47 protein-coding genes and 1 riboswitch (2 of these 48 cut by a window edge) are annotated in these 57,032 nt (G+C 73.7%); of the genes, 7 read left to right on the top strand and 40 right to left on the bottom strand.

What is annotated here, in order from left to right; all coding sequences use genetic code 11:
* The 20 genes from J5X07_RS04830 to J5X07_RS04735 all read right to left on the bottom strand — a co-directional run.
* Positions 1 to 1,190: the 5' portion of an argininosuccinate synthase gene (locus J5X07_RS04830; RefSeq protein WP_124933663.1), read on the bottom strand. The gene continues 82 nt to the left of window position 1, outside the view; only the first 1,190 of its 1,272 coding nucleotides appear in the window; it begins with the start codon at positions 1,188 to 1,190; the stop codon falls past the left edge of the window.
* Between the two features lie 203 nt (positions 1,191 to 1,393).
* Positions 1,394 to 1,969 (bottom strand): arginine repressor, encoded by a 576-nt coding sequence (locus J5X07_RS04825; protein WP_124933662.1) that lies wholly within the window; start codon positions 1,967 to 1,969, stop codon positions 1,394 to 1,396.
* Positions 1,966 to 3,258 carry an acetylornithine transaminase gene (locus tag J5X07_RS04820; protein ID WP_124933661.1) on the bottom strand — a complete coding sequence of 431 codons (1,293 nt, stop codon included), beginning with the start codon at positions 3,256 to 3,258 and terminating at the stop codon, positions 1,966 to 1,968. The genes J5X07_RS04825 and J5X07_RS04820 overlap by 4 nt, the downstream gene beginning before the upstream one ends.
* Positions 3,255 to 4,214 carry an acetylglutamate kinase gene (gene argB / locus J5X07_RS04815; protein WP_243896469.1) on the bottom strand — a complete coding sequence of 320 codons (960 nt, stop codon included), beginning with the start codon at positions 4,212 to 4,214 and terminating at the stop codon, positions 3,255 to 3,257. Before argB ends, J5X07_RS04820 begins: the two co-directional genes overlap by 4 nt.
* Entirely contained in the window at positions 4,211 to 5,470 is a 1,260-nt protein-coding gene (gene argJ / locus J5X07_RS04810) for a bifunctional glutamate N-acetyltransferase/amino-acid acetyltransferase ArgJ (protein WP_208478855.1), read from the bottom strand. The genes argB and argJ overlap by 4 nt, the downstream gene beginning before the upstream one ends.
* Positions 5,467 to 6,594 (bottom strand): N-acetyl-gamma-glutamyl-phosphate reductase, encoded by a 1,128-nt coding sequence (gene argC / locus J5X07_RS04805; RefSeq protein WP_208478854.1) that lies wholly within the window; start codon positions 6,592 to 6,594, stop codon positions 5,467 to 5,469. Before argC ends, argJ begins: the two co-directional genes overlap by 4 nt.
* A 129-nt stretch (positions 6,595 to 6,723) precedes the next feature.
* Positions 6,724 to 7,221, bottom strand: coding sequence for a flavodoxin domain-containing protein (locus J5X07_RS04800; RefSeq protein WP_124933659.1), 498 nt, complete (start codon positions 7,219 to 7,221; stop codon positions 6,724 to 6,726).
* Positions 7,222 to 7,411: 190 nt separating this feature from the next.
* Positions 7,412 to 10,069 (bottom strand): phenylalanine--tRNA ligase subunit beta, encoded by a 2,658-nt coding sequence (pheT, locus tag J5X07_RS04795; RefSeq protein ID WP_208478853.1) that lies wholly within the window; start codon positions 10,067 to 10,069, stop codon positions 7,412 to 7,414.
* A 1-nt stretch (position 10,070) separates the two neighbouring features.
* Positions 10,071 to 11,156: a phenylalanine--tRNA ligase subunit alpha gene (pheS, locus tag J5X07_RS04790; RefSeq protein ID WP_208478852.1), complete on the bottom strand. Its 1,086-nt coding sequence runs from the start codon at positions 11,154 to 11,156 to the stop codon at positions 10,071 to 10,073.
* Positions 11,157 to 12,116: 960 nt separating this feature from the next.
* On the bottom strand, positions 12,117 to 13,001 hold the full coding sequence (locus J5X07_RS04785) for an amino acid ABC transporter permease (protein ID WP_124933656.1): 885 nt from the start codon (positions 12,999 to 13,001) through the stop codon (positions 12,117 to 12,119).
* The gene (locus tag J5X07_RS04780) at positions 12,998 to 13,645 is read right to left on the bottom strand and encodes an amino acid ABC transporter permease (protein ID WP_208478851.1); all 648 of its coding nucleotides are present in this window, start codon (positions 13,643 to 13,645) and stop codon (positions 12,998 to 13,000) included. The genes J5X07_RS04785 and J5X07_RS04780 overlap by 4 nt, the downstream gene beginning before the upstream one ends.
* A 98-nt stretch (positions 13,646 to 13,743) precedes the next feature.
* A complete protein-coding gene (locus tag J5X07_RS04775) occupies positions 13,744 to 14,871 on the bottom strand; it encodes a glutamate ABC transporter substrate-binding protein (protein ID WP_208478850.1) in 1,128 nt (375 codons plus the stop codon).
* Positions 14,872 to 14,943: 72 nt separating this feature from the next.
* Positions 14,944 to 15,672 (bottom strand): amino acid ABC transporter ATP-binding protein, encoded by a 729-nt coding sequence (locus J5X07_RS04770; protein WP_185732020.1) that lies wholly within the window; start codon positions 15,670 to 15,672, stop codon positions 14,944 to 14,946.
* 741 nt (positions 15,673 to 16,413) lie between these two features.
* Positions 16,414 to 17,361 carry a TrmH family RNA methyltransferase gene (locus J5X07_RS04765; protein ID WP_424924084.1) on the bottom strand — a complete coding sequence of 316 codons (948 nt, stop codon included), beginning with the start codon at positions 17,359 to 17,361 and terminating at the stop codon, positions 16,414 to 16,416.
* Between the two features lie 211 nt (positions 17,362 to 17,572).
* Positions 17,573 to 17,953: a 50S ribosomal protein L20 gene (gene rplT, locus J5X07_RS04760; RefSeq protein ID WP_124933653.1), complete on the bottom strand. Its 381-nt coding sequence runs from the start codon at positions 17,951 to 17,953 to the stop codon at positions 17,573 to 17,575.
* Positions 17,954 to 17,980: 27 nt separating this feature from the next.
* Positions 17,981 to 18,175 (bottom strand): 50S ribosomal protein L35, encoded by a 195-nt coding sequence (gene rpmI / locus J5X07_RS04755; protein ID WP_124933652.1) that lies wholly within the window; start codon positions 18,173 to 18,175, stop codon positions 17,981 to 17,983.
* Positions 18,176 to 18,290: 115 nt separating this feature from the next.
* Complete coding sequence (gene infC / locus J5X07_RS04750) at positions 18,291 to 18,926, bottom strand: translation initiation factor IF-3 (protein WP_341769409.1); 636 nt, start codon at positions 18,924 to 18,926, stop codon at positions 18,291 to 18,293.
* A 399-nt stretch (positions 18,927 to 19,325) separates the two neighbouring features.
* Positions 19,326 to 20,933, bottom strand: coding sequence for a DUF6297 family protein (locus tag J5X07_RS04745; protein ID WP_208478849.1), 1,608 nt, complete (start codon positions 20,931 to 20,933; stop codon positions 19,326 to 19,328).
* Between the two features lie 23 nt (positions 20,934 to 20,956).
* Entirely contained in the window at positions 20,957 to 21,604 is a 648-nt protein-coding gene (locus tag J5X07_RS04740; protein WP_244925030.1) for an ABC transporter ATP-binding protein, read from the bottom strand.
* A 270-nt stretch (positions 21,605 to 21,874) separates the two neighbouring features.
* Positions 21,875 to 22,681 carry an SseB family protein gene (locus tag J5X07_RS04735; RefSeq protein WP_424924086.1) on the bottom strand — a complete coding sequence of 269 codons (807 nt, stop codon included), beginning with the start codon at positions 22,679 to 22,681 and terminating at the stop codon, positions 21,875 to 21,877.
* A gap of 366 nt (positions 22,682 to 23,047) precedes the next feature.
* On the opposite strand from J5X07_RS04735, the gene J5X07_RS04730 reads away from it, so the two are divergent.
* The 3 genes from J5X07_RS04730 to J5X07_RS04720 all read left to right on the top strand — a co-directional run bounded on the left by J5X07_RS04730 (position 23,048) and on the right by J5X07_RS04720 (position 26,149).
* A complete protein-coding gene (locus J5X07_RS04730; RefSeq protein WP_208478847.1) occupies positions 23,048 to 23,755 on the top strand; it encodes a CDP-alcohol phosphatidyltransferase family protein in 708 nt (235 codons plus the stop codon).
* Positions 23,756 to 23,808: 53 nt separating this feature from the next.
* Positions 23,809 to 24,705 (top strand): phosphatidate cytidylyltransferase, encoded by an 897-nt coding sequence (locus J5X07_RS04725; RefSeq protein ID WP_243896478.1) that lies wholly within the window; start codon positions 23,809 to 23,811, stop codon positions 24,703 to 24,705.
* A gap of 154 nt (positions 24,706 to 24,859) precedes the next feature.
* Positions 24,860 to 26,149, top strand: coding sequence for a 1-acyl-sn-glycerol-3-phosphate acyltransferase (locus J5X07_RS04720; RefSeq protein WP_208478846.1), 1,290 nt, complete (start codon positions 24,860 to 24,862; stop codon positions 26,147 to 26,149).
* 136 nt (positions 26,150 to 26,285) lie between these two features.
* Here the strand turns inward: J5X07_RS04720 and priA are convergent, their stop codons facing one another.
* Both priA and hisH read right to left on the bottom strand, forming a co-directional pair.
* Positions 26,286 to 27,038 carry a bifunctional 1-(5-phosphoribosyl)-5-((5-phosphoribosylamino)methylideneamino)imidazole-4-carboxamide isomerase/phosphoribosylanthranilate isomerase PriA gene (priA, locus tag J5X07_RS04715; RefSeq protein ID WP_208478845.1) on the bottom strand — a complete coding sequence of 251 codons (753 nt, stop codon included), beginning with the start codon at positions 27,036 to 27,038 and terminating at the stop codon, positions 26,286 to 26,288.
* A 19-nt stretch (positions 27,039 to 27,057) separates the two neighbouring features.
* Positions 27,058 to 27,696 (bottom strand): imidazole glycerol phosphate synthase subunit HisH, encoded by a 639-nt coding sequence (gene hisH, locus J5X07_RS04710; protein ID WP_124933645.1) that lies wholly within the window; start codon positions 27,694 to 27,696, stop codon positions 27,058 to 27,060.
* Between the two features lie 129 nt (positions 27,697 to 27,825).
* Here hisH and J5X07_RS04705 point away from each other — a divergent pair, with 129 nt between their 5' ends.
* Positions 27,826 to 29,499 carry a serine/threonine-protein kinase gene (locus tag J5X07_RS04705; RefSeq protein ID WP_208478868.1) on the top strand — a complete coding sequence of 558 codons (1,674 nt, stop codon included), beginning with the start codon at positions 27,826 to 27,828 and terminating at the stop codon, positions 29,497 to 29,499.
* 87 nt (positions 29,500 to 29,586) lie between these two features.
* Here the strand turns inward: J5X07_RS04705 and J5X07_RS04700 are convergent, their stop codons facing one another.
* From J5X07_RS04700 to J5X07_RS04685, 4 genes are all read right to left on the bottom strand, one after another.
* Complete coding sequence (locus J5X07_RS04700; RefSeq protein WP_124933644.1) at positions 29,587 to 30,459, bottom strand: hypothetical protein; 873 nt, start codon at positions 30,457 to 30,459, stop codon at positions 29,587 to 29,589.
* On the bottom strand, positions 30,459 to 31,058 hold the full coding sequence (gene hisB / locus J5X07_RS04695) for an imidazoleglycerol-phosphate dehydratase HisB (protein ID WP_208478844.1): 600 nt from the start codon (positions 31,056 to 31,058) through the stop codon (positions 30,459 to 30,461). Before hisB ends, J5X07_RS04700 begins: the two co-directional genes overlap by 1 nt.
* Positions 31,059 to 31,172: 114 nt before the next feature.
* On the bottom strand, positions 31,173 to 32,294 hold the full coding sequence (locus tag J5X07_RS04690) for a histidinol-phosphate transaminase (RefSeq protein WP_208478843.1): 1,122 nt from the start codon (positions 32,292 to 32,294) through the stop codon (positions 31,173 to 31,175).
* 40 nt (positions 32,295 to 32,334) lie between these two features.
* Positions 32,335 to 34,227, bottom strand: a complete 1,893-nt coding sequence (locus J5X07_RS04685; RefSeq protein ID WP_208478842.1) for a cation:proton antiporter — start codon at positions 34,225 to 34,227, stop codon at positions 32,335 to 32,337.
* A gap of 77 nt (positions 34,228 to 34,304) precedes the next feature.
* Here J5X07_RS04685 and J5X07_RS04680 point away from each other — a divergent pair, with 77 nt between their 5' ends.
* Positions 34,305 to 36,773 (top strand): DEAD/DEAH box helicase, encoded by a 2,469-nt coding sequence (locus J5X07_RS04680; protein ID WP_208478841.1) that lies wholly within the window; start codon positions 34,305 to 34,307, stop codon positions 36,771 to 36,773.
* Positions 36,774 to 36,998: 225 nt separating this feature from the next.
* The gene (locus tag J5X07_RS04675) at positions 36,999 to 37,424 is read left to right on the top strand and encodes a carboxymuconolactone decarboxylase family protein (protein WP_208478840.1); all 426 of its coding nucleotides are present in this window, start codon (positions 36,999 to 37,001) and stop codon (positions 37,422 to 37,424) included.
* A gap of 83 nt (positions 37,425 to 37,507) precedes the next feature.
* Here J5X07_RS04675 and J5X07_RS04670 read toward each other — a convergent pair whose 3' ends face one another.
* The 13 genes from J5X07_RS04670 to J5X07_RS04610 all read right to left on the bottom strand — a co-directional run bounded on the left by J5X07_RS04670 (position 37,508) and on the right by J5X07_RS04610 (position 54,549).
* Complete coding sequence (locus J5X07_RS04670) at positions 37,508 to 39,031, bottom strand: arabinogalactan endo-1,4-beta-galactosidase (RefSeq protein ID WP_243896466.1); 1,524 nt, start codon at positions 39,029 to 39,031, stop codon at positions 37,508 to 37,510.
* A complete protein-coding gene (locus J5X07_RS04665) occupies positions 39,031 to 41,001 on the bottom strand; it encodes a DUF2334 domain-containing protein (protein WP_208478839.1) in 1,971 nt (656 codons plus the stop codon). Before J5X07_RS04665 ends, J5X07_RS04670 begins: the two co-directional genes overlap by 1 nt.
* Positions 40,998 to 42,209 (bottom strand): non-hydrolyzing UDP-N-acetylglucosamine 2-epimerase, encoded by a 1,212-nt coding sequence (gene wecB, locus J5X07_RS04660; protein ID WP_243896465.1) that lies wholly within the window; start codon positions 42,207 to 42,209, stop codon positions 40,998 to 41,000. Before wecB ends, J5X07_RS04665 begins: the two co-directional genes overlap by 4 nt.
* Before the next feature lie 154 nt (positions 42,210 to 42,363).
* Positions 42,364 to 43,080, bottom strand: a complete 717-nt coding sequence (locus J5X07_RS04655; protein WP_208478838.1) for a hypothetical protein — start codon at positions 43,078 to 43,080, stop codon at positions 42,364 to 42,366.
* Positions 43,077 to 44,579, bottom strand: coding sequence for a glycosyltransferase (locus tag J5X07_RS04650; RefSeq protein WP_243896476.1), 1,503 nt, complete (start codon positions 44,577 to 44,579; stop codon positions 43,077 to 43,079). Before J5X07_RS04650 ends, J5X07_RS04655 begins: the two co-directional genes overlap by 4 nt.
* Positions 44,580 to 44,710: 131 nt before the next feature.
* Entirely contained in the window at positions 44,711 to 44,956 is a 246-nt protein-coding gene (locus tag J5X07_RS04645) for a hypothetical protein (protein WP_124933636.1), read from the bottom strand.
* A 348-nt stretch (positions 44,957 to 45,304) separates the two neighbouring features.
* Positions 45,305 to 46,648: a histidinol dehydrogenase gene (gene hisD, locus J5X07_RS04640; RefSeq protein WP_208478837.1), complete on the bottom strand. Its 1,344-nt coding sequence runs from the start codon at positions 46,646 to 46,648 to the stop codon at positions 45,305 to 45,307.
* Positions 46,649 to 46,768: 120 nt separating this feature from the next.
* Complete coding sequence (locus J5X07_RS04635; protein WP_208478836.1) at positions 46,769 to 47,482, bottom strand: hypothetical protein; 714 nt, start codon at positions 47,480 to 47,482, stop codon at positions 46,769 to 46,771.
* Entirely contained in the window at positions 47,466 to 47,654 is a 189-nt protein-coding gene (locus J5X07_RS04630) for a hypothetical protein (RefSeq protein WP_208478835.1), read from the bottom strand. Before J5X07_RS04630 ends, J5X07_RS04635 begins: the two co-directional genes overlap by 17 nt.
* 157 nt (positions 47,655 to 47,811) lie before the next feature.
* Complete coding sequence (metE, locus tag J5X07_RS04625) at positions 47,812 to 50,199, bottom strand: 5-methyltetrahydropteroyltriglutamate--homocysteine S-methyltransferase (protein ID WP_124933632.1); 2,388 nt, start codon at positions 50,197 to 50,199, stop codon at positions 47,812 to 47,814.
* Entirely contained in the window at positions 50,196 to 51,302 is a 1,107-nt protein-coding gene (locus J5X07_RS04620; RefSeq protein WP_244925027.1) for a methylenetetrahydrofolate reductase, read from the bottom strand. The genes metE and J5X07_RS04620 overlap by 4 nt, the downstream gene beginning before the upstream one ends.
* 7 nt (positions 51,303 to 51,309) lie before the next feature.
* Positions 51,310 to 51,394, bottom strand: a riboswitch (SAM riboswitch).
* Positions 51,395 to 51,545: 151 nt separating this feature from the next.
* Positions 51,546 to 51,920: a hypothetical protein gene (locus J5X07_RS04615; protein WP_208478834.1), complete on the bottom strand. Its 375-nt coding sequence runs from the start codon at positions 51,918 to 51,920 to the stop codon at positions 51,546 to 51,548.
* Between the two features lie 16 nt (positions 51,921 to 51,936).
* Entirely contained in the window at positions 51,937 to 54,549 is a 2,613-nt protein-coding gene (locus tag J5X07_RS04610) for a right-handed parallel beta-helix repeat-containing protein (RefSeq protein WP_424924085.1), read from the bottom strand.
* 210 nt (positions 54,550 to 54,759) lie between these two features.
* Between J5X07_RS04610 and J5X07_RS04605 the strand changes: the two genes are divergently transcribed.
* Complete coding sequence (locus tag J5X07_RS04605; protein WP_124933628.1) at positions 54,760 to 55,008, top strand: RNA-binding S4 domain-containing protein; 249 nt, start codon at positions 54,760 to 54,762, stop codon at positions 55,006 to 55,008.
* Between the two features lie 137 nt (positions 55,009 to 55,145).
* Here the strand turns inward: J5X07_RS04605 and J5X07_RS04600 are convergent, their stop codons facing one another.
* Positions 55,146 to 57,032, bottom strand: partial view of a BCCT family transporter gene (locus J5X07_RS04600; protein ID WP_208478832.1) — the 3' portion only. 78 nt of this gene lie beyond the right edge of the window; the window shows 1,887 of its 1,965 coding nt (coding positions 79–1,965); the start codon falls outside the window, past its right edge; the stop codon is at positions 55,146 to 55,148.

The raw sequence follows: 57,032 nt of genomic DNA, 5'->3' as shown, positions 1-57,032 counted from the left end.
CGCGAGGAGGACTGGTCGAAGGTGTCCCCGGAGTCGTAGGTGGCCAGGTTGAAGTCGTACAGGCCGGTGGCCGAGCGGCGCCCGTTGACGGTGGCCCGCCCGCCGTGCAGCACCATGCGGATATCCCCGTTGACATAGCGCTGGGTGTCGGCGATGAAGGCGTCCATGGAGCGCTTGAGCGGTGAGTACCACTGGGCCTCGTAGACCAGGTCGCTCCAGGTGCTCTCCAGGTGCCGCTTGTAGCGCAGCTGGAGGCGCTCCAGGGTCACCGCCTCCAGGGCCCGGTGGGCCTCGATGAGCGCGAGGGCGCCGGGGGCCTCGTAGACCTCCCGGGACTTGATGCCCACGAGCCTGTCCTCGACGATGTCGATGCGGCCCACGCCCTGGGCACCTGCACGGCGGTTCATCTCCTGGATCGCCTCCAGGGGGGTCACGGGCCGCTCGTCGATGGCCACGGGCAGCCCCTCCTCGAAGGTGATGACGAGCTCGTCGGGCAGCGGCGGGTAGGTGGGGTCATCGGTGTAGGAGTAGACGTCCTTGGTGGGGGCGTTCCACAGGTCCTCCAGGAAGCCGGTCTCGATGGCCCGGCCCCAGACGTTCTGGTCGATGGAGAAGGGGTTGTGCTTGGTGGTCTCGATGGGCAGCGAGTGCCTCTCGGCGTAGTCGATGGCCACGTCCCGGGTCAGGGCGAGGTCGCGCACCGGGGAGATGCAGGTCATGTCCGGGGCCATGGAGGTGATGGAGACCTCGAAGCGGACCTGGTCATTGCCCTTGCCGGTGCATCCGTGGGCCACGGTGCCCGCCCCGAACCTGCGGGCGGCCTGGACCAGGTGCTTGGCGATGAGGGGGCGGGACAGGGCCGAGACCAGGGGGTAGGTGCCCTGGTAGAGGGCGTTGGCCTTGAGGGCAGGCATGCAGTAGTCGGAGGCGAACTCCTCGCGGGCGTCGACCACCCAGGCCTCCACCGCCCCGCAGTCCAGGGCGCGCCGGCGGATGACGTCGAGGTCCTCACCGCCCTGGCCCACGTCCACGGCGACGGCGATGACCTCCTTGCCCGTCTGCTCGCCGATCCATCCGATGGCCACGGAGGTGTCCAGGCCCCCGGAATAGGCCAGGACGACCCGGTCCTTGTTCTGCTGGGCGCTCTGCTCGGTGCTCTGATTGCTGGTCTGCTCGCTGCTTGTCGTCATGGCTGATCTCCTCCTACTCGCCCGCGGGCGGCTGGGATCGTCTTGATGGGGTGTGTCTGGGGGTGGCGGGCCGGTGGGAACGGCGCATGGGGAAGGACATGACGGCCCAGGGGCAGGGTGGGGCGCCGGGCCTGCGGGGCGCGCGGCCTCCTGGGCCGGATCGCCCCGGGTCCTTCCGGGACCGGGTCCGCTGCGGAACCGGGTCAGGGTCTGGGACGGCTGTCGGCCAGGCCCAGCAGGTGGCCGGAGACCTCGGCGGAGATCTCGGAGCTGCGGGTGATGACCAGGACGGTGTCGTCCCCGGCGATGCAGCCCAGCACCCCGGGCATCATGGCGTCGTCCACGGAGGCGGCCAGGAGCTCGGCGGCGCCGGGCAGGGTTCGCAGAACCACCTGTCCCCCGGCCCACTCGACGGTGACGAGCAGGTCGGCGCACCAGCGTGCCAGCCGGGCGGTGGTGTGGTCGGCCAGGGTGTCGGTGCCCGGCCTGACGGCCGGGCCGGCCAGCTGCCCCATGACGCTGCCCTCGGGGATGGCGTAGACCTGGCCATCGGAGGAGCGGATCTTGGTGGCGCGCAACTCGACCAGGTCGCGGGAGAGCGTGGCCTGGGTGGTGCTCACGCCACGGGCCGCCAGGGCGTCGCGCAGCTGGCCCTGGGATCGGATGCGCTCCTTGGCCAGGATCCTCACGATGAGGGCGTGGCGGGCGGCCTTGGTGCTGGGGCTCGAGGCGCCTGAGGCCTGGCGGTAGGGACTGGTGCGGTCGAGGATCTCACTCATGGATTGCTCCTTTCTGCCAGGACCTGGGCCAGTGCCCCTGTGAACGAGGAGGCCTCCTGCGAGGTCAGGATGAGGGGCGGGGCCAGACGGATCGTATCGGAGCCCGGGGCGTTGACGATGAAGCCGCGCTCCAGGAGGGCGGAGGCGAGCTGGGCCGCCGGGGGCGCGTCCGGCGACAGGCCCACGCCCAGCAGCAGTCCGCGACCCCGGACCTGGGCGACCTGGGGCAGTTGGGCCAGCTCCCGGGCCCACTGGTCCCCCAGCCGGCGCACGCGGTCGAGCAGCCCGGGCTCGCCGATGGTCTCGATGACGGCCAGGGCTGCGGCGCTGGCCACCGGGTTGCCCCCGAAGGTGGTGCCGTGCTGGCCCGGCCCCAGGAGCTCGGCGGCCCGCCCGCGGGCCACGAGGGCGCCGATGGGGATGCCCCCGCCCAGGCCCTTGGCCAGGGTGACGACGTCGGGCACCACGCCGGGGGCCAGGAGGTGGTGGGCCATCCAGGCCCCGGTGCGGCCCATGCCGGTCTGCACCTCGTCGCAGATGAGCAGGGCCCCGGCGCTCCGGGTCAGCTCCCGGGCGGCGCGCAGGTAGTCCTCCCCCAGCTCGCGCACCCCGGCCTCGCCCTGGATGGGCTCGATGAACAGGGCGGCAACGTCGGGGCCCATGGCGCGCTCCAGGGCCCGGGTGTCACCGGCGGGCAGGAACTCGACCCCGCCGGGCAGGGGCTCGAAGGGATCGCGGTAGGCGCTCTTGTGGGTCAGGGCCAGGGCCCCCATGGTCCGGCCGTGGAAGGCCTGCTCCAGGGCGAGGATGCGGGGGCGCCGGGCGCCGCCGTGGCGGCGGGCGATCTTGAAGGCGGCCTCGTTGGCCTCCGTGCCGGAGTTGGCCAGGAAGACCCGGACCCGGCCGCCCGCACCGGACTGCCCTGCCGGCTCGCTCCCGGCCCGCTCCTCGGGGAAGACGATGGCCGCGAGCCGCTCCGCCAGGCGCACCTGGGCGGGGGTGGTGAAGAAGTTGGAGACGTGGCCCAGGGTGGCCAGCTGGTCGGTGACCGCCTGGAGGATCGCCGGGTGGGCGTGGCCCAGGCAGTTGACCGCGATGCCCGCCAGCAGGTCGAGGTACTCCCGGCCGTCGGCGTCCCACACGCGGGTGCCCCGGCCCCGCACCAGCGCCCGCTGGGGCGGGCCGAAGGTGTTCATCACGGCCCGGGCGTAGCGCTGGGACCACTGCTCACCGCTGGTGCGCTGGTCGGGGCCGTGCTCACCGGATCCGTGCTCCTCGGCGGGGCTCATAGGCTCCTGCCTCCGCTCAGCGGGGGCAGCGGCGCATCCCCGGGATGGATGACGGTGCCCACGCCCTCATCGGTGACGATCTCCAGGAGCATGCAGTGGGCCTGGCGGCCATCGACCACGTGGGCCTGGCCCACTCCCCCGCGCACGGCCCGCAGGCAGGCCTCCATCTTGGGGATCATGCCCGTCTCCAGGCTGGGCAGGAGCTCCTCCAGGGCCGCGGCGCTGATGAAGGGCACCAGCGAGCTGCGGTCGGGCCAGGCCGCGTAGAGCCCCTCGACGTCGGTGAGCATGAGCAGGGTGCGGGCCTTGAGCGCCACGGCGATGGCGGCCGCCGCGGTGTCGGCGTTGATGTTGAGCACCGTGGAGGAGTCGGTGGACAGGGGCGCCACGGAGGAGATGACGGGGATGCGCCCCTGGTCGAGCAGGTCGATGATGGGCTGGGGGTTGACCTCGACGACGTCGCCCACGAGCCCCACATCCACGCTCTGGCCGTTGACGGTGGCGGGCCTCTGCCGCGCCTGGAGCAGGCCGCCGTCCTCGCCGCTGATGCCCACGGCGGCCGAGCCGTCCTTGTTGAGCAGGGAGACGAGCTCGCGCTGGACCGAGCCGGTGAGGACCATGCGGACCACGTCCATGACCTCGGGGGTGGTCACGCGCAGGCCCCCGCGGAACTCCGAGTCGATGCCCAGGCGGGTGAGCATGGCGTTGATCTGGGGGCCGCCGCCGTGGACGACGACGGGCCTGACCCCGACCTGGTGGAGGAACAGGACGTCCTGGGCGAAGGCCCGCTTGAGCTCCTCGTCGACCATGGCGTTGCCGCCGTACTTGATGACCATGGTGGCGCCCTTGTAGGTGCGCAGCCAGGGCACGGCCTCCAGCAGCACCGAGGCCTTCTGCTGGTCGGACAGTGAGGTGGGCCGGCGGGTGGCGGGCCGGGGGGTCTGGGAGGTACTCATGTGGTGTAGTCCGCGTTGATGGTGACGTAGCCGTGGGTCAGGTCGTTGGTCCATACGGTGGCCCGGGCCGGGCCCGCGCCCAGATCGATGTCGATGCGGGTCTCGCGCGGGCTCATGTCCACCATGGAGCGGTCCTCGCCCAGGGCGCCGTGGCGGAAGATGGTCACGCCGTTGATGGTCACGTCCACCTCCTGGGGGTCGAAGGGGCAGACCTCCTCGGGGACGGTGCCCAGCTGGGACAGGACCCTGCCCCAGTTGGGGTCGCCCCCGGCCACGGCGCACTTGAGGAGGTTGGAGGAGCTGACGGTGCGGGCGGCGGCCTCGGCGGCCCGCTCACTGGCGGCGCCGGTGACGGTGATGGCGATGTCGTGGGTGGCTCCCTCGGCGTCGGCCACGAGCCTGCGGCCCAGCCGGCCCAGGATCCGCTCGACGGCGGCGTCGAGCTCCTCGGGGGTGGGGGCGGTGCCCGAGGCCCCGGAGGCCAGGAGCAGGACGGTGTCGTTGGTGGACATGCACCCGTCGGAGTTGATGCGGTTGACGGTGCGGGCGGTGGCGGCGCTCAGGGCCCGCTGGGCCTGCTGGGGGCTGATGACGGCGTCGGTGGTGATGACGGCCAGCATGGTGGCCATGCCGGGGGCGAGCATGCCCACACCCTTGATCATGCCCCCGATGGTCCAGGGGCCCTGCGGCCCCTCGACCTCCAGGGCGTCCTCCTTGGGGACGGTGTCGGTGGTCATGATGGCCACGGCGGCCTCGTGCCCGCGCTCCGGGCCCCGGCCCAGGGCCTCGGCGGCGCTTCTGGCGCCTGCCAGGAGGCGGGGCATGTCCAGGGGGGCGCCGATGACGCCGGTGGAGCACACGAGGACCTGGTCCGCCCGGCATCCCAGCAGGTCGGCCACCTCGGTGGCGGTGGCGGCGGTGTCGCGCTCGCCGCGCGCCCCGGTGCAGGCGTTGGCCGAGCCGGAGTTGAGGACCACGGCGCGCGGGCCCGAGGCGGCGGCGTCCTGCGAGGGCGCCGGGGGCACAGCAGCGTCGTCCTGAGCGGTCCCCTGCGGATCGCCCCGCTGCGCGAGCTGCTCGATGATGCGCCGCGACCAGACCACGGGCGCGGCCACCACCCGGTTGGTGGTGAAGACCCCTGCGGCGGTGCGCAGCGGGCCGTCGTTGACCACCAGGGCCAGATCGGGCCGCCCGGACTCCTTGAGGCCGGCGGCCACCCCGGAGGCCCGGAAGCCCTTGGCGGCGGTGACACTCATGGTGCGACTCCCTGTGCGATGACGCCCGTGGCCTCGGGCAGGCCCAGGGCGAGGTTGAGGCTCTGGAGGGCGGCCGAGGCGGTGCCCTTGCCCAGGTTGTCGATGGCGCACAGCGCGGTGATCGTGCGCGCCACCGGGTCGTAGGCCACCTGGACGGCGGCCAGCCCGCTGCCCGCCACGGCGGCGGTGGTGGGCCAGGAGCCCTCGGGCAGGAGGTGGATGAGGGGCTCGCCCCGGCCGGGGGCCCCGTAGGCGGCGCTCCAGGCGCGGCGCAGGGCGGCGGTGGGGTCCTCGGCCCGGGTGATGGCGCTGGTGGCGCCGGCGGTGACGGTGGCCAGGATGCCCCGGCTCATGGGCACCAGAACGGGGGTGAAGGAGATCCGAGCGGCCCCGGGCCCGCCCCCGGCGACGGTGAGGTTCTGGGTGATCTCGGGGATGTGGCGGTGGGTGCCGCCCACGGCGTAGGGCTGGGCCGAGCCCAGGGCCTCAGCGGCGCTCAGGTGCGGCTTGAGGGCCTTGCCGGCCCCGGAGTAGCCCACGGCCAGGACCGCGGTGATCGGGGGCGCCTGGTCGCCGGTGTCCACCAGGCCGGCGGCGATGCCGGGCTGGAGGGCCAGGGTGACGGCGGTGACGTTGCAGCCGGGCACGGCGATGCGCCGGGCGGCGGCCAGCTCGGCGCGCTGCCTGGCCGCGTTGGTCTCCCCGGCGTGGAGGAGCTCGGGCATGCCGTAGGCCCAGGCACCGGCGTAGGGGCTGTCCTGGCCGTAGAAGGCGGACCAGGCGGCGGGATCGATCAGCCGGTGGTCGGCGCCGCAGTCGATGAGCAGGGGGTCGGCGCCCCGGGCCGCGGCCTCGCGCTCGATGGCGGCGGTCACGGTCCCCGAGGCCCCGTGGGGCAGGGCCAGGACGACGGCGTCGTGCCCGGCCAGGGCGGCGGCATCGGTGGCCTCCACGCGGCGCTGGGCGAGGTGTGCCAGGTGGGGGTGGTGCTGCCCCAGGAGGGTGCCGGCCGAGGAGGCCGCGCTCAGCACGCCGATCTCGATATCCGGGTGGGTGCTCAGCAGGCGCAGGACCTCCCCACCGGCGTACCCGGTGGCTCCGGCGACGGCCACGGAGAAAGTCATGCAGGAACCATACGGCCATTGCATACAAATGCAAAACGAGGGCGGCGGGGCCTCGCCTCACCGCACGGCCGGTGCCCGCACAGCACCGGGCAGCACTGGGCAGCACCGAGCAGCGCCCGCGCGGGGGCCTCAGGCCGCGGCGTCGTTCAGTGAGGTGACGATGGCATCAGCCCACTGGGTGACCTGGTCCCAGTCGCGGTAGTCCCCCTCGGAGGCGCCGCCCAGGCGGGCGATGGAGCGCTCGCGCAGGCTGAGCCGGTCGGGGGCGAAGCGCCCGGCGAAGCAGATGTGGTCCTCGGGCTCCAAGGACAGGAGCACCGGCCCGATGCGCAGCGGGTCCGCCGCCTGCCCGTCGGCCACCCCGGACAGGCCCACGGAGAAGGCCCACACCGGCTTGGCGGCCAGAGTCGTGCGGAACCGCTTGGTGAAGTCCACCGCCTCATTGGTCCACTTGGTCATGTAGACGGCGCTGCCCAGGATGAAGGCGTCATAGCCCTCCACCGATTCCACATCCTCGGGGTGGGCCTGATCCACCGCGATCGCGGCCTCGCGCAGCCGCTGGGCGATGACATCGGCGACCTCATCAGTGGTGCCGTGGCGGGAGGATGATGTGAGCAGGATCTTCATACGCGACAGTATTCACAGATCCGGGCCGGGGTGGTGGGACTCGATACCCAGATCACGGCAGTGTTAGAAGAAACACATCGATCCCGATCTGTGCGTCCTCAGCGCCCTTGGCGGCCCGGGCGCGGCACGATGCCCGGAATACCGCCGTCGACCCGACCGGGCCGGGCGCGAGGACCCGCACAGGCGGAGGTCAGGAGCGCAGCTCGGCGCCCAGGGCCTTGGCGGCGCGCTTGACCACCCGCTTGCGCACCGCCGCGGTCTCCTCGGCGGTCAGGGTGCGGTCGGGGGCGCGCAGGACCAGGGAGAAGGCCAGCGACTTCCTGCCCTCCCCCAGCTGGGGCCCGCGGAAGACGTCGAACAGGCGCACCTCCTCGGCCAGGTCCCCGGCGGCCCGGCGCACCACGGCCTCGACAGCGGCTGCGGGCACGGACTCCTCGACCACCAGGGCGATGTCCTCCTTGGCGGCGGGGAAGGTGGAGACGGGGGCCACCTGGAGGGCGCCGGCCGCCCCGGCCGCCTCCAGCAGCGGCTCCAGGTCGATCTCCACGGCGCAGGTGCGTGCGGGCAGGCCCAGGGTGCGGGCCACGCGCGGGTGCAGCTCGCCAGCGTGGGCGACCACGGCACCGGCCCGGAGCTCCTTGCCCCGCCGGGTCGCGGGCAGGCGCAGCTCGGCGGTGCGGCCGGGGTGCCAGGGCGCCACCGGCTCGGCGGGGGCGGCGGCCTCCACGTCCACGCCCAGGGCGCGGGCCACGAGGCGCACGACCTCGACGGCGTCGGCCCAGTCCCAGGGGCGGGCCCCGCCCAGGACCCCGGCGCGCTGCGCCTCACCGGCCAGGATGGCGGCGATATGCGTGGGCTGGGCGGGGATGCCCGCCTCCAGGGCCTCGATCTGCTCGGGGCTCGGGCGGTGCTCCACACCGGGGATCGGCGCGGGCACGGTGCCCGCGGGGCGGGTGACGGCGCCGAGCTCGTAGATGGCGATGTCGGCAAGCCCGCGCGAGGCATTGCGGCGCGCGGTCTCCACCAGGGAGTCCAGGACGCTGGTGCGCAGCAGGGGGGCGTCCTCGGCCAGCGGGTTGGCCAGGGCGGCGGCCCGGCGCCGCGGGTCGTCCTCGGGGATCTCCAGGCGGTCGTGGATGTCGCCGACGAAGGGGTAGGACAGCACCTGGGTCAGGCCCGCCCCGGCCAGGGCGCGCACGACGTCGCGGCGGGCCCGCTGGCGGGCGGTCAGGCCCGTTCCGGCCGGAGCGGCGGGGATGATGACGGGGATGGAGTCGTAGCCGTCGAGGCGGGCCACCTCCTCGGCCAGGTGGGCGGCGCCCACGAGGTCGGGCCGCCAGGTGGGCGGGGTGACCGAGATCAGCTCGCGGCCCTCGTCGTCGGAGCCGGCGGGCCGGACCGTGCAGCCGATCATCTCCAGCAGCTCGGTGACCCGCGGCGTGCCGTAGGCGACGCCGGTGAGGCGCTGGGCGGCGTCGGCGCGGATGAGGAGCGGCTCGGGAGGAGTCGTGCGGTCGATATCCGTGGCCACCGGCTCGGCGGTGCCGCCCCCGTACTCCACGAGCAGGTCCACGGCCCTCTGCGCGGCCACAGCGGTCAGGGCCGTGTCCACGCCGCGCTCATTGCGCTTGGAGGACTCGGTGGGCAGGCGGTGGCGCCGCGCCGAGCGGGCCACGGAGACGGGGTCGAAGTGGGCGGCCTCGATGAGCAGGTCGGTGGTGGTCCCATCGACCTCGGCGGCGGCCCCGCCGAAGACCCCGGCCAGGACCAGGGGCCGCTCGCCCCGGCCGCCGGTGGAGTCGGTGATGACGAGGTCGCCAGGGTCCAGGTCGCGGGTGGTCTCATCCAGGAAGGTCAGGGACTCCCCCGGACGGGCGCGGCGCACGACGATGGGGGCGGTGAGCTTGGCCAGGTCGAAGGCGTGCAGGGGCTGGCCCAGGTCCAGCATGACGTAGTTGGTGACGTCCACGGCCAGGGAGATGGGGCGCATGCCGGCGGCCGTCAGCCGCTCCTGCATCCAGGCCGGGGAGGAGGCGGCCGGGTCGATGCCGCGCACCACGCGGGCCACGTACCGGTCGCAGCCGGGCCGCCCGTGGATGGGGGCGGCATCCTGCTCGATGATGACGGGGTAGCCCTCCGGCCCGGCCGGGGCCAGGCCGTGGGGGTAGAGGCCCCTGTCCGAGGCATCCGCCGGGTCGGTGAAGGCGGCCCCGGTGGCGTGGGAGTACTCGCGGGCCACGCCCCGCATGGAGAAGCAGTAGCCGCGGTCGGGGGTGACGTTGATCTCCAGGACCTCCTGGCCCAGGCCGAGCAGGGGCAGGGCGTCGGTCCCGGGGGCGGGGGGCTCCTCGCCGTCGCGGCCCTGCTCGGCCAGCCACTGCTCGAGCACGATGATGCCGTCGTGGTCCTCCCCGATGCCCAGCTCACGGGCCGAGCAGATCATGCCGTCGGAGACGTGCCCGTAGGTCTTGCGGGCCGAGATGGCGAAGTCGCCGGGCAGGACGGCTCCGGGCAGGCTGACCACGACGTGGTCACCCACGCCGAAGTTGTGGGCGCCGCACACGATGCCCCGGCTGGGCAGGTCGGAGGGCTCCTTGCCGGTGCCGGGGGCATCGTTGTGCTCAGGCCCGACATCCACGCGGCAGTAGTTGATGACCTTGCCGTTGGACTGCTCCTTGGACTCCAGGGTCAGCACCCTGCCCACCACGAGCGGGCCGGTGACGGCCGGGGGGACGATGCGCTCCTCCTCCAGGCCCACGCGCACCAGGTCGGCCGCCAGCTGCTCGGCGGTGGTGCCGCTGGGCGCATCGACGTGCTCGCGCAGCCACTCCAGGGGGATGTATGGCATGTCAGTGGCCCTTTCCGGTGGTGCCGAACTGCTGGGAGAAGCGGATGTCACCCTCGACGATGTCGTGCATGTCGGCGATGCCGTGGCGCAGCATGAGGGTGCGCTCCAGGCCCATGCCGAAGGCGAAGCCGGTGTGGACCTCGGGGTCGATGCCGCAGGCGGTCAGGACATTGGGGTTGACCATGCCGCAGCCGCCCCACTCGATCCAGCCGGGGCCGCCCTTCTTCTGGGGGAACCACAGGTCCATCTCGGCGCTGGGCTCGGTGAAGGGGAAGAAGGAGGGGCGCAGGCGGGTGCGGGCCTCGGGCCCGAACATGGCCCGGGCGAAGTGGTCGAGGGTGCCCTTGAGGTGGGCCATGGTCAGGCCCTTGTCCACCGCCAGGCCCTCGACCTGGTGGAAGACGGGGGTGTGGGTGGCGTCGAGCTCATCGGAGCGGAAGACCTTGCCGGGGCAGGCCACGTACAGGGGCGGGTCCTGCTCCAGCATGACCCGGGCCTGGACCGGGGAGGTGTGGGTGCGCAGGACGAGGTTGGCGGGCCGGCCCGGGGCGGCGCCCACGGACTCGCCCTGGATGTAGAAGGTGTCCTGCATCTGGCGGGCGGGGTGGTCGGCATCGAAGTTGAGCGCGTCGAAGTCGTACCACTCGTGCTCGACCTCGGGCCCCTCGGCGATGGACCAGCCCATGGAGGTGAAGAAGTCGGAGACCTCCTCGATGAGCAGGTCCAGGGGGTGGCGGGCCCCGGGGGCCGTGCGTGCGGTGGGCACGGTGACATCGACCGCCTCGGTGGCCAGCATCTGCTCCTCGGCGGCGGCCTCCAGCTCCTCCTGGCGGGCGGACAGGGCGGCGGCGATGCGGCCGCGGGCGGTGCCCAGGAGCCTCCCGGCGATGGGCTTGTCGGCCTTGTCCAGGCCCCCGATGGCGCGGTTGGCCAGGGCCAGGGCCGAGGAGTCCCCGGTGTAGGCCAGGCGCACGGCCTTGAGCCCGGCCAGGTCCGGGGCGTCGCCAATGGCGGACAGGCCCTGGGCGACCAGGGCCTCGATCCCCGCCTCGTCCAGCGGCGAGAGGGCGCCGTGAGCATCAGTCATCTGCAGTGCCTTCCGGTGGGTGGTGCTCCGCGCCCAGGGTAGTCCGCGGCGCCAACCGCGCCGAAATCCTGTCTCACCGCAGCGCCGAGGGCACCGCCCTTCCCTGTGGCGTGCTGCTGCACATCTTCAGCCGGCGCTCGCCAGGCCGGCCCCCGGAATCACGCCGATCCCAGGGCCGGCCCCCGCCCACACGAGGCCGAAGATGTGCAGCCCTGTGCCCGTTGCACATCTTCAGCCGGCGCTCGCCGGGTCGAGCCCCGGAATCACGCCGATCCCAGGGCCGGCCCCCGCCCACACGAGGCCGAAGATGTGCAGCCCTGTGGCGCGGGGATGGCGGGCCAGGGCGGTGGTGGGGCGGGTTCGATTGGACCTCAGTTCGCGACAGAGGCGTCACTTCGCGATTTGGCCGACACCTGCAGGTACCGTCCAAGTCGCGAAGTGACGCTTTCTCCGCGAAGCGACGCCCAACTTGCGGCCCCACCGCCCTCCCGAGCCTGTGGACCTCCCGGAGCGCGTGGTCCTCCTGGGCCTCTTGCTCCCTCTGGCGCACCACTGCGGGCCCCGCGCCGACGGCGACGGCCTGCCCGGGCAAGAGGGCGCCGACATCGCTTGATCCCCTCAGGCCGGGTGCGGCATCAGACCCTCAAGGGACGGCACTTCTGGAGGTCCTTCAGCATGATCCACACCCGGGCGCCTCAAGCACATGGGCCCTGAACCGCGCAGATGCGACCAGTGCAGGACGCGGTGGCAGGACCTCCACAGCTGCCACCGCCAGCCGGGCAGGCACTGGGGCCGGTCCCCGCCCGCGCGGAGCCGAAGATGTGCAGCACTGTGCCCGGGCTCATCCTCTCCAGCCCGCTCCGGGCGGATCGCCGCTGCCCCCGCGGGGCCCCACGGCCAGGGAGACGAGCCCAAGTTCTGCCTGCCTGGATCGCCCCTGCCTCCGCGGGACCCCAGGGGCTACAGGCGGGTGCGGGCCTCGACCCGGCGCGCCAGGACGCCCAGGGCCCAGTTGGCCAGCAGGTAGAGCAGGGCGATGACGAGGTAGGTCTGGAGGTAGATGTCCAGCCGGTACTCGCTGCGGGCGAAGGTCTCCAGGCGCCGGCCCGCGTACATGAGCTCGTTGTAGGCCACCACGTACCCCAGGGAGGTGTCCTTGAGGATGGTCACCAGCTGGGTGATGAGGGTGGGGAGCATGAGGCGCAGGGCCTGGGGCGCCAGGATGAGCCGCATGGTCAGGCCCCGGCTCATGCCCAGGGCCTGGGCGGCCTCGCCCTGGCCCTTGTCCAGCGCCATGACGCCGGCCCGGAAGACCTCCGCGGTGGTGGCCGAGGAGCACATGACGATGGGGACCACGAGCATCCACAGGGTGGGCAGGGCGTAGCCGGTCAGGGGCGGGACGGCCAGGAGGAAGAAGTAGATGAGCAGCAGCATGGGGATGGCGCGCATGGCGTCGATCCATGTGCCCACCACCAGGCGCACGGCGGCGCTGCGCGCCAGGCGGATCCAGCCCAGCAGCACGCCCAGCGGGAAGGAGAGGAGCGCCGCGATGCCGGCGGCGATGAGGGTGTCGCGCAGCGCCGAGCCCAGGAAGGCCACGGTGGAGCGGCCCAGGAAGTAGCGCCACTTGGGGTAGGCGAGCTGCCCGGCCTGGTCGGCCTGGTAGAGGGCCAGGGCCACGAGGGCCGCCAGCAGGGCGCTGATGAGGACGGATGCCCACAGGATGCGCCGTCGCCCCCGGGGGCCGGGCGCGTCGAAGAGGAGGTCGGCGTCAGTGGGGCCCTGGGTGCGCCGGCGGACCGGGCCGGTTCCCAGGACGGTGCTCAGAGCGGCGGGGGATGTCATGCTCGTCCTCCTGAGGTGGCGCGCTCCAGCATGGTCCCGAGCTTGGTGGCCGCGAAGGCGATGGCCAGGTAGACGAGACCGGCGAGCATGAAGGTGATGACGGCCTCGCCGTAGCGGATGTTGAGTTGCTGGGTGACGTTGGTCAGCTCGGGCACGCCCACGGCCGCCGCCAGGGCCGAGCCGATGAGGCAGGAGATGAAGATGTTGACCAGCGGCTGGATGGTGCGCACGAAGGCCTGGGGCAGCACCACGGCGCGGATGATGAGCCCGAAGGGCATCCCCAGGGCGCGGGCCGCCTCGATCTGGCCCTTGGGAACCGAGTTGACGCCGCTGCGCAGGGTCTCGCACACGAAGCCCGACCCGGAGAAGACGATCGCCGTGACCACTGACCAGAACAGGGAGATCCCCACCCCCAGGCGGGGGGCGCCGAAGGCGAGCAGGATCATGAGGCACAGGACCGGGATGTTGCAGGCGGCGACCACCCAGGCCGAGGCCAGGAGCCGCAGCGGTGGGATGGGGCCGACGCGGAAGACCGCCATGATGGTGCCCAGCACCAGGGCCCCGGAGTATGCCAGGGCGGCGATGAGCAGGGTGGTGAGAAGACCGGAGCCGATCATCCCGAGGTTGTCGGTGATGACATTCATGCGGTTCCTCCTGGGAGGCTGTGGTGATCAGGGTCGATGGCGCCGGGGCGGGCCCTGCGGTGCGGCACCGCCCCGGCGCCTCAGCGGCTCACTCGGGCTCACTCGGTGGGCTGGGGGGAGACGCCGGGAGAGGCCTGGGTGCCGGAGTCATGGCCGGGGTCCCCGGCGGGGTCCTGCGCGGGCTCCGGGGAGGGCGGGTCGGCCTCGGTGGCCTGTGCCGAGGCGGCGTCGGTGGCCTGCTCGCCGGCATCGGCCGACGGCGCGGCGGAGCCGCCGGCCTGCGAGCCGGGCACGGAGCCGATCCGCGGCGGCTCGGGCGCCTGGCCGCCGACGATGGCGCCGATGGTGGCCGCCCAGATGGCGGCCCAGGTGCCGTCGTCATAGATGGCCTGCAGGAAGGTGTTGACGAAGGCCTGGGCATCGGAGTCCTTGGGCAGGCCGATGCCGTAGGGGTCCTCGGTGAAGGGCTCGCCGACGATCCTGTACTGGTCGTCGGTGGCCACGTGGGACAGCAGAAGGGCGTAGTCGACGACGTAGGCCTTGACCTGGCCCGCGGCCAGGGCGGCCAGGCACTTGCCGTCGTCCTCGAACTGCACGACCTCGGCCTGGGGCGCGTGCTCGGCCAGGGCGGGGCCGGAGGAGGAGCTGGACTGGACGGCGACCTTGATCCCGGCCAGGTCGTCCAGGCCCTTGATGTCCTTGTTGTCGGAGGCGACCAGGATGGCCTGGCCCGAGGAGTAGTAGGGGCCGGCGAAGGAGATCTTCTGGGCCCGCTCCGGGGTGATGGTGTAGGTGGCCAGAACGGCCTGGACCTGGCCGTTCTCCAGGAGGGTCTCGCGGGTGTCGGAGGTGGCCTGGGTGACCTCCACCAGGGAGGCGGCGTCCTGGCCCCCGATGATGTAGCGGGCCAGGGCCTGGGCGATGGCGGCGTCGAAGCCCTTGAGCTGGCCGGTGGTGGGGTCCTCCTGGGAGAAGACCAGCGAGGTCTTGGTGCCCCCGGTGGTGAGCTTGCCCGCCTCCTTGATGGCGGTTGCCCACGTGGAGGCGGCCACGGCCTCGGCCGAGGCCACGGGCCCGGAGTTGATGACCGTGCCGTAGTCGGCCCCGTCGGTCGCGCTGGCGATCGCGGTGCCGTCGGCGCCGGTGTCGGAGCAGGCCGTCAGGACGGTGGCCAGGGAGGCGGCGCTGGCGGCGCCCAGGAGGGTGCGGCGGGTCAGAGCGGTCATGGGGCTTCCTTTCATCGTGGCCGGCCCGGGATGATCCGAGTGGTCCGGGTGGTCTGGGCGGAGCGGGCGGTTCTAGTGGCTGAGGATCTTGGACAGGAAGTCGCGGGCGCGCTCGGTGCGCGGGGCGGCGAAGAAGGCGGTGGGATCGCCCTCCTCCACGATCTGCCCGCCGTCCATGAAGACGACGCGGTCGGCGACATTGCGGGCGAAGCCCATCTCGTGGGTGACCACGAGCATGGTCATGCCCGAGGCCGCCAGGTCGCTGATGACGTCGAGGACCTCGTTGATCATCTCGGGGTCCAGGGCGGAGGTGGGCTCGTCGAAGAGCATGACCTTGGGATCCATGGCCAGGGCGCGCGCGATGGCCACGCGCTGGGCCTGGCCGCCGGAGAGCTGCGGGGGGCGCTTGGCGGCCTGGTCGGCCAGGCCCACCCGCTCCAGGAGCTCGTGGGCGCGGGCGACGGCCTGGTCCTTGGGGATGCGGCGCACGTTGACGGGCGCCAGGGTGATGTTGTCCAGCACCGTGCGATGAGGGAAGAGGTTGAAGGACTGGAAGACCATCCCGACCTCGGCGCGCAGCCGGGCCAGCTCCTTGCCCTCCTCGGGCAGCGGCCGGCCGTCGATGATGATGCGGCCCGAGCTGATGGTCTCCAGGCGGTTGATGGTGCGGCACAGGGTGGACTTGCCCGAGCCGGAGGCGCCGATGACGGCGACGACCTCGCCGCGGGCGATGTCCAGGCTGACGTCGCCCAGCGCGGTGAAGTCCCCGAAGTGCTTGGTCACGTGCTGGATGCTCACCAGGGGCTCGCCCGCGCGGCCGGGCCGGGCGGTGGCCGGGTCGTCCTGGGGGCGCTGGGGCTCGGTGCTGTGCGGGGTGCTGCTGGGGGCTGGGGCAGTGGTCACGAGTGCCTCGTCTCGGGTCTCAGGCGGATGGGAAGGAGCGCTGTCTCACCGACAGCAACAGCAACACATCCGCATGCGCACTGCATTCCCTCCCGTTGGACTCCACAGTTCCGCGGTCCGGGCCCCGGGCGCCCAGGCAGATCCTCCAGATCCGCCGAGGCAGGGCCGGCCACGTGCCTGGGAGCCTAGCACCCGCACTGTGGCGGGCGTGACATCGGCGTAACATCCCAACGCGGGAGGACGCAGGGGCCCCGCCAAGCGGCCCGTGCGCCCCGCCGGATCTCGCTGTGCACGAGAAGAACGTCCAATGGGCAAGACAGGGCGCTCGGCCATCGACTGACTCGCGTGCCGGTACTAGACCTGCAGCAACCGAGCAACAACGGGAATCGGCGCCACCACACCCAGAGACCGCCACGAGATGTTTCAAGCCAGATCCGGGAAGAACCACTCACCCCGAGAAACAGCATCGGAGAAAGCGCGGAGTTCTTGGGGCCGTCATGCAATATGCGAGTGCCGGGTGCAGAATGCGACAACCCGGCACTCGCATTCTGCACCCCGCACTCGCATTCCAGGTGACAGCCTCCCGGTCATCACCACTCCCCAGCCCGGGTGGCGCATCGGCACGCCCCGGGCCGGCGCTCAAGCCGCCCCGCCCCGCTGGGCCCGCGCTGAGGCGTAGAGGCACAGCGCGGCCGCCGCCGCCACATTGAGGGACTCCGCCCGCCCGTACAGGGGAATGGACACCACCGCGTCGGCGCGGCTGAGCGCCTCGGAAGCCAGGCCCCGTGCCTCATTGCCCAGAAGCCAGGCGCAGGGCAGCCCCAGCAGATCCCCTGCCTCGAACAGGTCGGTCCCGCCCCGCCCGTCAGCGGCCAGCACGCTCAGACCCGCCCCATGCAGGGCCTCCACGACATCGTCCAGGGCCACGCCCGAGACCACCGGCAGGTGGAACAGGCTCCCGGCGCTGGCGCGCACCACCTTCGGGGAGGTCGCCTCCGCGCTCCCGCGCACCAGCACCACCGCATCGGCCCCCGCGGCGTCGGCGGCCCGGATGATCGTGCCGGCATTGCCCGGATCCTGGGCCTCGGTGAGCACCGCCACCAGCCTCGCGCCCTCCACGGCGGCCGCCAGCGCCTCACCGCCCGAGGACTCCCCCATGGCCACCACGGCCAGGACGCCCTGGGCATCGGGGCTCATCGCCGCCATCACCTGCTCACTGACCAGGTGCCGGTACAGGCCGGCGCCGCCGGCCTCCTCCCAGATACCACTGTGCCGCTCGGCGGCCGCCTCCGTGAGGTAGACGTCCAGGACGCGCTCCGGGGCGAAGCGCACCGCCTCGCGCACCCCCTGGGGCCCCTCGACCAGGAAGCGCCGGTGCTTGGCCCGCGCCTGCCTGCGCGCCAGGCCCGCCACGCGGGCAACCCTCGTGGAGGAGGGGTTGGACAGGACCTCCGTGCCCGCGGCCACGCCCTGCGTGGCGCTGCGGCGCCGGGACCCGCGCGACTGCTCGGGCCGCGCCTGATCCTCCTGCTCACGCAGCAGCTCGACGGGGTCAGCGGACATCTCACGGGGAGTGCGGGGGCTCATGGCGCCAGCCTACGGGACGGCCAGGCCCAGGCAGCCGCACGCCCCGCCTGCTCCCCATCCACCACCAACCACCGGCGTCGGCCACGCTCACGCACGACGACGGCGCCGCGCCTCCCGCGGGGAGGGTGCGGCGCCGTCGAGCGCAAGTGGACGGGGCCCGCCGTCGGGCGGGAGCCGCCGGTCTCAGGGCATCGGCCTCAAGCCGTCGGCCTCAGGCCTTGGGGGCGTTGACGTCCTGGGGCAGGGCCTTGCGGGCCGTCTCCACCAGGGCGGAGAAGGCGGCCGGCTCGTTGACGGCCAGCTCGGCGAGCATGCGGCGGTCCACCTCGACCCCGGCCAGGCCCAGGCCCTGGATGAAGCGGTTGTAGGTCAGGCCCTCGGCGCGGGCGGCGGCATTGATGCGCTGGATCCACAGGCGACGGAAGTCGCCCTTGCGGGCGCGGCGGTCGCGGAAGGCGTAGACGCCGGAGTGGGTGACCTGCTCCTTGGCCTTGCGGTAGAGGCGCGAGCGCTGCCCGCGGTAGCCCGAGGCCTTCTCCAGAACAGTACGACGCTTCTTCTGGGCGTTGACCGCCCGCTTCACACGTGCCATGTGATAACTCCTAGATGGTGAGGGCGGTCAGCGACCGAGCAGCTTCTTGACCTGACGGACATCGGCCGGGGCGACGGCCTGGTCCTGCGACAGCCTGCGCTTGCGCCGCGAGGACTTGACCTCCAGCAGGTGGCGCTTGTTGGCCTGCTCGCGCATGAGCTTGCCGCTGCCGGTGACCCGGAAGCGCTTCTTGGCACCGGAGTGCGTCTTGTTCTTCGGCATAGTTCTTCCTCTTCTCGGTCCCGCGGTGCACGACCCGGGACTGCGGACCCCGCTCACGGTGGCGAGGGGGTGGGTCTCAAAGACTGATGGGGCACAGGTCGGGCCAGTGGGGGCCTCAGGCCTGCTCCACGGACTCCTTGGCCTGCTGGGCGGGCTCCTGCGCCGCGGCGGCCCTGCCCCTGCCCGCGTGCTTCTCAGCTCGACGGGCGGCGCGCGCCTCCTCACGACGACGGCGCTGGTCGGACTTGACGTCGGCCTTCTTGCGGACCGGGGCCAGGACCATGACCATGTTGCGGCCGTCCTGCCGGGGGTGGGACTCCACGGTCCCCAGCTCGGCCATCTCCTCGGCCAGGCCCTGGAGGAGGCGGATGCCCAGCTCGGGGCGGGACTGCTCGCGGCCGCGGAAGCGCACGATGCACTTGACCTTGTCCCCGCCCTTGAGGAATCGCTCGACGTGGCCGCGCTTGGTGGCGTAGTCGTGCTCATCGATCTTGGGGCGGAACTGGATCTCCTTGAGCTGGGTGTTGGCCTGGTTGCGTCGGGCGTCGCGCGCCTTCATGGCCGACTCGTACTTGAACTTGCCGTAGTCCATGAGCTTGCACACCGGCGGGCGTGCGTCGGGCGCGACCTCGACCAGGTCCAGGTCGGCCTCCTCGGCCAGGCGCAGGGCGTCCTCGACGCGCACCACGCCGACCTGCTCGCCGCTGGGGCCGACGAGGCGCACTTCGGGAACGCGGATCCGTTCGTTGATACGGGGCTCGCTGATGGCGGTTCCTCACTCTAGAGTCGCGGAAGACCACTGGAACGGAGGAAGGCCCCCGTCCCTGCACAGGTCGGAGGCCTCGAATCGAGCACGGCGCCCCACCCGGCCAAGGCCGTGGGGCGACCGCGAAGGGCTGACGCCCTCGCACGAACCCGGTCCCCTGGTGGGATCAAGGTGGGATCTCTCCGCTTGCGCGCCGGGGACGAGCCCCGGCCGGTCGGATACGAAGGATACCAGCGCCCGCCCCGCAGCCCAAGGCCGCCGGCACCACATGCCCCGTGACACCGCCCACGTCCGCGGGTCCGGACCCCGGCCTCGCCCGCGAGCGCCTCAGGGATCACCGCAGGTCAGTGCCGGTCAGCGCCAGTCACTGCCGGTCACTGCCGGTCACTGCCGGTCGTCGCCCTCCTTGATGCCCCAGGCGACGACGCCGCCGCTGACCACTGCCTGGATCGCCAGGAGCAGCGGGCCCGGCCCGGCGCCCGCGGCGAGCAGCGCGGTGGGCAGGCTCACCAGCAGGGCGGCCTCGTAGCCGGCGATGATCACCTCGCCGATCCACGGGGGGATCATCCCGCCGGGGGTGCTGATGGGAGGGGCTGAGAAGTCCGGGATCCTCCTGAAGCCGGTGCGCAGCGCCGCACCCGCCCAGCCCGCTGCCGCCAGCAGTGCCGTGGCCAGCACCAGGCCGGGATGCGGGGACGCCGAGGCCACCGGTGCTGCGGCGGCGAGGGACCACAGGGTCATCACCGCCGCGGGAGCCACCAGGTGCCCCCACCGCAGCAGGAGGGGGCCGGCCGGCAGATGGTCCTGCGCACCTGGATCGAACCACGCCCGCCGGGAGGGTTCGGCCACGGCCAGGACCGCCAGCCACGACCCCACCAGGTGGGCGGCGCCGGCCACCACCGGATGGGTGGCGCCGGTCGTCCAGGGCAGCCCTGCCAGGACCAGGCCCATGCCCAGCTGGATCCACCGCCGCGGCGAGCGGGCCAGGAGCAGCGCGTCGGCCTGGGCCACCACCAGCATCACCCGCGCCGGGCGGGGCAGGGACCCGCCCGCGGCCGCCAGGCCCATGGCACTGGGACCGGCCGGCATGCGCGGCGGGGCGCCCAGCAGCCGCCCCAGCGCGCGGGTGTCCAGGGACAGGGCGGAGGCCTGAGCGCTGTGGGCGCGCGAGGAGACCTCGATCAGCTCGCGGTCCTCGATCCGCCCCAGGCGCGCCGAGACCGCCCGCCAGGCGGCGGCCGCGCCCAGTGCCCCTGCCGCGGCCGCCGCGAGCAGCATGGGACCCAGCCAGGGGGATCGCCGCAAGGGCAGGGCCAGGGCGCCGACGGCGATGAGGGCCGCAGCCACGAGGGCGGGCAGGCCGCTGAGAGTGGTGGCCCAGCGGCCACGGACCTGGGCGGCGATGAGCGCGAGGATCCCCGTGAGCCCCGCCACCCCCATGAGGGCGCTCCAGGCCCCCACGATGAGCGGCCCCGCACCGGAGGCCAGGCCGACCCCCAGGCCCGCCAGGGCCCCGGCCGCCAGGGCGAGGCCGGCCAGGGCGCGGGCCACGGGCGCCAGCAGCCCCCTGCGCTGCCCGGGCATCGGCAGCAGCCAGGCCACCTCGTGGGGCCGCAGGCACACCGGCCCCAGACGCCGCAGGGGCCCCAGGGCCAGGGCGCCCACGGCGCCCACCAGGGCCGCCATGGCCCAGGCGGGGTCCAGGTGCACAACGGCGCCTCCCGCGGTGCGGGCGCCATGGGAGGACAGGCCCCGGAGCTGGGGCACCAGGATCGATCCGAGGACCAGGACGTAGAGCAGCGCCGTGTAGAGCCGCTCCAGGGTCTTGAGCCTGGAGCGGGCGCCGTCGCGCGAGCGGATGCGGTCCCTGACCCACCTGCGCAGTGCCGCGCCCTCGGGCAGGGCGGCGGTCGGCGCCCCGGCCCGGGTCCCGGGTGGGGCCGTGGGCCCGGGCCGGGCCTCGTCGTCGAACCCGCCGGGCCCCCTGGGCACTGCCGGCCCGCCAGGCCGGCCCATCACTCCCCCTGCCTCATGGCGGCCACGCCCTCCTCCACGCCCATGAGGCGGGTGTTGTGGCCCACGAGCAGCACGTGGGTGGCCGCGGCGGCCACGAGGTCGGGGTCATGACTGGCCATGAGGACCGCTCCCCCGCCCTCGCACTCCTCGATGAGTCGGCCGGCCAGCTCCAGGCGCATGAGCTGGTCCAGGCGCTGCTCGGGCTCGTCGAGGACCAGCAGGCGCCGGGGCCGCAGGAGGACGGCGGCCAGGGACACCCGGCGGCGCTGGCCGCTGGAGAGCTGGTCGGGCAGGGCCCGGGCCAGGGGCATGAGGTCGAGCTCGACCAGGAGCTCGCGGACAGTCTCCTCGGCCTGGGGCACGCCGTGCCCGAAGCAGACCAGGCGCAGGTGCTCCTCGACGCTCAGGGAGGGGAAGAAGGAGGCCTCCCCCAGGTCCACGGCCACCTGCGCGCGCTGGGAGCCGGAGCGCGAGTCCGGGCGGGACCCCAGGAGCTCGACCTGCCCGCGGACCGCCGGCAGCAGGCCCAGGCAGGTGCGCAGCAGCGTGGACTTGCCCGCCCCGTTGACGCCCACCAGTGCCAGGGCCTGGCCGCTGGCCAGGGTGAAGGTCGCCGGGGCGCAGACGGGGTGCTCGTGGTACCCCACGCTGAGGTCCTGGGCCCGCAGCAGGGTGCGGCCGGCAGTGCGGCCCGGGGCATGATCCGGACCACCGTCCGGGTGACTCCCGGCAGCCGGCTCCGGGGCGGGATGGCCGCCCCGGAGCGCGTCGAGGCGGTCGTCGGGCCCAGGCCCCGCGGTACTCGGGCTCTGGCCGCGGGCGGCACCGGGTCTTCCGGGCCATCGGCGCAGCAGTCTCATGGGCACAGCAGACCACAGATCTTCCCCGGGGGCGGGGCCGCAACGCCAGGGCCCTGCTCAGCCGCGCTCCTCCGTCTGCCGGGGGACCGGCAGCGGGCACAGCTCGACGGTGTCGATGAGCTCGCCCCAAGCGGGGTTGACCATCACGTGCTGGCACTGCTCCAGCACGGCGGCCGCCTCGGCGCGGCCCGGTGCCTGGATGCGGATGAGGATGCGCAGCTCGGCGCCCTGCCCCGGGGCGAAGGCCAGGCCCGCGACGCCCTCGATGGCCCCGAGCTGGGCGCGGAGCTCGTCCTGGATGGGCCGGCTGCGCCAGGAGGGCACCCAGTCCTGCCCGCCGGCCAGGGCCAGGACGGCCGGCCGGGGCAGGCGCAGGTCGAGGGTTCCGGGGTCCAGGACCCACAGCTGGTCGGTGGAGCGGCAGGCCACCTGGGCCGCGCGCCGGGGCTCCACGGGCACGGGGCGGGCCTCGGGGCGCCAAGCGCTCAGGGCCCGGGCGCTGGTGAAGACCGGGAGGGCGCGGTGCCCGTCGCCCAGATCCACGGCCAGGGCGGCGGCGTCCTGGCAGGGCTCGGCGGTGTGCACCGCGTGGGTGGGCAGGCGGGCGCCCCCTGGCCCCCCGGGGATCAGGGAGCCCGACTCCCCGGGATCCAGGGGCTCCAGGGCGTGTGCGGCCACCGGCACGATGAGCCGGCTGGCGCTCAGGGCCGCCCACAGCCGGTCCAGGTACTCGTGGCGGGGGGCCTGGCGGTCCTCCAGGGCGGCGGTGACCGCGGGGTCGGGGGCGCCGTCGTCGCCGGCGAAGGGCGAGGGGGCGGCCAGGAGGCGCTCCATCTTGGCCCGGGCCGCCAGGGCGGCCGCCAACTGGGGGGGGCGGTCGGGGCCCGCCGGCGATGTCGAGTCCGGGGAGGAGGGCTCGGGTGGGGTGCTCACCCTGAGCACGGTAGTCGGTGGCTCAGGCCCGAGCCCAGCAACGGCGCCCTTCCAGGGGCTCAACGATCCCTCCGCCAGGCGCCGCTGCGGCACGCTCCCCGCAGTTCTGCCCTTCTGGACGCGGAACAGCCCCCTTGAAGGGGGGAGATCCGCGTCCAGAAGGGCGAGTCTGGGGGCAGGCTCGGGCGGGACCGGGGCATGGGCCGGGCTCGGTGCGGGAGCCGATGGGGAGAACTCCGCAGGCCGGCGGGACCCCAGCGGCCGCCCGGCGAGCCGAAAGCGTTATAACCTGTGTTGGTGAGGTCACTTTATGCGCTGAAGCACTGGTACACGCGCAGGCTCGGGTTCCTCATCCAGGGCTCGGTGCGGCGCGGCATCTCCCCCGATGCCTGGACCGCCGCCGGCGTGCTGGCCGCTGCGGCCGGCTGCGGGGCGATCATCATGGGCTGGTGGCCCCTGGCCCTCATCCTCCTGGCCGCCCGCCTGGCCGGGGCCAATCTCGACGGCGCCGTGGCGCGGGCCCGGGGCGTGGCGCGCCCCTTCGGCTATGTGCTCAACGAGCTGGGCGACCGCGCCTCCGACCTGCTCATCATGGCCGGCCTGGTGGGCCTGGCCACGCGCACGCAGGCCGACGGCGCCCAGCCCGGCGCGCTGACCCTCACCCTGGTGGCCACCACCGCCGCCACCCTGCCGACCTTCATCTCCCTGGCCGCCGCGGGCGCCGGCGCGCCCCGGCTCAACGGCGGCCCCTTGGGCAAGACCGAGCGCTGCCTGGCGGCGGTGATCGCCTGCGCGCTGCCCCAGCACCTGGGCATCATCGCCTGGGTGATCATCGTGGGCTCGCTGCTGACCGCGGCCCTGCGGCTGGTGCGCACCGCCCGCAGCCTGGCCGGGCGCACGGGGCCGGCGCCCGCCGACCGCGTGGCCCCGCCACCGCCTGAGGACATCGCCCGCATCGGACGGGGCGCGCAGGGCCCCCGCGGGCCGCAGGGGGCGGGGCGGTGAGCGCGCTCAGCACCGCGGTCGGGCTCCTGGAGACCGCGACCGCGGGCACTTCCCTGGACCTCCCCGCCCTGGACCGGCTCCTGGGCGGCCGCGACTGGACCCTCACCGTCCCGGGCACCGGCTGGGTGCTCACGGGCCGGGCGGTCTTCCTGGCCGCCGCGGCCCTGACGATCCTCCTGGTGGCGGGCATCGGCGTGGCCGCCTCGGGCAGGCCCGAGCTGCGACGGCGCTGGACCACCTGGGCGATCATCATCCCCGCCGTCGGCATCCCCATCTGGATGGGCAGGGGCACGACGGCGCTGCTGGCCGCCCTCCTGGCCCTCCAGGCGGTGCGCGAGCTGGCCCGGCTCACCGGCCTGCCCCGGCCCGAGACGGCGCTCCTGGGGCTCCTGGCCCTGGCCTACCCGCTGAGCGCCTGGCTCGCCCCCGGCCTGCTGGGCCTGGCACCCCTCATGGTCCTGGTGTGCGCCATGCCCGCGGTCCTCGCCGGGGACGCGCAGCACGGGGTGGAGCGGGCCACCGTGGCCGGCTTCGCCTCCATCTGGATCCCCTGGTCCCTGGCCCACCTGGTGGTGCTGTGGCACGACGCCTTCCTCATCGCCTTCGCCGCCGCGGCCGCCGACGTGGCCGCCTGGACCGGGGGGACCTTCCTGCGGCGCTTCGCCTGGGCCCGCCGCCCCCTCTCCCCGCTGTCGCCCAACAAGACCGTGGGCGGACTGGCCGGGGCCCTGGCGGGCGCCGTCCTCATCCTGGCCCTGCTGGGAGGCCTGACCCCGGGCCTGGTCCTGGCCGTGGGACTGGGAGGTGTTCTCGGCGACCTCCTGGAGTCCCTGGTCAAGCGGACCGCCGGGGTCAAGGATGCGGGCTCCTGGCTGCCGGGCTTCGGCGGCCTGCTGGACCGGGTCGACTCCCTGCTGCTGGTCCTGCCCCTGGCGGCGGTCCTGGGATGAGCGCCATGGGGCCTGCGAGGACCGGGCCGCAGCGCCCTCCCTGAGCGCGGTCCGCCCGGGCCACCGCCCCGCCCCGGGACCCGCCCCGGGACCCGGCCCGTGCGGCCCTCCCTCCGACTCCCACGCCCCGCCACCCCGAGCAGAAAGGCCCCTCATGCCGACCCCCTCCGCCCTGCCGCCCCTGCCCGCCGCCCCCTCGGCGGCACTGGCCTCGGCCAGGCGACGCCTGGGCTCCATCGTGCGCACCCCGCAGAAGGTCACGTGGCGGGCCGTGGCCCGCCAGTGGTTCTGGTCGGCGGTCATCGCCCCCTTCGGCGGAGTGCATGTGGAGGGGGAGTTCGAGGCCGATGGGCCCTACGTGGTGGTGGCCAATCACGGCTCCCATGCCGACACGATCGCCATGATGAGCGCCTCGCCCACCCTCATGCGGGTGGTCACCGTCGCCGCCCAGGACTACTGGTTCACCCGGCCCGCCCGGCGCGCCATCGCCCGCGGGCTGCTGGGGGCCTACCCGGTGCGCCGCGACGGCGAGGGCGCCTACGAGGAGCTGCGCGGCATGCTGGCCCACCGGGTGGCCGAGTCCATGAGCGTCCTGGTCTTCCCCGAGGGCACCCGCAGCCAGGACGGGCGAATCGCGCGCTTCCACTCCGGGGCCGCCCGCCTGGCCCGGGACTTCGGCATCCCCGTCCTGCCCGTGGCCCTGGTGGGCTCCCGGGAGATGATGCCCAAGAAGGGCGCCCTGCCCCGCTACTCCCCCGTCGAGGTCCGCGTGGGCACCCCCATCCCCCCGAGCGACGATGTGGCCGCCGTCAGCGACCAGGCCCGCGCCCAGATCGAGGAGATGCTCCAGCGCCCGCGCCGGCCCGCGCCCGTCTCGGACATCCACACCCTGATCGCACAGGCGATGGAGGGCCGGCGGGGCGATGCGATGATGTTCGCCTGGGGCCTGGCCGAGGCCGTGTCCTTCCCGATCATGGCCGAGATGAGCCAGGTGTGGCTGGGCCTGTCCCAGCCCCAGCACCTGTGGCGCCGCGGCGCCCTGGTGGCGGCCGGATCCGTCACGGGCGTGGCTCTGACCCATCTGCTCACCCGCGCCGGCCACCGCCCGCCCGCGCCCTGGACGACGCCGTCGATGGAGGCCGCCGCCGGCCACCACCTGCGCCGGGGGCCGGCCGGCTACTGGAGGCAGGCCCTGACCGGGATCCCCGTCAAGGTCTTCGCCGCCCAGTCAGGGCGCCGCCGCCTGCCCCTGGCCGGGGTGGTCGCCCACGCCGCCGGCGTGCGGGCCACGCGCATGGGGGCCGTGACGGCCCTCATCGCCGCCCTGGAGAGGCCCCTGGGACCCATCACCCGCCAGCACTACGGCCTCTACCTGGCCTCCACCGGGGCCGTGTTCGGGGTGGCGCTGCGCGGCGTCATCAGGCACTGGGATCGTGCGGGGTGAGCCGATTCCGGCCGGCTCACCCGCAGCCCGCCGGCCCGCATGCGGCCTCCTGAGCGAGCGGGATGCGGCTGAGCACGCGGAGTGCGGATCGCCCAGCGGAGCGCGGCCGACCCGGCGGCGCCCCTCCCCTCGGCGCTCAGCGGCCCGTGCCGGGCAGAGGATCCCCGCCCTCGTCGCGGGCCACCTCCAGGGCCTGGGCCAGGGTGAAGCTGCCGTGGTAGAGGGCCTTGCCGATGATCGCCCCCTCCAGGCCGTGGGGCACCAGGGCCTTGAGCGCCTGGAGGTCCTCGAGCTGGGCGATGCCGCCGGAGGCCACCACCGGGGCCTGGGTGCGCTGGCAGACCCCGTGGAGGAGCTCGATATTGGGGCCGGTCAGGGTGCCGTCCCGGTTGACGTCAGTGACCACGTAGCGGGCGCAGCCGGCCTCATCGAGCCGGGCCAGGGTCTCCCACAGGTCACCCCCCTCGCGGGTCCAGCCCCGCGCCGCCAGGGTGGTGCCGCGCACGTCCAGGCCCACGGCGATCCTCTCCCCGTGCTCGGCGATGACGCGCTCGGTCCACTGCGGGTCCTCCAGGGCGGCGGTGCCCAGGTTGACGCGCTCGGCGCCCGCGCGCAGGGCCCGGGCCAGGGAGGCGTCGTCCCGGATGCCGCCCGACAGCTCGACCTTGACCCCGACCTCGCCGACGATGCGCGCCAGCAGCTCGGCATTGGACCCCCGGCCGAAAGCGGCGTCCAGGTCCACCAGGTGGATCCACTCGGCGCCGGCGCCGGCCCAGTCGCGGGCGGCGTCCACGGGGCTGCCGTAGTCGGTCTCGGAGCCGGCCTCGCCCTTGAGGAGGCGCACGGCCTTGCCCTCGGAGACGTCGACGGCGGGGAGCAGGGTGAGCATGGGGGTCTCCTCGGAATGGTCACAGGGTGGTCAGCCAGTTGCGCAGGAGCTGCGCACCGGCGTCCCCCGACTTCTCGGGGTGGAACTGGGTGGCGCACAGGGGGCCGTTCTCGACGGCCGCCAGGAAGTCCTGGCCATGGGTGGCCCAGGTGGCCAGGGGCGGGCGCATGGGACCCGCATCCAGGAGCTCGGCGGGGTCGGTGGTGGCCGCATAGGAGTGGACGAAGTAGAAGCGCTCCTCCTCCACGCCCCTGAAGAGGACGGAGTGCGCGGCGGGGCGCACGGTGCTCCACCCCATGTGGGGCACGACGTCGGCCTCCAGGCGGGTGACCGTCCCGGGCCACTGCCCCAGGCCCGGGCGGGTGGAGCCGTGCTCCTGGGAGGACTCGAACATCACCTGCATGCCCACGCAGATGCCCAGCACGGGCCGCCCTCCGGCCAGGCGGCGCTCGATGAGCCCGGGGGCGCCCACGGCCCGCAACTGGTCCATGACCGCCTCGAAGGCGCCCACTCCGGGCACCACCAGGCCCTCGGCCTCGGCCACGGCCCGCGGATCGGCGGTCAGGTCCACCCGGGCGCCCACGCGCTCCAGGGCGCGCACGGCGGAGCGGACATTGCCCGAGCCGTAGGCCAGGACGACGACGCGAGGTGCATTCACGCGCCTCAGCCTACTCCGCGGCCCGCTCCCGGCGGCGAAGCGACGCATGCTGGACGCCCACGGTTAGCGGATCCGACGCCGATGGGCGAGGATGCGGCTGTGAGCACCCTCCTGCCTCCCACGGAGACGATGTCGCCCCAGGCGCCCCCGGGCTCCCGGCCCGACCTGGCAGACACCCTGTCCACGCCCTTCACGATCCCCGGCGTGCAGCTGCACAGTGTTCTGGGCCGGGGAGGCTTCGCCGTGGTCTACGCCGGGGTCCAGGACTCCCTGGCCCGGCCGGTGGCCGTCAAGATCGATTCGCGGCCCCTGGACGATCCGCGCAATGAGCGGCGCTTCATGCGGGAGGTCCAGGCCGCCTCGCGCATCACCGGGCACCCCCACGTGGTCTCCCTGGTGGACACCGGCGTGCTGCCCGACAACCGCCCCTACCTGGTCATGGAGATGTGCGCCGGGGGGAGCCTGGCCGACCTGGTGGCCAAGGGGCCCACCGCCCCGGCCGATGCGGTGGCCCTGGTCGAGGCGGCCTCCTCCGGCCTGGGCGCCGCCCATGCGGCAGGCGTCATGCACCGCGACGTCAAGCCCGCCAACATCCTCCTGGACGCCTACGGCTCCCCGCGCCTGTCGGACTTCGGGATCGCCTCGGTCGAGCGCGAGGGCCAGGACCCCACGGTCACCCTGGAGTGCCTCACCCCCGACTTCGCCCCGCCCGAGGCCTTCATGCTCTCGCGGCCCGGGCCGGAGGGGGATGTGTGGTCCATGGGCGCGGTCCTGTTCGCGCTGCTCACCGGGCGCGGGCCGCGCCGGGGGCCCGACGGCGCCCACCGCAGCCTGCCCGAGATCGTGCGCAGCCTGGAGGACCCCCTCAACCTTCGCGACCCGCGCATTCCCGCCCCGCTCCTGGGACTGCTGGAGGCCTGCATGGCCCCCGAGCCCGAGGACCGCCTCCATGACGGCAGGGAGCTGACGGCGGCCCTGGCCCGGGTGCGCGCCGGGCTGGGCCAGGGCCGGCTGACGGTCGGCGGCCCGGTGACCACGGTGAGGCTGGCGGAGGCCGGCCTGGCAGCCCTGCCCGTGGCGGGGGCGGCCAATCACCCCGCGGCCGCCGCCATCGGCCCAGCGGGCCCGCCGGGGGCCGGCGGGCCCGGGGCCAGCAGCGGGCCCGGTGCGGCGATGTCCGCCCGCTCGCTGCGGCGCACCCGCCTGCGCGCAGCGGTGGTGGGCCTGGCGATCGGCCTGATCCTCGGCACCTCCGCGGGCTGGGGCGTCTCCAGCGCCGTGCAGTCGGGAACCGCCCAGGGCGCCTCCCAGGGCGCGGGGGCCGCCGGAGCGGACTCCGGCGACGTCGCCGCGGGCTCCGGCGGCCAGGGCACCGCCCAGGACGCGAATGGAGGCGGGCAGCGGGCGGGGCAGTCCGGTGATGGCTCCCAGGGCGATGCGGCGGTCGCGGGCGCCCAGGGCGACGGCTCCCCGCAGCAGGCCTCGCAGGAGGCCCCGCCCCATGAGAACGGCACCTGCCTGACGGGCATCGTCTCGGTCTCGGGCTATGCCAGTGCCCGCCCGACCTCCTGCCAGGAGACGCACTCATGGCAGGTCTTCGCCGTGGGCGCCCTGGACCCCTCCACCACGGGGGTGAGCACCGGCGATCTGGAGGCCGACCCCCAGGTGCAGGCCACCTGCACCGAGCAGGCGGCCCGCGATGCCGGTGCCCTCAACCCCGAGATCGAGGTGCTCGGCCCCAGTCAGGCCCAGTGGGAGGCCAGGGGGGCGCGGGGCTTCTCCTGCGTCTACTCCGAGAGGTGAGGCCGCGGCGCGGCTGGGGGCGGCGGGGACCCGTTGAGGAGCGCGGGATCCCGGTCCCTCCCCCCGGCCTCTGAGGGACCCCGCCGCTCAGGGGCGGGGGCGGCCCAGGCCGCGGCCCAGCCAGCGCATGGCCCGCGGGGGCTTGATCGTGGTGGAGTCCACCGCCCCGGGGGCCTTCTCGGCGGCGATCTGCCCCAGGAGGATGTCCTCGACCACCTGGTCCATGGAGGCCAGCAGCAGTCCGGCCGAGGCCTCCTCCCCCGCCTTGCCGCTGACGTAGCGCCGCGCGGTGATGGTGCCCGACAGCCCGGTCTCGATGCCGACGTCGGTGGCCAGGTCGGCGGTCATGAGCACGACCCCCGCCCGGGAGATCATGGACAGGTCGGCGGCCAGCTCGGCGGCCTCGGCCGGCTCGGTCTCCGCCCCGCCCAGCAGCTCGGCGACATCCCACTGCGAGTGCGCCGAGACGAACTGCTTGACGGCCAGGGCCCCGGAGTCGGCGGGCACCACCGTGCACTCCAGGCCCCGCATGGCGCACAGGGCCGCCAGGGCGTCGGCATTGGTCAGGGGCGTGACGACAACGGCGACCTTGACGGCCCTGGGCGCCTCCTGGGCGGCGGCCTGCTGGGCGTCGAGCGAGGCCGCCAGGGCCGCGACCTCATCCTCCTGCGCCCGGGTCAGGCCTCCCCCGGGCGTCCCGCCCTCAGCGGCGTCGTCGGCCTCCCACCCCGCGGCGCCGGCCCGGGCCGGTGAGCCGTAGGTGTTGCGCGGCACGTCCTGGGGCCGGATGCCCTGGTCGGCATCCTCCCGGGCGCCGGCCTGGTCGGCCTCGCCCCCAGCGGCGGGGTCCAGGCCCGCCAGCTCATCGGGGATGCCCAGCCCGCCCATGAGGGCCGCGAACTCGGCGTCCATGTCGCGCTCGGGGCGGTCCTCAGCGTCGTCGTGCGGGGACGTGGTCATCACAGGGCTCCCTTGGTTGAGGGGATGGACTCGACTCGGGGGTCGTCCTCGATGGCGGCGCGCAGGGCGCGGGCCAGGGCCTTGAACTCGGCCTCGGCGATATGGTGCGGGTCGCGCCCGGAGACGACGCGCATGTGCAGGCAGATGCCCGCGTGGTAGGCGATGGCCTCCAGGACGTGGCGCACCATGGAGCCGGTGAAGTGCCCGCCGATGAGGTGGTGGGCGAAGGCCTCCGACTCCCCCTCGTGCACCAGGTAGGGGCGCCCGGAGATGTCCACCACGGCGGTGGCCAGGGCCTCGTCCAGGGGGACGCTGGCCTGCCCGAAGCGGCGGATGCCGCGCTTGTCCCCCAGGGCCCGGGCCAGGGCCTGCCCGATGCAGATGGCGGTGTCCTCCACGGTGTGGTGGACGTCGATATGCGTGTCCCCGGTGGCCCGGACGGTCAGGTCGATGAGGGAGTGCTTGCCCAGGGCGGTGAGCATGTGGTCGTAGAAGGGCACCGTGGTGGAGATCTCGGTGGCCCCGGTGCCGTCGAGATCGAGCTCGACGACGACGCTGGACTCGCTGGTGCTGCGCTCGATGCGCGCGGTGCGGCTCATGCCTGCCCCCTGGGTGGTGCTGCTGGGCGGTTTCCTCACCGTGACACTACCGCCTCCGGCGGTCCCGGGGGGCCGGCGGGCCGCCCGGTGCCTGCGCTGCGGGAGGGATGAGGCTCACAGGGCGCGGCTGAGGGAGGCGCGGAAGGCCTCCATCTCCTCCGGGGTGCCGATGCTCACCCGCAGGAAGCCCTCGGGGCCCACGGCGCGGATGAGCACGCCGTCGTCCAGGAGCCGGCGCCAGAGGGCCTGACGGTCGGCGAAGGGGCCGAAGAGGACGAAGTTGGCGTCGGAGTCGTGAGCGGTCAGGCCCTGCGCGCGCAACCAGTCCACCAGGGCGTCGCGCTCGGCGCGCAGGGAGGCGACCTGGGCCATGAGCTCGGCATGGTGGGACAGGGCGGCCAGGGCTGCCGCCTGGGTCAGGGCCGAGAGGTGGTAGGGCAGGCGCACCACCCGCAGGGCGTCGACCAGCTCGCGCGAGCCCGCCAGGTACCCCAGCCGCAGCCCCGCTGCGCCGAAGGCCTTGGACATGGTGCGGGCCACGGCCAGGTGGGGGTTGTCGGCCAGCAGCTCCAGGGCGCTGGGCACCCCGGGGCGGCGGAACTCGGCGTAGGCCTCATCGACGACGACGACCGCATCGGTGCGCTGCCGGCCCGGGAGGTCCCGGGGCCCGTTGCCGCGGGCGGCGGCCAGCACGATCTCCAGGTCCTGCCGGGCCAGGGAGGTCCCGGTGGGGTTGTTGGGGCTGGTGATGATGACGACGGCGGGCCGCTGGCCCTCGATGAGCTCGGCGGCACCCCGGGCGTCGAGGCTGAAGTCCTCCCGGCGCGGCATCGTCGTGTACTGCGTGAGGGTGTCGCGCGCGTACTCGGGGTACATGGAGTAGGTGGGGGTGAAGGACAGGGCGCTGCGCCCGGGCCCCCCGAGGGCCTGGAGGAGGTGGAGCATGACCTCGTTGGAGCCGTTGGCCGCCCAGATCCGCTCGGGGGGCAGCGCGACGCCCGACTCGCGGGCCAGGTAGTCGGCCAGGGCGCGGCGCAGGGCGGGGAAGTCGCGGTCGGGGTAGCGGTTGAGCCCCGCGGCCGCGGCGGCCACCGCCGAGGTGATGGACTCGATGACGGCCGGTGAGGGGGCGTAGGGGTTCTCGTTGACGTTGAGGCGCGCGGCCGCGTCGAGCTCGGGGGCGCCGTAGGGCTCGCAGCCCTCCAGGCCCGGCCGCAGGGGAAGTGTGCTCACCATGCGATTGTATGCGCGGCCCCTGATCTGCCGGCCCGCCGGCTCAGCCGCGGGTGGAGAGCATGATCTCCTCGGCGTCCAGGCGCTGCATGGCCCCCTGGAGGGTGGCGGCGGTGAACAGCCCCTCGTCGCGCGCATCGAGCAGGGCCTCGCGCTGGATGCGGATCGCCTCGATGCCCAGGTCGCGCACCTGCTCCGCGCTCAGCCGGTCCCCGGGGCCCCCGCCCAGGGGCGCCGGCCCCGGGGACCCGGCCCGCGCCGCGCCGTCGGCCGATCCCCCGGGCTCCTCGTCCCCTGCCGGGGCCGACGACCGGGGATCCTGGCCTCCCTCCCCATGGGACAGGGCCGGCCCCACGGCGGACAGGGCGCGGGCGGCCAGCGCATCCGGCCGGGCACCGGGCCCGGGCGGCCGGGCCCCCTCGGACAGGCACTGGGCCAGGGCGGTGTCCTTGACCGCCCCGCCCAGCACCGCCATGAGGCGCTCGCGCTCCTCGGCGTCCTGGGAGCCGGAGGACATCTGGGGGCGCGCCAGGCGGATGAGCAGCGGCAGGCTCAGCCCCTGGATGACCAGTGATCCGCCTGCGACCAGCAGGGCCAGGAAGAGCAGGAGGGGCCGCATGGGGGCGCTCAGGGGAAGGGTCTGGGAGGCGGCCAGGGTCACCGCCCCGCGCATGCCCGCCCACACGATGACGGCGCCCTCCCGCGGGCCCAGGGTCGCGGCCAGGAAGTAGGCCATGTCGCTGCGGGCGCGGCGCTGGCGGCGCTGCCCGCTCTCCAGGCGCCGGTGCCAGCGGGCGAGGGCCCGCTCCCAGTCCCGGCGCGAGAGGTTGCGCGAGGCCAGGACCTCATCGTCGACCCGGCAGGCCAGTGCCAGCCTGCTCTCGATCTGCCGGACCCGCTCCTGCCCCGCCTCCAGGCGGCGCCGGCGGTGGCGGCGGACCCAGCGCAGCCACACCAGGAGCGGGGCGACGAAGCCGGCGCGCAGGGCCACGGTCAGCGCCCCGGCCAGCAGCGCGATGCGGATGGCCGGGCCCAGCCCCAGTCCCTGGGCCTGGACCTCGTGGACGATGCCGTAGGCCTGCAGGCCCATGACCAGGAAGACGGCCCCCTCCAGGATGAGCTCGACGGTGCGCCAGTTCTTGTCCGCGGCGCTCCTGCTGGCCGGAGCCAGCAGTCTGGGGCCCCGGTAGGACACCACCAGGCCGGCCACGACAGCGGCCACCAGGCCCGAGCCCCCCAGCTGCCCGGCGGGCAGGGAGGCAAGGAAGGGCACGGTGAAGGACACCACGGTATCGGCAGCGGGGTCGGTGATGCGCCGGCGCACGCGCACGGTCAGCTCCCCCACCGCCCAGCCCACGGCCAGGGCCACCACCAGCGCCACGACCAGGTCCCATGCCAGGCTGGCCGGGCTCAGGGCGTGGGCGTCGGTCATCAGCGCCGCCGAGGTCGCCGAGGCCAGCAGCACCAGGGCGGTGGCATCGTTGAACAGGCCCTCGCCCTCCAGGATGGTGATGATGCGGTGGGATACCCCCGAGCCCCGGGCGATGGAGACCGCCACGGCGTCGGTGGGGCTGAGCACCGCCCCCACGGCGATGGCCCAGGGCAGGCTGATGGCCGGCACGAGGGCGTGGATGACCGCCCCCAGCACCAGTGCCGAGAGCACGACCAGGCCGCCGGCCAGGACCGCGACGCTGCGCAGCTCGCGGCGGAAGTCCATCACCGGCATCGAGACCGCCGCGCCGAACAGCAGCGGCGGCAGCACGGCGTCCAGGATGATCCCGGGGTCGATCTCGATCGCCCCGACCCAGGGCAGGAAGCCGATCCCGATGCCCAGGGACAGCAGGATCAGGGGCGAGGCCACCCCGACCCTGGGCGCGAGCTGATGGCAGGCGGCGATGATGAGCAGGGCGGCGACGGCCATGACGAGGGGCTCCACGGCCCCAGACTATGCGCCCGGCGCCCCCAGGCCGCCGGGCCGGGCATGGCGGCCCCCGTTGCCATTACGGTGGCCCCATGAGCGAGCCCGCCCCGCCCCCGTCCCGGCTCGGCCCCGTGCGCGAGCGCGCCGAGGCCGTTCTGCGCGAGCTGGTGGGGCGCGAGGACGCGCGCCTGCGCGAGGACCAGTGGCGGGCCATCGAGGCGCTCGTCATCGGCCACCGCCGGGTCCTGGTGGTCCAGCGCACCGGCTGGGGAAAGTCGGCCGTCTACTTCGTGGCCACGGTGCTGCTGCGCGAGGGCTGGGGCTCCTGGCAGCCGGGCATGCCGCCTCCCGCGCCCGGCTGCGGGGCGGGGTCGGGGGCGGCGGGCGCCACCGTCATCATCTCCCCGCTTCTGGCCCTCATGCGAGACCAGGTGTCAGCCGCCCAGCGGGCGCGCATCCACGCGGTGACGATGAACTCGGCCAACACCACCGAGTGGGAGGGGATCGAGGCCCGGGTGCGCGCCGGTGAGGCCGATGTGCTCCTGGTCTCCCCCGAGCGCCTCAACAACCCGGACTTCCGCGTCCAGGTCCTGCCCCACCTGGCGGCGGGAGCGGGACTGGTGGTCATCGATGAGGCCCACTGCATCTCGGACTGGGGGCACGACTTCCGCCCCGACTACCGGCGGATCCGCACGCTGCTGGCCGGGCTGCCCCAGGGCATCCCCGTCCTGGCCACCACGGCCACCGCCAATGACCGGGTCACCGCCGACGTCGCCGAGCAGCTGGGGCTCCACTCGCATGAGGGCCCTGCGGGCGCGGCGGCCGGCGCCCCGGGCGGCCCTGCGCGCGACGGGGTCCTGGTGCTGCGCGGCAGCCTCCAGCGCGACTCCCTGCACCTGGGGGTCCTCGCGCTGCCGGACAGCGCCGCGCGCCTGGCCTGGCTCAGCGCCTACCTGCACGCCGTCACGGGCTCGGGGATCATCTACTGCCTGACCGTCGCGGCGGTGGGCGAGGTCAGTGAGCATCTGCGCGGCCAGGGCCTGGAGGTGGCCGCTTACACCGGGCGCACCGAGCCGGCCGAGCGCGAGCGCCTGGAGGCGGGCCTCAAGGCCAACCGGGTCAAGGCCATCGTGGCCACCTCGGCCCTGGGCATGGGATTCGACAAGCCGGATCTGGCCTTCGTCGTCCACCTGGGGGCGCCCTCCTCCCCGGTGAGCTACTACCAGCAGGTGGGGCGGGCCGGGCGCGCGGTGAGCCGGGCCGAGGTGGTGCTGCTGCCCGGCGCCGAGGACCGCGCCATCTGGGAGTGGTTCGGCTCGCAGGCCTTCCCCGCCCAGGAGGAGGTCGACGAGGTCCTGGCGGCCCTGGAGGCGCGGCGCCTGGAGGAGGCAGGCCCCCTGTCCACGGCGCTGCTGGAGACCACCACCTCCCTGCGCCGCTCGCGCCTGGAGCTGCTGCTCAAGGTCCTCGACGTCGACGGCGCGGTCCAGCGGGTGCGCGGGGGCTGGCAGGCCACCGGCCGGCCCTGGGTCTACGACCAGCCGCGCTATGAGCGCCTGGCCGCGGCCCGGGCTCAGGAGCAGCGCTCCATGCTGGCCTACGAGGCCCTGGGCGGTCCCGGGGCCACGGGAGCCCGCCAGGACTGCCGGATGGCCTTCCTGCGGCGGGCTCTCAACGACCCCGAGCTGGAGCCGGGCTGGCGCTGCGGGGCCTGCGACCTGTGCGGCGGGCTGATCCTGCCCCAGGCGCCTGAGGCCGCGCAGGTGGAGGCCACCCGCCGCGGCCTGGAGCGCCCGGGGGTCGAGCTCGTGGCCCGCCGCCAATGGCCGGCGGGCATGGCCCAGCTGGGCCTGCCCGGCCTGTCGGGCAGGATCCCGGCTGAGCGGCGGGCCGCCACGGGCCTGGCCGTGGGCCGCCTCGACGGCGTGGGCATCGCCGCCGCCCTGCGCGCACTCCTGGAGCCGGGGCCGCAGCCCGCGGACGGGCCCGCTGACCATCCCGGCTCAGCGGCGCCGGATCCCGCTGGTCGCGCGGCCCCGCAGGCCCGGGGCGGCCACGACGGCCAGGTGCCCCTGGCCCTGCGCGGGGCGGTGCTCGAGGTCGCCGACCGCCTGGCCCTCATCGCCGCGCAGGAGGCAGGCTCGCGGGAGGGGCACGAGACCGCGCAGGAGGATGCGCAGGACGGGCGGGATGGCGCCGCCGATGGTGCCGGGGCCGCCCTGGACGCCGTCGTCGTCATCGACTCGCGCACCCGACCCGAGCTGGTGCGCCACCTGGGCCACGCCGTGGCCCACCGCCTGGGCTGCCGGCCCCTGGGCATCATCGGGGTGCGGGGCGAGGCCGGCCGCCACGACGTCAACTCGGCCACCCGCCTGGCCCGGGTCGCCCGCGGGCTGAGCCTGGAGGGCTGGGAGCCGGGCAGGCTGGAAGCCCTGCGCGGGGCGCGCGTGGTCCTGGTCGATGACTTCACCGACTCGGGCTGGACCCTGGCCGTGGCCGCGGCCATGCTCAGGGATGCCGGGGCCGAGGCCGTCCACCCCCTGGTCCTGGCCCAGCGCTAGGCGTCCTTCCCCGGGGCTTGCGGACTGGGCGGTCACCCGGGGAGGAGCAGCGAGGCGTGCTGATCCGCCGGGCTGGCGGAGTCCGGCTCGCCCTCGGGCGCACCCGGAGGCACCTGGAGGGTATAGCGTCGGGGACGTGGGACTCGGTGGCATCGGCTCGAGCCTCGCGGATCGACGGCCACCACCGGGCCCGTGAATCGCCATCGACGCAGGAGGACCGCGCCCATGACCGCTTCCCAGCATGACATCGACTCACCGGAGAACCTCGAGCGGCGCCGCCACGGCCAGGAGGTGCTGGCGCGGATCGACGGCCACCAGGGCAAGGCCGTCATCGATTCCCTCGCGGGCATCAACCCGGCCATGGGCCACCACATCGCAGCCTTCGCCTTCGGTGACATCTACGACCGGCCGGGCCTCGATGCCCGGAGCCGCCAGCTGGTCACGCTCGGAGTCCTCACCGCGCTGGGAGGCTGCGAGCCCCAGCTCAAGGTCCACATCGGCGCCGCGCTCAACGTCGGCATCAGCCGGGAGGAGATCTGCGAGGCCCTGCTCCACAGCGCGGTCTACTGCGGCTTCCCCAAAGCGCTCAACGCCACCTTCGCAGCTCGCGAGGTCTTCGACCAGCGCGATGCGGATCCGCTCGGCCGGTGAGTCCGCGGCCGGCCGCGGACTCACCGGCCGAGCGCCAGGCGCCGGGCCGGCCGCCGCGGGGCGGCCGGCCCGGCGGCCCCGTTCTACTGGACGAGCCTGGGCAGGGACTCCTGGACCGGTCCGGCCGGGTCCCCGGGGGCCTCATCCTCCAGGAAGTACCACCAGAAGGGCGCCCCCCAGGCGTCGGAGCGCCCCAGGGCCGCGCTGGTGACGTGGTCGATGACCGCACGACGGCCCGCCGCCTGGTCGTCCTTGTCGCCGAACCACCACGGCCCTCCCAGCCTGGCGCCCCCATAGCCCAGCTCGGTCACCCCCACGCGGGCCTGGGGGAAGGCCGCGGCCAGGGTGGTGAGCACCCGGTTGGCAGCCGTGCCCAGGGGATGCCACTGGGGGTAGACCGACAGGCCGACGACATCGACCAGTCCCGCCAGGCCGCTGGCATTGACCTGCCGCGCCATGTTGAACACCGAGGTCTCCGCCGTGTCCAGGCCGAGCTGGTAGTAGAGGGTGAGCAGGCTCGTGGCATCGGTGCGCTCGCGCACCGCCCGGGCGGCGCGCACCATCCGCTGAAGCGCATTGGGCCCCAGCCAGCCTCCCCCCAGCTCGTTGCCGACCTCCCAGGCCTCCAGGTCGGGCAGGGCGGTCAGCAGGGCGCTCACGCGCGCATCCCAGGAGGGCTCGTCGAAATCGGCCATCTGGTAGGAGTCGCAGATCTGACCCACGATCTGCACCCCCTGGGCCCGCAGGACGCCGATCGCGCTCCTCCAGGAGTCCATGACCCCGGGATCGGCGGGATTGTCGATGACGATGCGCACCGCGGAGCGGCCCGCACCGCCCAGGCGCTGGGCCAGGCCCTGCATCTCCTGGGCCGTGGGAGGCCGGGTGAAGGTCACCCCCAGGACGCTGTCCTTCGGGGCGGCCGAGATGAGGGCCCGATCCAGGTCCAGCTGGGCCGTGGCCGCCAGCTCCAGGGCCTGGTGGGCCTGCCTGCCGCGCTCCTCCGGCGTGCCCGCGGCCTGGCAGGCCGCCAGCGCGGCCTCGGTGGCCCGGCGGGCCGCGCCCACCTTCACGGCCGCCGCCTGGTCCGCGGCCGCCTGATCCGCCTGGCGCTCATGGAGGCCGCGCGCCGCCGCCTCCATCACCTCCACCGTCCCCGATCCGGGCAGGTCCACCATGAGTGCCGAGTAGCCCATGCTGGTGGGCCACGACAGGTTGAGGGTGCAGGCGCGTCCCACCGGGACATCGGCGCGGATGCTGCCGTCCTCGGCCTGGTAGAGCGGGCCCAGCCCGATCAGCTCCAGGGTCTGGGTGTCGAGCAGCGCATCGTCGTAGCCGTGCTCCCCCACCGCATTGGACTGCAGCGAGCGCACCGCCTCCAGGGGCATCGCGGCTCCCTGGGCATCGGAGAAGCGCAGCGTCACGCTCGTGGTGGGGCCCGTCACCTGCCCTGAGGGGCGCTGGGCGCAGGCGGTCACCGCGGGCGCGGCCAGTGCCCCCGTCCCCAGCAGTGCCAGGGCCGTGCGCCTACTCGCACCATCCACCGCGCCCACCGGTCCCGACGCCGGGGCCCGGTCCGGGGAGGGGCCCTCCTTCCTCCTGCCCGCCATCATCGCAGCTCGGTGGCGGGCACGAAGGTGTAGCCCTCGGCCTGGATGCCCTCGACGATGGCGCGCAGCTCCGACAAGGGGTAGTAGGGGTGGAAGAAGAAGCTGGCCGTGGCGTGGGTGCCGACCAGGTTGGCCCGGGCGGCGTCCACGACGTCGGCGGCCAGGCGCGGCGGGTGCTGGTTGGCGGCCTCGGGCTCGTAGTTGCCCAGGTTCTCGGGCAGGATGTGGGTGCCGTAGGGGTCGTTGACCGCATAGGGGAAGAACTGCCCGTAGTAGTCGTGCGGTCCGCCCGGCGTGCCGGTGAACAGGCCGGAGTGGAGCAGCTCGCGCTCGTAGCGCACGGGGTAGACCTCGGTCATGCCCGCGTAGGCCTCGCGGGTGGCCGAGTAGTGGGGCGTCTCGAAGACGGCCGGCTCGGGCAGGCCCACCTCGGTGAAGATCCGGCGGCCCTGCTCGACGCGCTCGCGGGCCCAGGCCTGGTCGGTGCCCTCCAGGGCCCCGCCGATCTGCACCCAGGAGTTGGGCTGGCAGTCGATGGGCGGGGACTGGTTGTCATTGACCTGGGAGCACCAGGAGCGGATGAACTCGAAGTCATCGGTGGACACCCCGTTGTAGGGGTTCTTCAGGGAGCCGAACTGGTGGGTGGTGCCGTGCTGGACAATGGTGCCGCCCTTGGTGGTGGCGTCCTTGATCACGGCGACCAGCTCGGGGGTGTCGGCCAGGGTCATGTACTGCGGGGTGCCCTCGTTCTCCACGCCCGTGGGGTCGGAGTAGATGGGCACGACCGCCATCTGGAAGGGAACACCCGCGCCGTGGAGGTAGTCCACGATCGCCTGGAGCTGGGCGGGGTCGCTCTCGGGGCTGATGTCCTCCAGGCGCACGGCCGCCTGGCGGAAGGAGCCGGCGTGGGGCTGGAGGACGTCCAGGAGGATGTCGGCGGCCGCGATGTAGCGGTCCTGCTCGCCCAGGTAGGTCAGGGGGATCTCGCCGACGAAGGTCAGGCCCGAGGAGGCCACCGCCCAGGGGAAGGAGGTCGAGCCGGACTGGGCGATGGGGGCGCACTGCTTGGCGGCGCCGTCGGCCCCGGAGCACTGGGCCTGGCCCAGCACGGTGACGTCCTGGGGGCTGGTGATGTGGGGGGCGATGATCCCCGAGGTGTTGAGCTTGTGGCGCTTGAGCGCGGTGCCGTTGTAGGTCACCTGGGTGACCTGGTCCTCGGAGTCGATGTAGGAGGTGGCCGCATCCCAGCCGTAGCGCTGGGAGAAGGCGGCGCGGTCGGCGTCGGTGGCGGCGAGCTGCCAGATGTTGAAGCCCGACCACATCACGGGGATGTTGCCGGTGAGCACGTCGTCGATGAAGCCGCGCGGCAGGGGCTCGTCATAGGTCGAGCCCACGTAGACGACGTTGGTGAAGTTGCCGGCCAGCCCCGGCTGGTAGTCCTTGACCGGCAGGGCGGTGACGGTGCCGGAGTGGCTGGCCAGCGTGCCGATGGCCATGGCGTAGTACTCCCCGAGCTTGGGCATGGGGCCGGTGGTGTCGAACAGGACGAGGGTGTCGGCGGGGCCCGCCTCCGGGGTGGAGAACTCCACCGCGTTGGCCGGCACCTGCGGGGGGTCGACGGTCAGGTCGCGCAGGGCGGGCTGGGCCTGGGCGGCGGGCACGGGGGCATCGAGATCCACCTGCTCCCCGCCGGCCAGCTCCAGGGGCAGGACCCCCTGGGCGGCGGCCTCGGGCTCGGGCGGCGCCGGCAGGGGCGCCTCGCCCTCCTGGCCCGGCTGGCCCGGTTGGGCGGCGGCGCCCGGGTGCTGGTCGGCCACCTGGGCCCGCACCGGGTTCGCGGCCCGGGAGGAGTGGGGTGCCTGGGCGGCCTGGGCGGGGCCGAGCGCGGTGATCGTCGTGCCCAGGAGCAGCGCCATGAGGGCGGCGGCCCCCCGGCGCCTGGCAGGTGAGTGGAAGGCGGTGTGGGTCATGAGTTGTCCTTGATCGCGGAGGAGATCGGCTGGAAGGCGGGGAGTGGCTCGCCGCGCCCGAAGAGGGCGGCTGCGGCCGCCAGGATGCGGCTGCAGGCCCGCCCGTCCCCGTAGGGGTTGACCGCGTGGGCCATCTGCTCATAGGCGGCAGTGTCGGTCAGCAGCTGGGAGACGCGCGCGACGATGCGCTCCTCATCGGTGCCCACCAGCTCGGCCACGCCGAAGGCCACGGCCTCGGGGCGCTCGGTGTTCTCCCGCATGACCAGCACCGGCTTGGACAATGCGGGGGCCTCCTCCTGGACGCCGCCGGAGTCGGTCAGGACGACGTCGGCCCGGTTCATCACCGTGCAGAAGGCCCCGTACTCCAGGGGGTCGGTCCACACGACATTGGGCGCCCCCTCGATCTGGGGCAGCAGGTCCTCGCGCACCCGGGGGTTGCGATGGGCCGGGACGACGAACAGGACGTCGGGGTGGAGGGCCGCGAGCCTGGCCACGGCCCGTCCGATGGCCCGCATGGGCCCGCCCCAGGACTCGCGGCGGTGGGCGGTGACCAGGACGACGCGCCGGGAGGCGTCCTCCAGGGCCCGGGCCAGCACTGGGTCGAGCTCGACGGGGTGCTGGACGGCCTCCAGCAGCGCGTCGATCACGGTGTTGCCGGTGACCTGCACCCGGGAGGGGTCGACGTTCTCCCCCAGGAGGTTGTCGCGGCTGACCCGCGTGGGGCACAGGTGCAGGGCCGCCAGCTGGCCGACCAGCCTGCGGTTGGCCTCCTCGGGGAAGGGGGAGAGCAGGTCGCCGGTGCGCAGGCCCGCCTCGACGTGGAGGACGGGCACCTCGTGGTAGAAGGCGGCCAGCGCCGCGGCGAAGGCCGAGGTGGTGTCGCCCTGGACGACGACGGCGTCGGGCTGGTGGATGTCCAGGACCGCCCCCACGCCCTCCAGGCAGCGGGTGGTGATCTGGGTCAGGCTCTGGCCGGGGGCATGGATGTCGAGGTCCTCATCGGCGGTGATCCCGAAGAACTCGTGGACCTGGTCGAGCATCTCGCGGTGCTGGCCGGTGACCACGACGATCGGGGTGAAGCGCTCGTCGCGGCGCATCGCCGAGACCAGGGGGGCGAGCTTGATGGCCTCGGGCCTGGTGCCGTAGACCAGCATGATCCGCAGGGGGCCGTGCGGGGTGATCGCCTGCACGGGGGGTGTTGGGTTCATCGGTGCTCCTTGTCAAGGGATGGTAGGGGTGGGTGGGAACTGTTGCGGGCCGCGGGGACCGGGCGCCGCGGCTGCGGGGCCCTCCCCGCCCGGTGCGGCGGGTCGGGACGGGTGCGGGCCCCGGGCACGCCGGCACGCCGGGATCGGGCCGCCATCACCGCTGCTCCACGGGGGTGAAGGTGACCTCGGCATCCTCGCAGTAGGCGGCCACGGCGCCGGCGTGGTAAGGGGTCTCGGAGTCGGTGACCGTGGCCAGCTCCTGGCCATCGACGGTGACGGTGAAGGAGACCTGCTCGCCGGTGGTGTCGATGCGCACCGAGACCTCGTAGCCGGGCCCGGGCGGGTAGGCCGGAGCATCGCCCGAGGCCAGGAAGCGCTGGTTGCCGGGGTAGGCGGGGTCCTGCTTGGAGATCTCCCAGCCGTTGGGCTTGAGGACCAGGGCGTAGAAGTGCTGGTTGTCGGTGTAGTTCCACAGCAGCCAGGCCACCTCCCAGGTGTTGGGCTCCCCGTCCTCGCGCAGCTGGCGCACGGTGGTCATGGTGGTGCTCACCGTCTGGACGGCGCCCTGGCTGATCGCGGCAGTGGTGGAGGTGGCCAGGCCCGCGTGGGTCCTATCCGCCGAGCCGGCCGCATTGGGCGCCAGGCGAAGCAGCCCGTCCCGGCAGCCCGCCTCGCCGTAGCCGTCGAAGACGATGGCCCACTGGGCGCATTCCTCATCGCTCATCCACTGCCTCACTTGACAGAATCCGGTGACGCCCACCACCAGGGCCAGGGCGCAGGCAATCAGGGCGATGCGCCGCGCGCGCGAGGCGTGGCCGGGTGAGCGGCCGTGCCGCGGAGCGCGCCCGAGGGCCTGCCTCAGGCGGCTCATGCACTCTCCTCCCCCACGCTCGCCACGGGCCGGGGCCTGACGGCGCGCGCCGCAGCGGGCCTGAGGTAGGCGATCCGCCCGCCGTCAGCCGGTCCCGCCTGCACTGGCGGCGCCTCCCGCACCGCCGAGCGCTCAGGCGCGCGACTCGATCCCGGAACGGCGGCCGGCCACTGCTCCGGCCGCTCTTCCGGCCGCTGTCCCGCTCGCCGCACCGGCGCCGGCTGCGCGCGGGAGGGGCCGGGCTCCCCCGCGGGCTCGGGCTCCCCCGCGGGCTCGGGCTCCCCCGCGGGCTCGGCCTCACGGGCGGTCTTGGCCCAGCCGGTGCGCCCCGTGACCGCCCTGGCCAGGGCCCGCCAGCCGTAGAGGCTGGGCAGCAGCCCGTAGAGGACGAACAGGTGGGCGTAGCCCAGCGCCTTGAGCAGCCCCAGGCCCTCGGATCGCTCGATGCGCCAGTAGATGAGCCCGTAGATGAGGCCCGGCCCGAAGGCGACGGCGTAGGCGCCGATGACCCAGATCCACGGCTGGCGCCAGCCCAGGGCAGTGACCACCAGGGCGGTGATGAGTGTCAGCAGGAAGGACAGGGTCAGGAGCGAGCCGGCCAGGAGCATGTAGGGGGTGAGGATCTGCCACAGGGTGTCGGCCCGGCCCCAGCCGCGGTGGTCGCGCACCACCCGCCGCAGCAGGGTGATGGCCTGGAGGTTGCCCTGGAACCAGCGGGTGCGCTGGCGCAGCAGGCGCCGCAGGCTGGTCACCCCCTGCTGGTGGACCGAGGCGTGGGGCCAGAACTCATTGGTCCAGGCGGTGGCATTGAGCCGGATGCCCAGGTCGAAGTCCTCGGTCAGGGACCGGGTCCAGGGCCGCGGCCCCAGGGCGTTGAGGGCGCTGAGCCGCACGAACTGGGCGTTGCCGCCCATGCCCACGCTCCCCAGGCGGCGCCGGCCCCGCTGGAAGACCTCGGTGAAGACCACGAACTCCATGTCCTGCATGCGCGCCAGCAGGGAGTGGAAGCGGTTGTTGATGCGCACCCCCATCTGGACCGCCCCCACCTGGGAGGAGGAGAAGGCCGTGCGGGCCTGGGCGATGGCATGGGGGTCGAGCCTGCCGTCGGCGTCCATGACGCCGATGATCACCCTGCGGTCGGGGTAGCCGGCGCACTTGCGCCGCACCAGGTCCAAGGCGTCATTGAGGGCCTCGCCCTTGCCCAGGCGCGCCCGCGGCGGCACCCGGCGCATGACCTCGACCCGGGGATCCTCGATGGCCTCCACGGCGGCGGCGGTGCCGTCGTCCGAGCCGTCATCGATGACCATGATGCGCATCCCCGGATCGGGGATGGAGGTCAGGCGCCGCACACTGGCGCCGATGACCTCGGCCTCGTTGAGGCAGGGCATGAGGATGACGATGAGCAGGGCCGAGCCGTCCTCCACCGGGCCCCGGCGCCTGGGGGCGCCACGGGAGATGAGGAGCATGAAGGCGGCGTAGAGCAGTGCCACGCCGATCATCGCCAGGGCGCCCCACCAGCCGAGCTGGTCGGCGATGGTCAGGGCGGGCTGCTGGGACGGGGCCGGAGCGCCTTGAGCCGCCAGGCTGTCCTGGCGGGCCCAGTCACTGCCGAGCCAGAGCGGGGCCGCGCTCATCGCGCCCGGTGGGGGCCGGCGGTCAGGGAGCCGTGGCGCCCCACAGCACGGCGGGGCCACGGAAGGCTCCAGCGCACGGCCCCGTAGAGGTTGGCCAGGACGGCCCAGGCCAGGATCATCAGGAAGACCAGGCCGGCGCCGTCGATGAGGATGCGGGCGATGAGGCCGGTGGGCGAGTCGCGGGGGATGGCGTGCCACAGGATGAAAAGTCCGGTGCCTGTGGCCAGCGGGGAGTAGTGCATGAGCAGCCGTCCATCGGGAAGAGCGAGGGCATGGTCGGCGCCGCGGTGCGTCGCGCCCGTGGGGGTATTGGGAACTCAAGATCGAGCGCGACGCACCGTGCGTCGCAACCCAAGATAACGATCAGGTAACTGCCACCGATACTGTGTCGAGCCACAAGGATTCCACAGGAACTTTGAGGGAAGACACATAAAGGGAGGCGCGGCCTTCGCGCCTCCCTCACAACACCCCATCAGCAACGGGTCCTCCCCGGGCACTGCCCGTGGAGGACCCACGGTAGTGCACGGGGAGGACCCGGATCAGAGCTTGGAAGAAAGAAGTGACAAGAACCACAAGAGGGCTCGGTCCCCTCAGTGCCGTCCCCTCGCCTCGACGGCCTCGCTGTGCGCGGGCAGGTCCTCGCAGTGGGCCAGGGCCCGCAGGGGCCGGGACAGGCCGGCCAGCGCCTCGGCGTCGTAGTCGATGAGCTGGACGGCCTTGAGGAAGGCCATCACCGACAGTCCCGAGGCGAAGCGCGCGGTGCCGCCGGTGGGCAGGACGTGGTTGGAGCCGGCGAGGTAGTCCCCCAGGGGCACCGGGCTGGTGGGGCCCACGAAGATGGCCCCGGCATTGCGGATGCGGCGGGCCACCTCGGGAGCGCACTCGGTGTGGATCTCCAGGTGCTCGGCGGCATAGGCGTCGGCGACCTCCACGCCCTGATCGAGATCGCGCACCAGGACGATCCCCGACTGCGGTCCGCTCAGCGCCGTCGAGGCGCGCCGGCGGTGCCGGGTCAGCGCCAGGCGCCGCGCCAGGGCCTCATCCACCGCCTCGGCCAGGCGGGGCGAGTCGGTGATGAGGACACTGCCGGCGTTGGGGTCGTGCTCGGCCTGGGACAGCAGGTCGGCGGCCACGTACTCGGCGTTGGCGCCGTCGTCGGCCAGGATGGCGATCTCGGTGGGGCCGGCCTCGGCATCGATGCCCACCGTGCCCAGCACCGCCCGCTTGGCGGCGGCCACATAGATGTTCCCCGGCCCGGTGATGACATCCACCGGCTCGCACAGGACCCGCCCCCCGCAGTCGCCCCGATCCACCTCGTCCTGGGCGCCGGCGCCGTAGGCGAGCATAGCGATGGCCTGGGCCCCTCCAACGGCGTAGACCTCCTCGATGCCCAGCAGGCCGCAGGCGGCCAGGATCGTGGGGTGGGGCAGGCCCCCGTGCTCGGCCTGGGGAGGGCTGGACAGGGCGATCCGGTCCACCCCCGCCACCTGGGCGGCCACGGCGTTCATCACCACCGAGCTGGGGTAGACCGCCAGGCCACCGGGAACGTAGAGGCCCACGCGGCGCACCGGGATCCAGCGCTGGGTGATGGTCCCCCCGGGCACCACCCGGGTGCTGCGCTCCACCGGCATCTGGGCGCGGTGCCCCGCCCGGTTGTGGGCGATGGAGGTCTCCAGGGCCTGGCGCACCTGGGGGTCGAGCTCCTCCAGGGCGCGGTCGATGGCCGCGGCGGGCACGCGCAGGTGCTCGGGGCGCACGCCGTCGAAGCGCTCGGCGGCATCGCGCAGGGCGGCGGCCCCCCGGGAGCGCACATCGTCGATGACGGGCTGGACCGCTTCCAGGGCGGCCGAGACGTCCAGGGCGGCGCGCGGCAGGACCCGGGCCAGCTCCTGGGCACCCAGGTGGGCCTCGCGCAGATCTATGTGGGTGAGCATGCCCGTAGCCTACGGTCTGGCGCCCCAACGCACCGAGCCCGCTGCCCGCCGCCGGCGACGGCGCTAGCGCCGGGCTCGGTGACGAGTATCGGAGTCGGTGGGGAGGGAGGCCGACAGACCTCAGATCCGCCCGAGACGCTCCTCATCGGTGGGAGCCTCGGCGCCCAGCCCGTCCAGCGCCCGGCGGGCGGTCTGGGGATCGTCCCGCACCGCTGCCGCGAGCTGGACCCGTCTCCACTGCGCGCGCCCATCGCGGACCCGCTCCTGCCAGTCGGGCTGCGTATCCAGCCCGAACTCGTTGACCACCAGCTCGACGACGTCCTCCAGGCACGGGCGGAACCGGGCACCGCCCAGGGGGAAGTGGATCATGTGCAGGCCGCGCGGCTCGGCAGGGTCCAGCCTCTTCTTGCGTGCCGGAGTGGATCGCGAGCGATCGGAGACGTACATGGCGTGGAGGAGCTCGTCACGATGAGCGTGGACCTGGACATGCGCCTGCGGGACCTTCTGTGATCTCGGCGAGTCAAGGTAGTCGTACCGGAAGAGCGGGGGACCTTGTACCATCGACCAGACCTGGAAGCTCGACGAATCGACCCGCAGGCGCCCCAGGTCCCGCCCCAGGCGGAACCTGTAGGAGACGTCGAGCCTGAGGATCGGCGAGGACTTGACGGTCAGAAGCGCCGGACTGCTCGGGGAGCTCCTGACGACCACCGCCAGTCCCTCTTCTGACTCCCTCTCCTGGAGGTCCAGATCCGGAGGGGTGGCGCAGACGGTGCTGCGAAGCAGCTCCTCCACCTGCCCAGCGAACTGCACCGCCTGCTCAGTGAGCGCTGACATGGCCGTACTGGAGGTAGTCCAGATCGGCGAGCTCCTCCAGCAGGCGCTCCTCTCGCGCCAGGAGCGCCCCCTCGGCCTGGCGCTCCTTGAACTCCTCGGACTCCACCGTCTGGAGGATGCGGGCGCGGCGCTCCTCGATGTCCTTGACTGTCAGAGTGGTGACGTTCACCATGCGGGCCTCCTTCACCTTCGATGCTCGCCGTGCTGCGAACCGCAGTCTACCCGCCGGGGGCGCCGTGAGAACGGCGCTGCGGCCACCTGACCGGGATCGATGAGGTGGCCGCAGCGCGCAGCCGGGCCGAGAACCGGCGCTCAGGGATCCAGAGGGCTCACAGACCCTCGCGCACCGCGCGGGCGGCGCCCACGAGGTTGGCCAGGCTCTCCTCGGTCTCGGCGTAGGCCCGGGTCTTCAGGCCGCAGTCCGGGTTGACCCACACCGTGGCGGCGCCCAGGGCGTCCACGGCCCGCTGGAGCAGCTCGGTGCACTCGGACAGGCTGGGCACGCGCGGGGAGTGGATGTCCCACACCCCCGGGCCCAGCTGGCGCTCGAAGCCGTGGGCGGCCACCGCCGGAAGGATGTCCATGCGCGAGCGCGAGGCCTCGATGGAGGTCACGTCCGCATCCAGGTGGTCCACCGCATCGATGACGACGTCGAACTCCGAGTAGCACAGGTGGGTGTGCACCTGGGTGGCAGGGGCGGCCCCGCCGGTGGCCAGGCGGAAGGAGCCCACCGACCACTCCAGGTACTCGGGTCGATCGGCGGCGCGCAGGGGCAGGGTCTCGCGGATGGCGGGCTCATCGACCTGGATGACGCCGATGCCGGCGGCCTCCAGGTCGGCGACCTCGGCGCGCAGGGCCAGGCCGAGTTGGTCGGCGACCTGGGCGCGCGGCAGGTCGTCGCGCACGAAGGACCAGGCCATGATCGTCACCGGCCCGGTGAGCATGCCCTTGAGGGGCTTGTCGGTCAGGGACTGGGCGTAGGCCGACCAGGCCACGGTCATGGGCTCGGGGCGCGCCACGTCCCCCCACAGGATGGAGGGGCGGGTGCAGCGCGAGCCGTAGGACTGGACCCAGCCGTGCTCGGTGGTCACGAAGCCGTCCAGCAGCTCGGCGAAGTACTGGACCATGTCGTTGCGCTCGGCCTCGCCGTGGACCAGGACGTCCAGGCCGATGCGCTCCTGGAGGGCCACGACGCTGGCGATCTCGGCGCGCATGGCGGCGTCGTAGGCGGCGTCGTCGATCTCCCCCCTGCGCCAGGCGGCGCGGGCCCTGCGGATCTCGGCGGTCTGGGGGAAGGAGCCGATGGTGGTGGTGGGCAGCTCGGGCAGCCCCAGGCGCTCGGCCTGGGCCCGGCGGCGCTCGGCGTAGGGGGCGCGGGTGCGGTCGGCGGGGGTGATGGCCGCGACGGCGTCGCGCACCTGCGCCCGGTTGACCCCCGGGTGGGCGGCGCGCTGGGCGCGCAGCTCGGCGTCCCGGGCCAGCTCGGCGCTGATGGCCCCACGGCCCTGGGCCAGGCCGCGCGCCAGGGTGAGGACCTCCCCCACCTTCTGGTCGGCGAAGGCCAGCCAGGAGCGCAGCTGCGGGTCGATGGAGGTCTCGCGCTCGACGTCGTGGGGCACGTGCTGCAGGGAGGTGGAGGTGGCCACGGTGATGGGCGTGCCCCCGGGCAGCGACTCGCGCAGGCGCTCCAGGGTGGTCAGCGCCGCATCCAGGTCGGTGCGCCAGATGTTGCGGCCCGAGACCACCCCGGCCACCACGGACTTGCCCGCCAGCGCGGCCAGCGCCTCGGCCTGGGGCAGCCCACCGGCCACCAGGTCCAGGGCCACGGCCTCGATCGGGGTGGCGCCCAGGACGGGCAGGGCCTCGCCCAGGGATCCGTAGGTTCCGGCCACGAGGATCTGGGGCCGCTCGACGATGGCGCCCAGCCAGCTGTAGGCCTCGCGCACCGCCGCCAGGACGCGGTCGGGCTCGATGCCCCAGGAGTCGGAGACCAGGGCTGGCTCGTCGAGCTGGACCCAGGCGGCCCCTGCGGCGCGCAGGCCCATGAGGAGGTGCCCGTAGGCGTGCAGCACATCGCCCAGCCGATCCAGGGGGTGGAAGCCCTCGGCGGCCTCGTCGGAGGGCTTGGCCATGAGCAGGTAGCTCACGGGGCCCACGACGACGGGGCGCACCACCTGGGCGTCCTGGGCCGCCGCCTCCTCGACCTGGTCGGCGATGGAGGAGTCGACATAGCCGATGGGGGTGGCGGCGTCGATCTCGGGCACGAGGTAGTGGTAGTTGGAGTCCAGCCACTTGGTCATCTCCAGGGCCGGGCGGCTGCCCTGGCCGCGGGCCAGGGTGAAGTGGCCATCGAGGTCGAGGGCGCCCTCGGCGTCGAGCAGGTCGCGGAAGCGCGCGGGAGCGGCGCCCAGGGTGGCCGTGACCTGGAGGACCTGGTCGTAGAGGGTGAAGTCGGCGGGGATGGAGGAGCACTCGCCCAGGCCCAGGGCGGTCAGGCGCTCGCGGGTGGCCGCCCGCACCCCGGCCGCGGCCCCGCCCAGCTCCTCGGCGCTGATGGCGCCCCTCCAGTACTGCTCCAGGGCGCGCTTGAGCTCGCGGTCGCGCCCGATGCGCGGGTAGCCCAGGATCGTGGCGCTGGGCAGCGGCGCGGCCGGTGAGGTCATCTCGGCAGCCATCCCTGGCGCGGCCGTGGTCGACGAGGGAGGGGTGGTGCTCATGTGATCTCCTTGGTGGTGGTGGGCGCCGGGCCCGCGGGTGCGGCCGGCTCGGAGGCGCAGGGGGCCGCCCTGAGGAAGGACGGCCCCCTGCCGGGGGTGGCCTGGAGGTAGCCGCGCTCGATGGCCTCGCGCACGCGCGGGTCGGGGGCCGAGCCGGACAGGATCCCGCCCAGCCGCAGGTGGCTGATGACGTCGAGGGCCGGGCGGGTGCGGTTGAAGGTGTAGAGGTGCAGTCCTGGGGCGCCCGCCTCGAGCAGGGCGGTGGCCAGCTCCAGGGTGGCGTCCAGGCCCCGGCCCACCAGCTCCGCGCCGTGGGCCGAGGACAGCGAGGCGCGCAGGCCCTCGGGGACGGGCACGCCGGTGAGGGACTCCAAGCGGGTCAGGCGCCCCAGATCGGTCAGGGGGATGAGGCCGGGCAGGATCGGCATGGTCACCCCCGCGTAGGAGGCGGCCCGGCACAGGGCGGCGTAGTCCTCGGCCTCGTAGAAGACCTGCGTGATGGCCAGGTCCGCCCCGGCGGCCTGCTTGGCGGCCAGCACCTCGATGGCCAGGGCGTGGTCGGTGGTCACGGGGTAGGCGGCCACGGCCACGGTCACATGCCTCCGGCCATCGCCGAAGTACTCGTCCTCGACCTCCCGGATGACGCGCACGAGGTCATCGGCGTGGGGCAGCTCGCCGGCCAGGTCGTCGGGGGAGGCGCCCGGCGGCGGATCGCCGCGCAGGGCCAGGAAGCGGCGCACTCCCATGCCCAGGAAGTGGGTGACGATCTCGACGACGTCGCTGCGGCGGTAGCCGATGCAGGTCAGGTGGGCCATGAGCGGCACCGTGCTGGTGCTCAGGATGTGCTCGACCACCTGCTCGGCGGGATTGGGCTCGTTGACCACGCGCACCCCCGCGGGGCCCCGGCCGGGCTCGGCGGCCCCGGCGACGAAGGCGGGCCGGTAGGTCACCGAGACGAAGTCTGGGCCGGTGGCCAGGAGGCTGTCGATGCGGCTCCAGGTGGCGGGGGCGGCCCTCCCGGGGCGAGGTGGGAAGAGCTCGAGGCTGACCGTCGGGCGCGCGGGTCCGCCGGCGGCCCGGTGGGGGTCTTCGGAGTGTGTCACGCGATCTTCTCCATCGATCCTGGCTGAAGCACCCGTCCTCCGGGTTGCTGCGGCGTCGGGGAGCCAGGTCTCTCGGCCGCTCTGGATGGTTGGCCCACCCTAAGGGGCCGGCATGCAGCACGGCGAGCCGTTCCACATAGCGGACCGCTGCCCGCCCCGCGCATCCTCGGGGTGCCCAGCGCCAGACCGGTGCGCAGCGGCGGAGGGGCGCTGGCGGCCCGGGCGCGCGCCGATGCGCGGGCCTCAGGCGCCCCGCGGGCCAGCGGCCCAGTGCTCCCAGCAGGCCAGGCGCTCGGGCGGGGCCCAGGAGGCATCGGGGGTCCCGACCTCCCCCGTGCCCGCGCTCACCACCAGGGCCGCCAGGCTCGGCTCGCCCCGGGCCTCGCAGTCGTGCCCGATCATGTGCAGCACCAGCCCCATGTGGCGGGGCAGCACACTGCGGTCGATGGCCTGGCTCAGCTCTCCGTAGGTGATGACCTCCCGGTGCGCCGCGGTGTCGATGAGGACGGGGCGGCAGCGCATGACGATGCGCGCCACCCGGTCCGAGAGGCGGATCATCCGCTCTCCGACCGGGTAGCGCGCACCCACGGTGATCGCCGGCTGGTCGTCAACCGGCATCAACCGGCATCGCCTCTCACCTGCCCCGGCTCATCCGGCGCCTGCCCACCAGCGCACCGGCGCCCAGCACCACCGCGGCGACACTGAGGATGATGAGGCCGGGCGCCACCACTCCGGCCCGGGCCAGGGAGCCGCCCCGGTCGCCGGCGGAGCCGGCGCTCACGGGCTGGGCCTCGGCGGCGGCCACCGCCCCGGCGGGCGAGCGGTCATCCACACCACCGGGAACCGAGTCCGCGGCGATGGTCACGCCCGCAGCCGCGGCGTGCCCATTGGCAGTGCTGCCGGATCGGGCCTTGGCGCCGGACCGGCTGGAGGCCGCCTCCCCGGCCGATGCGGCCGAACCGCCAGCCGTCGCCCCCGTGCCGCCCTGGCCCGCGTCGGCCTGGGTGGAGTCGGCCTGGGACGACTCGCCCACATCACCGTTCCCGGCTCCGCCCTGCGCCGCCGGCGCCTCAGCGGCTCCGCCCTGCGCCGCCGGCGCCTCAGCGGCTCCGTCCTGCGCGGCCGGCGCCTCAGCGGCCGCCTGCTCGGCGGGGGCTCCAGCAGCGGGCTCCTGCTCGGCGGCCTGCTCGGCGGCGGGGTCGACGGAGCTGGGCCGGCCCGGAGCGGGGTTCGGGTCGCCCTCCGGCTTGTTCTGGGGCGGTACGGGCGTGCCCGCGCCGGCCTGGTCGTTGCCGCCGTCCCAGGCCGCGTTGACCAGGGCCCCGCGGTCCACGGCGACCCCGGCGGTCACGCCGAGCTCGCCGGCCACGTCCGCGGGCAGGGCCTGTCCGGTGCCGGAGGCAGGGCTGCCGGGCTTGAGGTGGAAGTCGGAGGTCTTCCACGCCGTGGGGTCGGCGGACTCCTTGACGAAGAAGGGGTTCTCCGCCCGCGTGCCGCGCTGGTCCAGGCCGTTGGCCTCCTTGCCCGAGACGGTCACGTGCGGGCTGGAGGAGAACTCGGACAGCTCGGGGGCGTTGACGCTCTGGGTGCCCAGGTCCTTGCCCCAGTTCCACAGCACCGTCGTGGAGGGGTTCCCGTTGTCCTGGGCCCGGTAGTACACGTTGTGGTCGATGGCCGAGATCATGTCGTTGGCGTACACGGCGCCCGAGCCGTCGTCGTTGGCCCCTCCGGTGACCTGGAGCATGGCGGAGAAGCGCCAGGGGTCGCCCTCCTTGATCTGGGTCTGCTCCGAGGAGAAGATGTTGTTGCTGATCACCGTCTCGGTGGTGTCCCATGACAGGCCGTGCTCGGCACTCCAGGGCTGGAGCTGGGCGCAGCTGCCGTCGGCACGCCGTGCGTTGCAGCCATCGGAGCGGCTGTCCTCCTGGATCATCACACTGGTCAGGGCGTGGGAGATGGTGTTGTTCCAGATCCTGGTCTTGTCAGACCCCGAGACGTGGATGCCCACGCCCGCGCCCTCAACGATATTGGAGGCGATGAGGTTGTTGGAGGAGACCTCGTTGAACATGGCCACCGGGGTGTTGACGAAGTAGTTGCCGACGATCTCGGAGTTGATGACGCCCTCGTCGAACCACACGCCGGCACCGCGCTGGTCCGCGTAGACGGCGGGCTCGGAGATGTCGTAGCCGGCGTCCGAGTAGTCCACGGTGTTGAAGGCGAAGCGCACGCCGTCAGCGTGGGTGATCTTGGTGTCCGCCAGCGTGCAGTAGGCCCCGCAGCCGGTGGTGATGTGATCGGCGGTGTTGTTGGAGCGCCACAGGTTGCGCTCCACGGTCACACCCGTGGAGTTGTTGATCCCGAACCCGTTGGAGCCGTTCTCCTCGAAGCGGTTCCCGGTGACGACGGCGTCGGTGGCGTCGATGACCTGCACCGCTCCGGCGGAGGAGGAGTAGCGGAAGGTGGAGCCCTCGATGCGCAGGTTGCCCCCGGAGGCGACCACCATGCCGCCACCCGAGAGGGTCCCGATCTCAGGATCGTCGTAGTCCCAGCGCTGGACCGCGGAGTACTTCTCCACCACCAGCCCCGAGAGGGTCACGTTGTCCGCTGTGGCGGACAGGGCCCGGTGGTGCTGGACGACCTCGACCTCGTGCTGAGCGGGGTCGACGCCGATGACGTAGGAGGTGCCGGTGTGGGGCTTGACGTTGTAGCCGGCGCGGTTGTTGCCCGCCTCCTTGAGGGTCACCGGGTCGGGGTCGTCGACGTAGAAGGTGGAGGCGGTGACCTCCGCGCGGCTGGCCACCTGGGTCAGCGGCTTGCCGTCGACGAAGACCTGCTCGGGGTGGGCGGCCATGCCCTCGGCCTCAGGATCGGCATTCGTCGTGCACACCGTGCAGAAGCGGACCATGTCGTGGCCGGTCGACCAGGTCCCGTTTCCAGCATTGGTCCAGGTTTCTGGAACCTTGGCCCCAGAAATCACCGGGGTGGCGCCCTGGGCGGCACGGATCGTCAGGCCCTTGCCAACGCTCAGCTCGCCCTCGCGGTAGGTCCCATCCGCCAATTCAATGGTGTCGCCAGTGGAAGCGGCATCGATGGCAGTGGAAATGGTCTGGTAGGGCCTGGCGGCGGACCCATCACCCGCATCCGATCCGCTGGACGCGGAGACGTGGATCGTGCTTCCTCCAGGAGCTGCTGATGCCTGCGGTACCACCAGGAAAGGCACCGTCAGGCCTAGGACAAGAACCGCCATCTGGGCGACGAATCGACGCATTGTGGTCTCCTCATGTCGTCGGACGCAGTTACCCTATCGTGATGAAATCACCATGGACACATCTCCCCTTCGCCCACAGCGTAGGCATAGTCCTCGCTTTGAGGGCTTTCAGGTAACGATCATCTGCCAGGAACGCCTGTGCCCGCGGACGCCTCGGACTCCCCCACCGATCTCTGGGATGATCCCCGCATGACACAGACCACCCCGCCCGCCATCCCCGTTCGCGGAAAGATCAAACTCGGGCAGTTCCTCAAGCTCGCCGGCCTCGTGGAGGACGGGGGCGAGGCCCGCATCGCCATCCAGTCCGGGGACGTGCGCGTCAACGGCCGGGTGGAGACCCGACGCGGCCACCACCTGGAGGACGCCGATGCGGTCAGCGTCGAGCTCCCCGGCGCCGTCGTGACCGCCGTGGTCGAGATCGTCGCCGACGACGCCTGATCCCGGCGCAGCGCAGCACACGGGAGCAATCGGTCGGGCAAGGCGCCCTGGGCCCAAGGCCCCAGGACGCGAGTGACCCCGGCGCCGGCGCGGGGCCTCAAGGCCGCCCGCGCCGGCGCCGGGGTGATCAAGCCCGCTCAGGCGCCGTCGCGGGCCCCGGGGCCCGGGGACGCCCCGGCGCCCTCCCAGTCGGCCGTATCGTCCGGATCGGCGTCGTCGTCCCCGGCCTCGGACGGGCTCGCGATGGGGCTGGTGTGCAGGCCGATGCTCTCGGCGCCCTCATGCACCTCGGTGGCGGTGGTCACCGAGTCCACCAGGACCTGGCTGGCCAGCTGGTGGCGCAGCAGCAAGGGGTCGTTGCTGAGGTCCTTGTAGATCGACACGCACAGCAGCAGCATGACCACGACGAAGGGCAGCGCCGAGACGATGGTGATATTGCGCACCCCGGTGAGCACCTCGGCGGGGTCGTCGCCGCCGGCCAGGAGCATCGCCGCCGAGACGGCCCCGGTGGCCACCCCCCAGAAGACCACGGTGAAGCGGCTGGGCTCGGCGGCCCCGTTCTCCGAGAGCCCGCCCATGACGATGGAGGCCGAGTCGGCGCCCGTGACGAAGAAGATCGCGACCAGCACGACGGCCAGGGCCATGAGGATGAAGAGCACCACCTTGGGGACCGGCACGGCGTCCAGCAACTGGAAGAGGATGGTGTTGAAGTCCAGATCAGGGCCCTCGCTGGTCTGGTGGACCAGCATCCCCACCGTGTCGTTGGCGCGCTCGGCCCGCTCCTGCAGGCCGATGGCGCCGCCGCCGAAGATGGCGAACCACGCCAGGGAGACCACCGAGGGGACGAACATGACCCCGGTGACGAACTGGCGCACCGTGCGGCCACGCGAGATGCGGGCGATGAACATCCCCACGAAGGGGGTCCACGAGATCCACCAGGCCCAGTAGAAGACGGTCCAGGAGGCCAGCCAGGACGCCATGTCCTCGTCCCCGACCGCGGAGGTGCGCGAGGCCATCTCGGGGAGCTCGGAGATGAACTCCCCCACGGCCGAGGGGATGATGTTGAGGATGAACAGCGTGGGGCCGCCCACGAAGACGATGACGGCCAGCAGCACGGCCAGGACCATGTTGATATTGGACAGCCACTGGATGCCGCGCTCGATCCCCGAGATGGCCGAGGCCACGAAGCAGGCGGTCAGGACGGCGATGATGCCCACCAGGAGCCCGGAGCCGATCCTGTCCACCAGGTTGGCAGCCGCCATCCCGCCCCCGATCTGCAGGGCGCCCAGGCCCAGGGAGCAGGCCGAGCCGAACAGCGTGGCCACGATGGCCAGGATGTTGATGATCCGCCCCCCGACGCCGTCGATGGCCGCCCGCCCGAACAGCGAGGTGAACATCGCGGAGAACAACTGGGAGCGGCCCAGGCGGTAGGTGGAGTAGGCCATGCCGAGGCCCACCAGGGCGTACATGGCCCAGGGGTAGATCGTCCAGTGGAACAGGGCGGTGCCCATGGCGGTGCTGGCCGCCTCCGCGGTCTGGGCGTCAACCGTCCCGGGAGGCGGGGACATGTAGAACCACAGCGGCTCGCCCACCCCGTAGAAGATGAGACCGATCCCCATCCCGGTGGCGAACATCATCGAGATCCACGAGCTGGTGCGGAACTCCGGCTCCTCGGCGTCGCCCCCCAGCGGGATCCGCCCGAAGCGGGAGCTGGCGATGAAGACGACGAAGATGACGAAGAAGCTCGCCGAGACGACGAACAGCCAGCCGAAGTTGCGGATAGTCCCGTCCAGGGCCGCCGATGACAGCCGGCCCAGGCTGCCGGCGTCCAGGAAGCCCCAGACGACGAAGCCGATGGTCAGGATGCTGGCCACGCCGAAGACCACCGGATCCATCCCCTCGCGGGTCTGGGGGGTCTGGCGGGTCAGGGAGGTCCGCAACCGGTCGATCATGTGCCGCTGACGCCGGTGGACCGAGACCGGTGAGGTCTCGAAGGCCGCCGCTGTGCTCTCCGGGGCCGCGGC

It is taken from the genome of Actinomyces bowdenii (genome assembly GCF_017592395.1).
GTDB classification, from domain to species: Bacteria; Actinomycetota; Actinomycetes; order Actinomycetales; family Actinomycetaceae; genus Actinomyces; species Actinomyces bowdenii.
This window is presented reverse-complemented; position numbering and strand designations above follow the sequence as displayed.

Coding starts and splice junctions, on each gene's coding strand:
- J5X07_RS04615 (WP_208478834.1), bottom strand. CDS start 51,920: ATGCCGGTTGACGACCAGCCGGCGATCACCGTGGGTGCGCGCTACCCG.
- J5X07_RS04700 (WP_124933644.1), bottom strand. CDS start 30,459: ATGACCACGTCCCCGCACGACGACGCTGAGGACCGCCCCGAGCGCGAC.
- J5X07_RS04650 (WP_243896476.1), bottom strand. CDS start 44,579: ATGATCGGCGTGGCACTGCTCTACGCCGCCTTCATGCTCCTCATCTCC.
- hisB (WP_208478844.1), bottom strand. CDS start 31,058: ATGAGCCGCACCGCGCGCATCGAGCGCAGCACCAGCGAGTCCAGCGTC.
- J5X07_RS04665 (WP_208478839.1), bottom strand. CDS start 41,001: ATGACCCACACCGCCTTCCACTCACCTGCCAGGCGCCGGGGGGCCGCC.
- J5X07_RS04780 (WP_208478851.1), bottom strand. CDS start 13,645: ATGAATGTCATCACCGACAACCTCGGGATGATCGGCTCCGGTCTTCTC.
- pheS (WP_208478852.1), bottom strand. CDS start 11,156: ATGACTGATGCTCACGGCGCCCTCTCGCCGCTGGACGAGGCGGGGATC.
- metE (WP_124933632.1), bottom strand. CDS start 50,199: ATGAGCACCACCCCTCCCTCGTCGACCACGGCCGCGCCAGGGATGGCT.
- J5X07_RS04720 (WP_208478846.1), top strand. CDS start 24,860: ATGCCGACCCCCTCCGCCCTGCCGCCCCTGCCCGCCGCCCCCTCGGCG.
- J5X07_RS04820 (WP_124933661.1), bottom strand. CDS start 3,258: ATGAGCCCCGCCGAGGAGCACGGATCCGGTGAGCACGGCCCCGACCAG.
- J5X07_RS04675 (WP_208478840.1), top strand. CDS start 36,999: ATGACCGCTTCCCAGCATGACATCGACTCACCGGAGAACCTCGAGCGG.
- rpmI (WP_124933652.1), bottom strand. CDS start 18,175: ATGCCGAAGAACAAGACGCACTCCGGTGCCAAGAAGCGCTTCCGGGTC.
- J5X07_RS04645 (WP_124933636.1), bottom strand. CDS start 44,956: ATGCACTACTCCCCGCTGGCCACAGGCACCGGACTTTTCATCCTGTGG.
- J5X07_RS04785 (WP_124933656.1), bottom strand. CDS start 13,001: ATGACATCCCCCGCCGCTCTGAGCACCGTCCTGGGAACCGGCCCGGTC.
- argJ (WP_208478855.1), bottom strand. CDS start 5,470: ATGAGTGTCACCGCCGCCAAGGGCTTCCGGGCCTCCGGGGTGGCCGCC.
- J5X07_RS04765 (WP_424924084.1), bottom strand. CDS start 17,361: ATGAGCCCCCGCACTCCCCGTGAGATGTCCGCTGACCCCGTCGAGCTG.
- argB (WP_243896469.1), bottom strand. CDS start 4,214: ATGAGTACCTCCCAGACCCCCCGGCCCGCCACCCGCCGGCCCACCTCA.
- wecB (WP_243896465.1), bottom strand. CDS start 42,209: ATGAACCCAACACCCCCCGTGCAGGCGATCACCCCGCACGGCCCCCTG.
- J5X07_RS04690 (WP_208478843.1), bottom strand. CDS start 32,294: ATGGTGAGCACACTTCCCCTGCGGCCGGGCCTGGAGGGCTGCGAGCCC.
- priA (WP_208478845.1), bottom strand. CDS start 27,038: ATGCTCACCCTGCTCCCCGCCGTCGACGTCTCCGAGGGCAAGGCCGTG.
- pheT (WP_208478853.1), bottom strand. CDS start 10,069: ATGCCATACATCCCCCTGGAGTGGCTGCGCGAGCACGTCGATGCGCCC.
- J5X07_RS04610 (WP_424924085.1), bottom strand. CDS start 54,549: ATGGCGGTTCTTGTCCTAGGCCTGACGGTGCCTTTCCTGGTGGTACCG.
- J5X07_RS04630 (WP_208478835.1), bottom strand. CDS start 47,654: ATGGTGAACGTCACCACTCTGACAGTCAAGGACATCGAGGAGCGCCGC.
- J5X07_RS04670 (WP_243896466.1), bottom strand. CDS start 39,031: ATGGCGGGCAGGAGGAAGGAGGGCCCCTCCCCGGACCGGGCCCCGGCG.
- J5X07_RS04605 (WP_124933628.1), top strand. CDS start 54,760: ATGACACAGACCACCCCGCCCGCCATCCCCGTTCGCGGAAAGATCAAA.
- J5X07_RS04635 (WP_208478836.1), bottom strand. CDS start 47,482: ATGTCAGCGCTCACTGAGCAGGCGGTGCAGTTCGCTGGGCAGGTGGAG.
- J5X07_RS04800 (WP_124933659.1), bottom strand. CDS start 7,221: ATGAAGATCCTGCTCACATCATCCTCCCGCCACGGCACCACTGATGAG.
- rplT (WP_124933653.1), bottom strand. CDS start 17,953: ATGGCACGTGTGAAGCGGGCGGTCAACGCCCAGAAGAAGCGTCGTACT.
- J5X07_RS04775 (WP_208478850.1), bottom strand. CDS start 14,871: ATGACCGCTCTGACCCGCCGCACCCTCCTGGGCGCCGCCAGCGCCGCC.
- J5X07_RS04655 (WP_208478838.1), bottom strand. CDS start 43,080: ATGAGCCGCCTGAGGCAGGCCCTCGGGCGCGCTCCGCGGCACGGCCGC.
- J5X07_RS04705 (WP_208478868.1), top strand. CDS start 27,826: ATGTCGCCCCAGGCGCCCCCGGGCTCCCGGCCCGACCTGGCAGACACC.
- hisD (WP_208478837.1), bottom strand. CDS start 46,648: ATGCTCACCCACATAGATCTGCGCGAGGCCCACCTGGGTGCCCAGGAG.
- J5X07_RS04680 (WP_208478841.1), top strand. CDS start 34,305: ATGAGCGAGCCCGCCCCGCCCCCGTCCCGGCTCGGCCCCGTGCGCGAG.
- J5X07_RS04825 (WP_124933662.1), bottom strand. CDS start 1,969: ATGAGTGAGATCCTCGACCGCACCAGTCCCTACCGCCAGGCCTCAGGC.
- argC (WP_208478854.1), bottom strand. CDS start 6,594: ATGACTTTCTCCGTGGCCGTCGCCGGAGCCACCGGGTACGCCGGTGGG.